The following is a 54,270-nucleotide window of genomic DNA, read 5'->3' on the forward strand; positions in this document are numbered from 1 at the left end:
GTTTGACCTGCGAGACGATGATGAAAGGCGAGGACCTTGCCACGTTCCACGCGAACCAGAAGGTCGCGCACGAGAAGCTGATCGAAAAGGTCGGCGCCGCGTCCATCACCGGCGAGTAAAACAAGGGATATCACCGAAGAATTAACGGTGGTTGAAGGTCAAGGGCGGCGCAGGTGATGCGCCGCCCATTTCAGTGGTCGATCAGGTTAACGGTGCCGGATTCTTCGAAAATGGCACGTCGGTATCGCGTCGGTATCGCTGGAGGTACTGCGTCGGTGCGCATTTCAAACTCCGCGCGATTTAACGGAACGTGCGCTGCAAAAGTCTTTCAAAGACTTTTGCCAAGACTTTTTCTTCAAAAGTCTTGGCCTGTGGAACGCGGGTCAGGGGCGGAGCAGGATCTTGCCGCGGTGGGTGGCGGATTCCATCAACTCGTGTGCCGCCGTCGCTTCCTCGAACGGGAATACCTTGTGAGTGTAGGTGCCGACCGTGCCCTCGGCCAGAAGCGGCCAGACTTTTTCCAGGAGATCTTCCGCCACGCGGGTCTTGAACGTGTCGGGGCGCGACCGCAGGGTGGAGCCGGTATAGGTGAGCCGCTTGAGCATCACGGGCATCAGGTCGATTTCCATCTTCGAGCCGCCGTTGAACGCGAGTTGCACGATGCGGGCATCGGCATGGGCGGCCTTGATGTTGCGGGCCACGTAATCGCCGCCGATGATGTCGAGGATGAGATTGGCACCGCCGGCCTCGCGGACGATGGGCACGAAATCCTCGGTCTTGAAGTCGATGGCGCGTTCGGCGCCGAGCTGCGTTACATAGTCGGCGTCGTCCTTGCCGGTGCAGGTGGTGAAGACGCGCATGTCCAGGGCGCGGCCCAACTGGATTGCGGTGGAGCCGATGCCGCCGGCGCCGCCATGGACAAGCAGGAGGTCCTTGGGGGCCGGGGGCCTGTCGAGGAAGAGGTTGGACCAGACGGTGAAATACGTCTCGCAAAGGCCGGCGGCATCGGTTGCATCCATGCCCGTTGGAATGGGCAGGCAATGGGTGGCGTCGACGGCCACGTATTCGGCATAGCCGCCGCCATTGGTCAGCCCGCAGATCGCATCGCCCACGGCCCAGCCGGTCACGTTGTCGCCCACGGCGGCGACCTCGCCCGAGACCTCGAGCCCCAGAAGGTCGGAGGCCCCCTTGGGCGGCGGGTAGTGGCCACGGCGCTGGACGAGATCGGGGCCGTTGACGCCCGTGGCGGTGACCTTGATGAGCACCTCGGACGGCGCGGGTTCGGGGACGGGGCGTTCGCCTATCTCCAGCACCTCGGGTTTGCCGGGTTCGCGCATTTCCACGGTTTTCATCGTCTCGGGCAGCATTTGGGTCGTCCTTTTCTTGAGCTTGACCCTGAATGTGCATTTAATGCGAGGGGTTTCAACCGGATTGGCCGGGATGGTGGGTTTTCACCCACCCTACGAGAGGCGGCTAGCCGAGTTCTGACAAGTCCACATCGGGCAGGCTGTCGAGGGCGTTCTTCAGCGCCTCGCCCCAGCCCTCGGAGACGGCCTGGAAATAGGGGCTGTCGGCCTCGATCCGGCCAGTCTGGCCGATTGTCAGGCTGTCGGTTTCGTAGATGTGGTAATCGAAGGGCGCGCCCACGGTCAGGTTGGCCTTGAGCGTGGAATCGAAGCTGACCAGCAGGAGCTTCATCGCGGCCTCGAAGCTGAGATCCGGATCGAAGGCGCGCACCAGGATGGGGCGGCCGTACTTGGTTTCGCCCATCTGGAAGAAGGGCGTGTCGTCGCCCGCCTCGATGAAATTGCCCTCGGGGTAGATCAGGAAGAGGCGGGGCGGGCTGCCGGCGATCTGGCCGCCCAGCATGATGGTGGCGTTGAACGTGCCTTCGGCGCGCTGGCCGGATTCGCCCGTGCGCTCGATCACCTCGCGCAGGGTGTCGGCGACCATGCGCGCGGCCTGGAACAGCGAGGGGACGCCCAGCAGGGAGGGCGTGCGGTCGCCGGGGGACTTGGCGCGCTCGTCCAGCAGGCTGATGACGGATTGCGTGGTGGCGAGGTTGCCTGCGGACAGTAGCGTGATCATCCGCTCGCCGGGGCTTTCCCAGCTTGTCAGCTTCTTGAAGGTCGAGATGTTGTCCAGCCCGGCATTGGTGCGGGTGTCCGACATGAAAACGAGGCCCCGGTCGAGAACCATTCCCACGCAATATGTCATGCCCGTCCTTCGCTATTGTTGGGTGACGTCGATCTCGACCTCGAGCTGTTCCTCGGGGCCGCCGATTCTGGTGCCTGTGATGGGCGCAGCATCGGCGTAATCGAGGCCCGTTGCAACGCGGACGTAGCGTGTGTCGGGCGAAATTCCGTTGGATATGTCGAAGCCGACCCACCCCAGCGCGTCGACATGCGCCTCGGCCCAGGCGTGCATCGCCTCCTGCGCGGTGCGGTCGTCGAGCATGAGGTAGCCCGAGACGTAGCGGGCCGGAAAACCCATGGCGCGGGCGCAGGCCAGGAAGATGTGGGTGTGGTCCTGGCAGACGCCCTTGCCGTGGGTGATGGCATCCTCGGCGGACCAGCTGGGCTCGGACGCGCCGACCTCGAAGGGCACGCTGTCGCGGATCGTCTTGCTGAGCGCGTGCAGGCGGTCGAGCGGGTCCGGCTCGTCGACCTTGCGGATCAGGGCGCGGGCTCCGGATTTGGCCTCGGTCCGCTTGGTGGGCTGTTCATAGAGCCAGAGCGGCGCGGGGCCGAGGTGCCGCCCCAGGATGCCGCTGACATCCTCGAGTACGACCTCACCTTCGCTGCTGACTGTGAGCTCGGTCGTGTCGCGGTCGAAGCTGATGAGCTCGACGGCGTTGTTGTGGTGGTCGGTGAAGTCCAGTTCCTTGCGGCCATTCTCGATGCTGGTGGTCCAGTTCAGGATGTGCTGGGCGCGCGTGGTCTTGGGCGTCTTGCGCAGCTGTTGCAGGCCATAGGTCACGGGGCCGGAAAAGCGGTAGCGGGTGATGTGCTTGATTTGCAGATGCATGGGTGTGGGTCACTCGTAGAAGCGGTATTCGCGCTCGATTTCCTGGGCGAGGTCGGCGAGGAGGGCGATGATCTCGGTGATGAATTCGTGCAGGCCGTAGTCGAAGATCGCGTCGACCTCGTGGGCGAGGTACTTGCGGTTGATGAAGTCGAGCTTCTTCATGGCGTCGGAGGGATGCGCGTTGCCGGCATTGAGGCTGCGCAGGTTTTCCTGAAGCTGGGCGGCGCAGAAGGCGAGGCTGCGGGGCAGGCGCTGGTCGAGAATGAGGAAATGGGTGATGTCGCGGGGGCCGGAATCGGCGCCGTATTCCATGCGGAAGCCGCCGCGCGCCGCGACGGAGCGCAGGATGGTTTCCCATTGCACGTTGTCGAGCGCCGAGCCCACGGCGCGCGCCGATGGCAGAAGGACGTAGTATTTCACGTCGAGGATACGCGCGGTGTTGTCGGCGCGTTCAAGGAAGGTGCCGAGCCGGGCGAAATCATAGCGTTCGCCACGCAGCATGGTGCCGTGGGTCATGCCGCGCACCAGCGAGGTGTTCTGGCGCAGGGTGCGCAGGCAGCCGGGCAGGTCGCGTTCGGCCACCTGGCGGGCAAGGTTTTCCTGTGCGTTCATGTAGGCGCTGTTGATCGCTTCCCACATGTCGCCGGTAAGGGCGGTGCGCACCAGTCGCGCGTTCTGGCGGGCGGCGCAGATGCAGGAATAGACGGATGACCCGTTGTTGCGGTCGCGCAGAAGCCAGTTGATCGCGGCCTCCTTGGTGACCTCGCCCTTTGCCGCCTCGAAAGCGGGCCAGACGCCGGCGGATTGCAGCACCGAGCGCCATTCTGCCGCGCTGTCACCCATGCGTGTCAGCGCGATGCGCTGGCCGGTTTCGATCAGGCGGGCGGTGTTTTCGGCCCGTTCGAGGTAGCGGAAAAGCCAGAAGAGGCCGTTTGCGGTTTTGCCTAGCATCGCATCAGTCCTCCAGCACCCAGGTGTCCTTGGTGCCGCCGCCCTGCGACGAGTTCACCACCAGCGAGCCTTTCTTGAGAGCAACGCGCGTCAGACCGCCGGGGGTGATCTGGATGCCGTCGGGATTGACCAGCACGAAGGGGCGCAGGTCGACGTGGCGCGGGCTGAGACCCTTGTTCGTAAAGGTGGGCACGGTCGACAGGCTGAGCGTGGGCTGGGCGATGTAGTTCGAGGGCTTGGCCTCGAGCTTTTTCGCGAAGTCGGCGATTTCCTTTTTCGACGCGGCGGGGCCCACGAGCATGCCGTAGCCGCCCGAGCCGTGGACCTCTTTCACCACCAGTTCGGCGAGGTGCTCGCGGACATAGGCGTAGTCGTCGGCCTCGGAGCAGCGCCAGGTGGGGACGTTGGGCAACAAGGGCTGTTCGCCGGTGTAGAACTCGACGATATCGGGCATGTAGGAATAGATCGCCTTGTCGTCGGCGATGCCGGTGCCCGGCGCGTTGGCGATGGTGATGCCGCCGGCGCGGTAGACATCCATGATGCCCGCGACGCCAAGCTGGCTGTCGGGATTGAAATTGAGCGGATCGATGAAGTCGTCGTCGACGCGGCGGTAAAGCACGTCGATGGGTTTGTAGCCGCGGGTGGTGCGCATCGCCACGCGGCCGTCGACCACGCGCAGGTCGTGGCCCTCGACGAGGTCGACGCCCATTTGGTCGGCCAGAAAGGCGTGTTCGAAATAGGCTGAGTTGTAGATGCCGGGGGTCAGCACGGCCACGACGGGCGCGTCCTTGGTGCCTGCGGGCGCGCAGGCGGCGAGCGAGCGGCGCAGGTTGGTGGGGTAGTTCTGCACCGGCTGGACGCGGTTGCGCGAAAACAGCTCGGGGAACATCTGGAGCATGGTTTCGCGGTTTTCCAGCATGTAGCTGACGCCTGAGGGCGTGCGGGCGTTGTCCTCGAGCACGAAGAACTCGCCCGGGCCGGTGCGCACCACGTCGATGCCGACGATATGGGTGTAGACGCTGCCGGGCGGCTCGACCCCGATCATGTGGGGCAGGAACGCCTCGTTCTTGGCGATCATCTCGGCGGGCAGGCGTCCGGCCTTCACGATTTCCTGCTTGTGATAGATGTCGTGCAGGAAGGCGTTGATCGCGCGCACGCGCTGTTCGATGCCGCGCGACAGCTTGAACCATTCGTTGCCCGACAGGATGCGCGGAATGATGTCGAAGGGGATCAGCCGTTCTTCGGCCTCGGCCCGGCCATAGACGTTGAAGGTGATGCCGGTGAGCCGAAAGAGGTCCTCGGCCTCGCGCTGTTTGGCGCGCAGGCGGGCGGGGTCTTCGGAGTCGAACCACTCGTGGAAGCTGGCATAGGGATCACGCAGGGTTTGGCTGGTGCCCCACATTTCGTCGAAGAAAGGTTCTGATGACATGTTCACCTCCGGCGTTTCATAGAAGCAGGCAGGCGCGAAGCTGGCAAGATAGTGCATTGCCGGAGGCTGAGTGGGTTAGGCTAAGGGGCCGGAACTGCTGGATTTTTGTGCATAGGCTGATCAGCCAAAACGGAAGAAGACCGGCGCGGTGCGGCGGATATAGTCCTCGAAGAAGGTGGTGAAGGTGGCCACAAGCGGCGGAAACGCCTCGTAGGGCGGGTAGAAAAGCGTGAGCCAGAGGGGGCTGACCTGCCACTCGGGCATGAGGATCGTGACCTCGCCCGAGGCAAGCCCGTCGGCCACGAGAAAGTCCGGCAGAACGGTGATGCCCTGGCCCAAGCGGGCCATCTGGCAGAGCAGGTCGCCATTGTTGGTGATGAGGCTGCTGCCCGCCTGGACGCTGCGATGGGCCTGCTCGCGGGTGAACTCCCAGGTCTCCGGCGTGCCGGTGGCGCTGTAGGAGAGGCACATCTCGCGCGGCAGGTCGGCGGGGTCGGTGGGTGCGGCGGTGCCCGCAAAGAGCGACGGGGCGGCGACGGCGTGGCGCGGCACCTCGCAGATCTTGCGCCAGATGGTGGATTTGTCCGACGGTGGGCCGGAGATGCGGATCGACAGGTCATAAGGGTCTTCGATGATGTCGACGAAGCGGTCGGTCAGGGTGACGCTGAGATCGACCCGGGGGTAGGCGTCGCGGAAGGCGGCGATCAGGCCCGGCATCAGGCGCAGGCCCAGCGACATGGGCGCGTTGAGGCGCAGGCGGCCGGCGTCGGGATGGGCGGCGTGCATCAGCGCGTCGGTGGTGGCATCGAGTTCCGCCAGAAGGGGGCGATAGCGGGCCGCCACCACGGCGCCGGCATCGGTGAGCGAGACCTTGCGCGTGGTGCGCAGGAGAAGCTGCTGGCCAAGGCTGTCTTCGAGCTTGGCGACGATGCGCGTGACGCTGGAGGGGGTCATGTCGAGCGCGCGGGCGGCGGCGGCGAAGCTGCGCCGCTCGGCCACTTCGAGGAAGACGCGGATGGGTTTGATATCCTGCATGAGAGTATTATTGCCCCATGTGCAATAGTCTATGCAAGTTTGTTGCTATTCCCCTACGAGGGACTTTGCCCCAGATTGCACGGTAACAGTTCTTCAACCGAAAGGGCGACAGGATGATTACCGAGATCAAGGGTCTGCATCACGTGACGTCGATGGCGGGCGACGCCAATGACAACAACGCGTTCTTTACCAAGGTGCTGGGATTGTGCCGGGTGAAGATCACGGTGAATTTCGACGCGCCGGAGGTCTATCACCTTTATTTCGGCGACGAGGTGGGCACGCCGGGGGCGGTGATGACGACCTTCCCCTTCGGCCAGATGCCGCGCGGCACGCGAGGCGTGGGCGAAGTGGGCGTGACCGAGTTCGCCGTGCCACATGGCGCGTTGGGCTATTGGAAAGACCGGCTGGCCGCCGCAGGCGTGACCGGGCTGGCCGAGGACGAAGCCTTTGGCGAAAAGCGTCTGGGCTTTGACGGGCCGGATGGCGACGGGTTCGCGCTGGTCGAAACGGACGTGCGCGGGCGCACGCCCTGGACCGGTGCGGACGTGCCGGAAAGTGCCGCGATCCTGGGCTTTCACGGCGCGCGCTTTGCGCTGCGCGATGCCGATGCGACGGGAGAGCTGTTGCGCTTCATGGGGTATCAGAAGATGGACACCCAAGGCGACCTGACGCGCTACGTGATAGAGGGCGGCAATGCCGCCGACACGATCGACCTGCAGGAGGCGCCGAGCGCCAAACCGGCCCAACAGGGCGCGGGATCGGTGCATCACATCGCGTTCTCGGTCGAGGATCGGGCGACGCAGCTGGACGTGCGCAAGCGGCTGGTGGACACAGGGTATGACGTGACGCCGGTGATCGACCGCGACTATTTCTGGTCGATCTATTTCCGCACGCCGGGCGGTGTGCTGTTCGAGGTGGCCACCAACGAGCCCGGGTTCGACCGGGACGAGGATACGGCGCACCTAGGATCGGCGCTGAAGCTGCCGGATCGCTACGAGCCGCACCGTGCGAAGATCGAGGCGCATCTGCCGCAGCTGGTGGAGTGAGGCGATGGCGCTGGATCTGTACCATGCCAAGACGCGGGCGCCCGATGCGGGCGCGCCGCTGGTCTTTGCCTTTCACGGCACGGGCGGGGACGAGTCGCAGTTCTTTGACGTTGTCCGGCAGGTGAACCCACGGGCGGGGATCGTCTCGCCCCGGGGGGACGTGTCGGAACATGGCGCGGCGCGGTTTTTCCGGCGCACGGGCGAGGGGGTCTATGACATGGACGACCTGGCCAGGCGCACGGAGGCGATGGTGCGCTTCGTCGAGGCGCGGAAGGCCGTGTTTCCGGGCGTGCAAACATATGGCTTCGGCTATTCCAACGGGGCGAATATACTGGCCTCGGTGATGATGGCGCGGCCGGAGCTGTTCGACCGGGTGGGGCTGCTGCACCCGCTGATCCCGTGGGAGCCAGCGCCGGTCGCGGGGCTGGACGGGCGACGCGTGCTTGTCACGGCGGGGCGGCAGGATCCGATCTGTCCCTGGCCGCTTAGTGCGCGGCTCATCGAATGGCTGGCGGCGCAGGGTGCGGACGTCGAGACAGTAATCCATGATGGCGGGCACGAGATACGGCCCGAGGAAGTGCAGGCGCTGGCGCGTCATTTGACCTGAAACAGGAGAGCGAGATGAGTTGGAACCCGACGCAGAACCCCGATTGTCCCGATGCCGCTGGGCTGGAGGGCATAGAAACGCTAATCATCCCGCGCGCGCGGGACCTGGGCGGCTTCGAGGTGCGGCGCGCGTTGCCGAGCCCCGAGCGGCAGATGGTCGGCCCGTTCATCTTTTTCGACCAGATGGGGCCGGCGGAGTTCATCACCGAGGGCGGGATCGACGTGCGGCCGCATCCGCATATCGGGCTGGGGACGGTGACGTACCTGTACCAGGGCGAGTTCGAGCATCGCGACAGCCTGGGCACGCACCAGATGATCTATCCCGGCGAGGTGAACTGGATGCTGGCGGGGCAGGGCGTGACCCACTCGGAGCGCACGAGCGAAGAGACGCGGGGCACGCGGCATAACCTCTTTGGCATCCAGACATGGATTGCCTTGCCAGAGGACCGCGAGGACATGGCGCCGGATTTCGAGCATCACAAGGAGGCGGCGCTGCCGTTCCTGAACGATGGCGGCGCGGAGGTGCGGTTGATCCTGGGCACGGGCTGGGGTGAAAAGAGCCCGGTAACGATGCAATCCGAGATATTCTATGCCGATGCGGTGCTGGCGCCGGGGGCAAGTTTTCCCTTGCCCGACGAGCACGAGGACCGGGGGCTGTACGTGACGCAAGGCAGCGTCGAGATCGCGGGCGAGGTGTTCGAGGCGGGCCGGATGATGGTGTTCCGCCCCGGCGACCGGATGAGCGTGAAGGCGGGGCCGCAAGGTGCGCGGGTGATGGCGCTGGGCGGTGAGACGTTCAACGGGCCAAGGTATATCTGGTGGAATTTCGTGTCGTCCGATGTCGAGAAGATCGAGGCGGCAAAGAAAGCGTGGAAGGCGGCGGATTGGGACGGCGGACCGTTCAGGCTACCGCCGGGGGATGCTGACGAGTTCATCCCCATCACGGACGACATGGAGCGGATGAAGGTGAAGCGGCCCAAGGGGTAGAGCGTGCGGACGTGGTGGGGTGGAACCCCACCCTACGCAGCGTTCAGTAGAGCTTGATCGCGCCGGAGGTTTCGTCCGGCTCGGGCGTTTTTCCGGCGATGACCGAGGCGACGGACTGGTCGAGGATATCGTCCTCGGCCTTGCGCAGGCGGGTCAGCAGGTCGGGCAGGGTGCCGGTGGTGCCCGCCACCTGCTCCAGCGAGGGGCGGTCGCTCATGTCGCGGGTGCGACCGAGGCTGAGCCCGATGTCGCGGGCCAGTTCGGCCACGGTGACCCGGTGCAGGTCGCGCGAGAGACAAAGTTCGCCGTCCTCGGTTTCGACGATGTAGTTGGCCTCGAGCAGGGCCTCCACCGTGGAGTCACGCGCCAAGAGCGGCACGGCTTCGGCGAGGTCGTCATGGCTGAGCGACTGGCCATTCGGCGCCAGCCGGACCAGCGCGGCAAGAAGGGCGACGGCGACTTGCAGCGTTTCGGCGGGGGTGAGCGGACCGCCCGAGAGCGAGTCGCGGCGGCGCCACCAGTCGGGAAAGGAGGCGGTGAGCACGGCACCGAGGATGATCACCGTCCAGGAAGAATAGATCCAGATCAGGAAGATCGGGAATACCGCGACGGCGCCGTAGATCGTGGAATAGGTCGCGGAAGAGGTAACGAAGGTGTTGAACCCCCATTGCAGCAGTTGGAAGGCGACCGCGGCGAAGGCGCCGCCGATGAGCGCGTTGCGGACCTTGACCTGCACGGCGGGCACGACGCAGTAGAGCAGGGTGAAGACGAAGGTCGTGTTGACCACCGCGAGCACCGTGCGGGGCCAGTCCGAGCGCAGGTTGATCGACGGCAGGTAGCCCGTGTCCTTGGCCCAGTCCTGAAGCGGGCGCATGACGTCGGTGGTCAGCGTGAAACTGGCCCCGATCAGGAGCGGCCCCATGGTCAGGACCGCCCAGAAGGTCAGCAGCCGCACATGCAGGGGACGGGGCCGGGCGACGCGCCAGATGCTGTTGAGCGTGGCCTCGATGGTGGCCAGAAGCAGCACGGCGGTGACCGGCAGGGCAATGATGCCCGCCACGGTCAAGTCACTGGCGTTGCTGGTGAAATCCGAGATGTAGGTGCGCACGTCCGAACCGACTTCGGGGATGAGGATGCCGAAGAACATTTCCTGCATGCGGATCTTGACCGGATCAAAGGCGGGAAAGCCCGAGAGCACGGCGAAGGCGATGACGAGAAGCGGCACCAGCGCCAACAGGGTGGAGTAGGTGAGCGCGCCCGCCGCCTGGGTCAGGCCGTCATTCACGAAGCGGCGCATGGCGAAATAGAAGAAGCTTCCGATATCCTTGAGGATGTCGATCGGGCTGGTTTCGCGCCAGTATTCCAGACGGGATTTCTTGTTCGCCATATCGGGGAGATAGCATAGGTCCCGGACATCGTCTTTCAAACCGATGGCCTGACAGCGGCGATTTCCGCAAAGCGTGGGCTTTGAGACACCCTGGGGTTGAGGTCCCGGGTCAGGCCCGGGACGGGTGGCGCGTAGGGCGGTGTCCCTTGTTTTTTGCCCGGTCGGCGGGCTCAGGCGTCTTCCAGCACGAGTTCGGCGCATTTCTCTCCGATCATGATCGCGGGGGCGTTGGTGTTGCCCGAGACGATTTCCGGCATGATGGAGCAATCGGCCACGCGCAGGCCCGTCAGCCCATGCACGCGCAGGCGGGCATCGACGACGGCATTCGCATCGTCGCCCATCTTGCAGGTGCCGGTGGGATGGTAGATCGAGACCGAATTGTTGCGCGCCCAGTCGAGCGTGGCGGCGTCGTCGTCCATGCCGAGGTCACCCGAGGGCCGGAATTCCTCGGCGATCTTGGTCGACAGGGGCGCGTGGCGGGCGATTCTGCGGGCGATCTTGACGCCCTCGGTGAGGGTGCGGCAGTCGAGGTCGGTCGACAGGTAATGCGGGTGGATCTTGGGATAGGTCTTGGGGTCGGGGCCGTTCAGACGGATCTCGCCGCGGCTTTCGGGCCGCAACTGGCAGACTGACATGGTGAAGGCCGAGAAGGGATGCACGCCCTCACCGGGGCTGTCGGCGGACCACGGCTGGACATGGAACTGGATGTCGGGGGTTTCCACGTCGGGGCGCGTCTTGAGAAAGCCGGTGGCGAGGCTGGCGGCCATGGTCATCGGGCCGGCGCGGAACAGCGCGTATTTCAGCGCGATTCGGGCCTGCGAGGCGAGGCTGCGGACCTCGTCGTTCAGCGTGGGTTCGTTGCACTTGAAGACAAGGCGGGCTTGCAGGTGGTCCTGCAGGTTGCGGCCCACGCCGGGCAGGGCGTGGTGCGGCGTGATGCCGTTTTCCTTGAGGTGGTCGGGGTCGCCGAGGCCCGACAGCATGAGGATCTGCGGGCTGTTGATGGCGCCGCCCGACAGGATGACCTCGCGGGTTGCGCCGATGGTCTGCAACTGGCCGCCCTTGTCGCGGTACTCGACGCCGGTGACGCGTTTGCCGTCGAGAAGCACGCGGGTGACTTGCGCGTGGGTGACGATGTTCAGGTTCTTGCGGTCGCGGATGGGGCGCAGGTAGGCCACCGCCGCGCTGCATCGGCGGCCGTTGCGGGTGGTGAGCTGGAAATAGCCCACGCCCTCTTGATCTTCGCCGTTGTAATCGGGGTTGAACGGGTAGCCTGCTGTCTGGGCGGCGGCGACCCAGGCGTCGCAGATGGGGCGCTGGATGCGCATGTTGGACACCGAAAGCGGCCCGGCGTCGCCGTGATATGCGTCGGCGCCGCGCTCGTTGTTTTCGGCCCGTTTGAAAAGGGGGAGGACATCGTCCCAGCCCCAGCCGGTGTTGCCCATCTGGCGCCAGCGGTCGTAGTCCTGCGGCTGGCCGCGGACGTAGAGAAGCCCGTTGAGCGAGGACGACCCGCCCAGCACCTTGCCGCGCGGCCAGTCGATGGCGCGACCGTTGAGGCCCGGGTCGGGTTCCGTCCGGTAGCACCAGTCGACCGTGGGGTTGTGCATCGTCTTGAAGTACCCGACGGGGATGTGGATCCACGGATTTCGGTCGGGCGGGCCTGCCTCGAGCAGCGTCACGCGCACCTTGGGGTCCTTGCTGAGCCGGTTGGCCAGGACGCAGCCCGCAGAGCCCGCGCCAACGATCACGTAATCGGTATTCACCAGTTTTCCTCCCATTTCACGAAAAAACTCTATGCAGAACGGGAAAGCTATTCTAGTGTTTTTTGAAACGATACGTCTCAAAAGTTGTCAAAATGGGAGGATTAAATGGCAATTTATGACCGAGTGAAGGGCGTTTCGCGCCGGGATTTTTTCAAGATAGCAGGGACTTACGGCATGAGCTCGACGCTCTTGGCGGCGGGTGCCTTTGGTGGCGCGATGACGTCGGCGAACTTGGCCCGTGCGGCGGAATCGACCTACGAGAGGCGATTCTCGAAAGAGGCCAAGCACACGCTGAAGTTCGGTGCGTCGGGTTTCAACCCGCAGAACCTGCTGATCGAGCGGGCGGGCGCGCTTGAATTCGCGCGTGACCTTGAAAGCCGCACGGACGGCGAGATTCGCGTCGAGTTTATCGGCAACAACCAGATCTGCGGCCAGCTGAGCTGTGTCGAGAAGACCCAGCAGGGCATCATCGACATCTATGCCGCGTCGACCCAGAACTCGGCCGGCGGCGCGCCCTATCTGAACGTGCTGGATTATGCCTACATGTTCCCCGGCCGGGCGTCGCAGTACCACTTCCTTTACAGTCCCGAGTCTCAGCGCATCCTGCGCGACCCGCTGGAAAAGCGGCACGGGCTGAAATTCCTGTTCTCGCACTGTGAATTGCGGGGCATCCAGTTGGGTCTGTCATGGGAGGACAAGCCGACGGTGACCAAGCTGGAGGAGCTTTTCGGCACCAAGAACCGGGTCACGGGCACGCAGCTGGGCCGGATCGCCATGCAGGCGCTGAACCTCAACCCGGTGCCGGTGGCATGGGAAGAGACGCTGGACGGGCTGAAGCAGGGCCTGATCGACGGGGCGGAGACCTGGGCCTCGGCCGTGGCTTATGCCAACATGTCTCCGGTGGTCAGCCAGTGTGTCGACCTCAAGTTTTTCTGCGGGACCGAGCACACGTCGATGAGCGCGAGCGTCTTCGACGGGCTGGACGCGCATCTGCAGGAGGCCGTGATGGAAAGCGCCTACTGGGCGCAGACCCACGTGCAGGCGGCGAACGAGGCGGCTTTGGTCAAGACCGTCGGATTCTCGGACCCGCAGCTGCCGAACACGATCTTTGCCGAGAACAACGTGCGCAACGCGTTCCTGGCAGACGACCAGATCAAGATGGCCGAGGAAATGTGTTCGCCGGAATACCAGCCGGACCTGTGGGCCGACTGGCGCGAGCGCCTGAACAACTGGGCCGGTGGCATCGACACCTACCAGGAAATCTATGACATCGCACGCGAGGTCCCCGCGGACATGCTGCCCGAGAATGTCGAGCCGCGTCGCTGGTGGAAATCCTGATACTGACTTAAGAAAAATATCGCCGGCCCCCTGACCCGGGCCGGCGATATGCGGTCAGGGCCGGCGTGATAGGCCGGAAGTCAACGAAAATGGGAGGGCGTCATGTCGATCTTGTCCGACGTGGGAGCAATTTTCTCTGCTGTCGCATCGAACGATGCGTGGATGATCCGGGAAGCGCTGAGTGCCGATGCGGCGTGGTACCTTGGAACGGCGGTGGCCTTGGTCGGGGGGCTGGCTCTGGCGGGGATGTACCGCGCGCTGCCTTTCGTCGAGCGGCACCTGGAGCGCACGATCATGGTGGTGGCTTACCTGGCGGTGGCGTTCATCATTTTCTGGGGCGTGATCGACCGCTTTATCTTTTCCAACCAGCAGCCGTGGTCGACGACGATCCCGCCCTTGCTGTTCATGATCATGGCGTGGTTCGGTGCGACCTATAACGTCGCGCTGCGCACGCATCTGAGTTTTTCCGAATTCCGCAGCCGGATGCCGCGTCCTGCGCAGTTCGCCTGCCTGATGCTGGACGCGGTGCTGTGGTTCACATTCTCGGTGATCGTGATGGTCACAACGGCGCGGGCCGCGGCCCTGTCGGCGTCGAATTTCCAGATCGTGCTGGGCACGGACAATACCCTGCAATGGTGGTTCCTGATCACCGCGCCCATCGCGTTTCTGCTGATGGCGGCGCGGACGTTTCAGAACCTGTTCGAGGATATCGCCAACTGGCGGTCGGGCCGGCCGCTGATCAAGCAAGCCGTGATCGGGGGGGACGTATGATGACCGATGGCACCCTCATTACGCTGATTTCACTGGGCGTGACGTTCCTGTTCATGCTGGGCGTGCCGGTGTTCCTTGTGATCGCCTACTGGGTGATCGGGTGCAGCTTCGTGCTGAACCTGACGCTGGACAACCTTGGCGCTGAACTGCTCAACGTCTTCAACAAGGGGTTCGCCCTGTTGGCGATGCCGCTGTTCATCCTGACCGGGGACCTGATCAACAAGTCGGGGATCGCACGACGATTGTCCGATTTCGCCTATGCCTGTCTTGGGTGGTTACGCGGCGGTCTGGCCATGGCGAGCCTTGGGGCCTGCGGGCTGTTCGCCGCGATTTCGGGGTCGAACTCGGCCACCACGGCGACCATCGGTTCGATGCTGCATCCCGAGATGGTGAAAGGCGGCTATGACGAGCGGTTCTCGGCGGCCACCGCCGCCGCAGGTGGTACGGTGGGGATCATCATCCCGCCGTCGATCATCTTCATCGTCTACGGCTTTCTGATGAACCTGCCGATCTCGGACCTGTTCGTGGCGGGGATCCTGCCCGGCGCGCTGATGGTGTTCGGCATGCAGTTCGCCTGCTGGATCATCTGCCGGATGAACGGCTGGGGCTACCTGATCCCGCTCCAACTGAACCGGGTGCTGAAGACGGCGTTCGGCGCATGGCTGGGGTTCTTTGCGATCGGGCTGGTGCTGTGGGGCATCTATACCGGCAAGTTCTCTCCGACCGAGGCGGCGGGCGTGACGGTTGGCTTCTGCATCATCGCGGGCCTGCTGAGCTGGGTGGTGAGCCGGATCTTCCGGGTCAGGAGCGACAGGCCGTGGGAGGAACGGTCCTATGCGTCGATGTTGGTGGTTGAAGGGTTCACCATTCCTGAAATCCCGGGCATCGTCATGCGCTCGGCCCAGATCACGGGAATCCTCGCGCCGCTCATCGCCATCTCGGTGGTGATGCAACAGATCCTGTCGCTGTTGGGTGCGCAGGAAGTGATCGGCACGTTCCTGACCTCGATGGGCGGCTATTACCCGGTGCTGTTCACCGCGATGCTGATCGTGTTCTTTTCGGGCATGATTCTGGAATCGCTGCCGGTCACGATCATCCTGGCGCCTATTCTTGCGCCGATTGCGGCCAGCGTGGGTGTCGATCCGGTGCATTTCTCGGTGATCTTCCTGGTGGGCGCGTCGATCGGGTTCATTACGCCACCTTATGGGCTTAACCTTTACGTCGCATCCGGCGTGACGGGGGTGCCGTACTTCCGCTTGCTGAAGTATACCGTGCCGTATCTTGTCGCCTTGATCAGTGTCTGGGTTCTGGTGTCTGTTGTCCCCGAACTTGCGCTGGTCTTGTTGCCGAACAGGTAGGAAAGACGTGACATGCCCGACGATCAATCAGAAGACGGAAAGTACCTGATCCCTACCAACCTGCGCCTGCTGGTGCTGCTTGAAGAGGTGGCGAAGGCGGGCGTACCGGTGGCGCCGTCGACGCTGGTCGCGGCGCTGGGCCTGCCGAAGCCGACGGTGCATAGGTTGCTGAGCACGGCGGAGGCGGAGGGGTACTTGCAGCGCGATGTCGACGGGCGCTCGTTCGGGCCGGGCAAGAGGCTGCGGACACTGGCGATCAACACGTTGTCGTCGCAACGCATCCGCACCGAGCGGCTGATGATCATGAAGGGGCTGGCCGAGGATGTGGGCGAGACCTGCAACCTGGCGGCGCCGGGACGGTACGGGATGGTGTATCTCGACCGGGTCGAGACGCATTGGCCGCTGCGCATCCAGTTGCCGGTGGGCACGCAGGTGCCGTTCAACTGTACCGCCAGCGGCAAGATGTACCTGTCATCGCTGCGCACCGACAAGCTGTCCCGGCTGTTGCAGAACCTGGACATGCCGCGGCGGACCGAACGGTCGCTGACCGATGCGGATGCGCTTATGGCGGAGCTGGCGCGCATCAGGGAGCGGAATTATTCGACCGACAACGAGGAATTCATGGACGACATGACCGCCGTTGCGGTGCCGATCCGGGACGATCAGAACCGGCTGGTGACGACCTTGTCGCTGCACTCTCCGATCCAGCGGTGCAGCCTGTCGGACCTAGAGGCTTACCTGCCGCGCCTGCGCGAGGCGGCGCGGCAGTTGGAAGACCTGATCTGAGGACGGACTGGGCGGCCTGACGGGGGCGGGGATGCGCCGCCGAAGATCGCCCTGCGGCCCTCGTGGATCAGGCTTTCTTGTCTTCTGGGAATTCGACCGGACCGCCCTGGTCGGCCCAGGTGGAGAAGCCCTCGCGCAGGTGCGACGCCTCGAACCCCATGTCCTGAAGCGCGGCTGTGGCCAGCGCCGAGCGCCAACCGGACGCGCAATGCAGCACGTAGCGCTTGCCGGGTTGGGCGAAGACGTCGCGGTGATAGGGGCTTTCGGGGTCGACCCAGAATTCGAGCATCCCGCGCGGGGCATGAACACTGCCGGGGATGAAGCCGCTGCGCTGGCGTTCGCGCACGTCGCGGATATCGACGATCACGAGATCGGGGTCTTCGTGCTGCGCGATCAGGTCCTTCGTTTCGACCTCTTGGATGCGGGCGCGGGCGTCGGCGACCATCTGGGCGGCGGTTGTCTTGAGTTGGGTCATCAAAGCTCCTTTGGGGGCGTTCAGGCGTTGGGTCGCGCGTCGAGCCAGGCGATCTGGTCACGAATGAAGTTCGGGTCGGTTTCCATGCGGATGAAGACTGCCGTCAGCGCGGCGACCGCTGCGGGCATGTCGTCGTCCGGGCTGCCATCGGGCATCAGGATTTCGCAGGTGCCGTCGGGGGCGACGGTCAGTGCGAACGTGTCGGACGGGATCACGGTGCCGGTATCGGAATGGGCTTGCATGGGTCTCTCCTGACGGTTTTCCCAGCAATAGAGACGGGGCGGCGGGCTGTCAAAACGACGCGGCGGGCGCGCGCGCGTGGTGCTGTTTGCGCGAACGTGATCGCGGGACCGCTGGGATTTGTGGAAACGTCGACGTGACCGGTCTATGTTGCGCGGTCAGGGAGGTGCCATGCGCGTCGTTCGACTTGCTTTCATGCTGATCTTTGCCGGGCTGGCCGCGCAGGCGGATCAGCGCGAGGATTACCTTGACATGGCGCAGCGCGGCTGGAGTTACGAGCTGCGTACCACGATGATCGGGCGGGACATGGAAATCCCGGTACGGATCAACGGGCGCGACATGGCGGGGGCCGCGCTGTGCGTGGTGGGCGAGAAGCCCCACCCCGAGACCCGCGCGGTGCTGGATGCGTTCCGGGGCCTGATCGGCGACGTTTACGGCAAGCCGCTGCCGATGCGGTTTGCCGGGGACACGGCGCAGGGCTGTGGAGCGGGGCGGGTCGTGTTGTTGCGGCTGTATTCCGGGCGGCCGCCGAACCGGGCGCTGTCGCAGGACGTGGACTGGATGAACAGCGCTTTCGGTCTGGGCCTGCCGCGGGGGCGGGACTATGCGGCGATGTCGCCGGCGATGGCGCAGACGTTCTTTGGCCACCTTGGGCAGGTGACGCATATCATGGTCAAGCAGCCGGGGCCGTCGACGCCCGGAAAGCTGGAGCGCAAATTCTATCGCTCGATCCTTGTGGAAGAGCTGTTCCAGTCGTTCACCTTCGGGATGGATGTGCTGAAGTTCGACCGCGACGCGCGGTTCGTGTCAAAACTGCAGGAATTTCCCGTGAACATGGGCAGGATGCCGTGGAGCTCACGCGGGTTCATGCGGGCGATCCTGGGGTCGAATCCGGTGGGGCTGTGCCGGTTTGACGTTTTCATGCTGCATGCGGTGGCGCAGTCGCCGGGGGCCGAGACAAACGCGCCGGAATTCATAGATTTCATCGACGTGAACTACGAGCGACTGGATGCGCTGAGCGCGGAAAGTTTTACCGATGCGCGGTTTGCGCCACTGATGGACCCGGACTGCGCGGCGGACCGGACGGTGCGTTAGGGATTACGACTTTCGGTTAGGTAGGCGGCGACTGGCCGCTTGCCCTAGCGTTGATGTGATGCGCCGCGCGGTGGGAGAGGCTGCGGGGTGCTGTCAAACGGTGTGTTTCGGGAGGACAGGATGTGCTGAAAGAGGCCGGCCAGCGCGATATCGCGGGATTGTTGCAGCAATTGGGAGATGGGCTGATCGGGCATGAAAGCCTGATCGAGCGAATGACGATCGCGCTGTTGACCGGGGGGCATCTGCTGGTCGAAGGGGCGCCGGGGCTGGCCAAGACGCGGGCGGTGAAATGCCTTGCGAAGGCGGTGGAAGGGTCGTTCGCGCGTATTCAATGCACGCCCGACCTGATGCCGGCCGACCTGACCGGTACGCCAGTCTACAAGCCCGGCGATGGCAGTTTCGAGTTCGTCAAAGGGCCGGTCTTTCACAACCTCGTCTTGGTGGACGAGATCAACCGGGCGCCGCCCAAGGTGCAGTCGGCCCTGCTGGAGGCGATGGGCGAAGGACAGGTCACGGCAGGCAGCGAGACGCACGGTTTGCCCGATCCGTTCCTGGTGGTGGCGACGCAGAACCCGATCGAGCACGAGGGGACCTTTCCGCTGCCCGAGGCGCAGCTGGACCGGTTCCTGCTACACGTGGTGCTCGACTTGCCGGATCTCGAGACCGAGCGGGCGATCCTGAACCTTGTCGAGGCCGAGACGCATGGCGAGGCGGTGGCGTCGGACGCAACGATCAGCCAGCAAAGCCTGAAGGAGGCGCGCAAGGCGGTGGCGGACGTGCATCTGGCCGCGGAGTTGCGTGACTATATCGTGCGGCTGGTGATGGCGACGCGGGGCGGGGATTTGGCCGGGGATATCCAGCACGCGGTGTCGCCGCGCGGCACGCTCGCGCTGGCGGCGGCGGCGCGGGCGCGGGCGTTTCTGAAGGGGCGCGACCATGCGCTGCCCGAGGACGTGGCGGCCTTGGCACCCGATGCGCTGGCGCACCGGATGGTGCTGAGCTGGCGGGCGATGGCCGAGGGGCGCCGGGCAAGGGACGTGGTGGCGGATATCGTCAAAGCGGTGGAGCCGCTGTGAGTGCCGCGTTGGAGCAGCCGGGGGTCCGGCTTGCCGCCGGGGACCTGATCGCGCTGCGCGCCCATGCGCTGACCGGGCCGGGCGGCGCGGAGCAATGCGCGACGCTGCCGGGAGGCCATGCGACGCGGGTCAAGGGGCAGGGGATCGAGGTGGCGGATATCCGGGACTACCTGCCCGGCGACGACATCCGGCATCTGGACCGGGCGAGCACGGCGCGGACCGGCAAGCTGCACGTGCGGCAGTTTCAGGCGGAGCGAGACCGGGTGCGGTACCTTGTGGCCGATATGCGCAGCGAGATGCTGTGGGGCTTGCGCCGGGCGCTGTTGTCGGTGGCGGCCGCCGAGGCGCTGGTTCTGGATGCCTGGCCGCTGATCGAGCAGGGCGGGCGTGTCGGGCTCTTGGCGGTGACGGACCGGGATGTGACCGTGGTGCCGCCACGCGGGCGCATCCGCGGGATGCTGGACGTGATCGGCGGGCTGGTGGAGGCCCATGCACGGGCGCTGGAGGATGCGGCGCAGGACAAGGGCTCGACCGGCGGGGCGCTGTCGCTGGACCGGGCGCTGCACCGGCTGGAGCGGCTGGCGCCATCGGGGGCGGAGATCGTGATCGCCTCGGGGTTCGACGCGCCGGGCGAGGAACTGGTGAAGGTGCTGGACGGGTTGGGGCAAAGGCGGGCAATCCGGCTGCTTTTGGTGTCGAACACCGACGCGTTGCCGGCGGGCCGGTACCCGGTACGGCTGGCCGATGGGCGACGGGCGAATTTGCGGATCGGTGTGAATGACTCGGTTCCGACAATGGTACGCATCGCGGGGCGCGAGGCGCTGGTGGTGGATGCCGGGGCCGACCCACGCGAGACGGCGCGGGTCTTGATCCGCTATCACGATGAGCATGCGGCATGAGCGGCGCGCCCCTTTCCGAAGCGGCGATGCGCGACAGCCTGCTGGATATAAGGTTGCCGCCGGGAGGCGCGGTGGAGGCCGTGGCGGACGTCCTGGTGTCGGCGGGGCTGGCGGGGTGTGCTGCGCTACTGGTGATCGGAGGGTTGCGGCTGGCATTTACGCGACGGCGCAGCGGCGCGACACCGGGGGTTGAGGCGCGTATTGCCGCGCTGGCGGAGTTGCCCGAGGACGCACGGCGCGTGGGTTTGCTGCACTTGCTGAAGGAGGTTGCGCCGGAGCGGTATGATGCGTTGCGCCCCACTCTGTACCGGCGGGAGGCGGAGATCGACGTGGAGGCGGAGGTGAGGGCGCATGTTTGAGCTCGCGCAGCCGCTGGCGCTGTTGCTGCTGCCGCTGCCGTGGTTGGTGCAGCGGTTCGTGGCGGCGCGGAGTGCGGGGGGACGGGCCTTGGTGCTGCCACGCCGTGTCGGCGAGGATCTGCTGGATCGAGCGCGACGCGGCGGCGTGGGCGTGGCGGGCGTGCCGCTGCGCGATGGAGCGTTGTGGATGGCCTGGGCGCTGCTGGTGGTGGCGTTGTCCGGTCCGAGGGATCTTGCGCCGGTGTCGGCGCTGAAGGTGTCGGGACGGGACCTGGCAATTGCGCTGGATCTGTCCGGCTCGATGGTGCGGGACGATTTCGACCTCGACGGCCGGCAGGTGACGCGGCTGGAGGCGGTGCAGACCGTCGGCGCGGAGTTTGCCCGGCGGCGGGGCGGCGACCGGCTGGCGCTGATCGTGTTTGGCTCGGAGGCCTATTACGCGACGCCCTTCACGTTCGACATCGAGGCGGTGGCGCAGGAGATCGAGACCTCGGTGATCGGCATCTCGGGGCGGGCGACGAACGTCTCGGACGGTCTGGGCCTTGCGCTGAAACGGATGAAGGACAGCGATGCGGCGAGCAAGGTGGTGATCCTGCTGTCGGACGGGGTGAACAACGCGGGCGCGACGAAGCCGCTGGGCGTGGCCGAGCTGGCCGCCCGGATGGGGGTGCGGGTGCATACCATCGCGCTGGGACCCAAAGACCTGGAGAGTGCCGAGGAAGGCGAGCGCGGCGTGGTGGATGCGCGGAGCTTGCGGGCGATTGCGGAGGTCTCGGGCGGCGAGAGTTTCCGGGTGCGCACGACCGAGGATCTGCAGCAGGTGGCGGATGCGCTGGACCGGCTGGAGGCGAATGACAGCGACGGGCTGGCTGCCGAAATCTATCGAGATTACTGGCCCTGGCCCGCCGCGGCGGCTGCGTTGCTGTGCCTATTCGTGATCGCGAGGGACCCGGCATGAGCCTGGACGTCACCCTGCTGCGGCCCCTGTGGCTGTTGGCGCTGCCCGTGCTGGCGGGGCTGGCGTGGTGGCTTTGGTCGCAGCGGCAGGGGTTGGGCGACTGGCAGCGGGCGGCGGACCCGGGCATGATCCGCGCGATGGCGGCGCTGGGCCGGGTCGAGGCGCAGCCGGGGCGGTCGGGGCTGTGGGCCGGGATGGCGGTGCTGGTGATCGCGGTGCTGGCGCTGGCGGGACCGGCGGTGGAGCGGCGGGACACGCCCAGTTTTCGCAACCTCGACGGGGTGCTGTTCGTGGTCGATGCCTCGAGCAGTGTGACGGAGGATGACCGCTGGCCGCAGATGCAGGCGCTGGGGCGGTTCGGGCTGGCCAACCTGGGAACGCGGCCCGGGGGAATCGTGGTCTATGGCGGGGACGCCTATCTGGCGACGGGCATGACGCTGGATCATTTGCAGCTTGGGCAGACGTTTTCGTTGATCGGGCCGGAGCTGGTGCCCGACCCCGGCACAAGGCCCGCGCGCGCATTGGCGCTGGCGGTGGCGCGGCTGGAAGAGGCCGAGATCATCGCGGGGGACGTGGTGCTTTTCACAGATGGGGCGGGGTTGGGGCCGGAGAGTTTGCGGCTGGCGGCACGGCTGTCGGAGATCGGGGCAAGGCTGTCGTTGGTTGGGATGGGCGACGCACCAGCGCTCGTGCCCCATGCGCAGGCAGGCGGCGGGCGGGTCTTTGGGCTGAACGACGCGGAGGCGTTGGCCGGCTGGCTGGGGCAGGACATGGCGGCGCGGCTGGAGCGGCAGGATTATCCGCTGATTTTCTGGAGCGACATGGGTCGGTACCTGCTGCTGCTGGCCGCCTTGCCGATGCTGCTGATGTTCCGCAGGCAGGCCGCATGAGGGGGCTGGCGCTGATAACGGCGGTGTTCCTGCTGGCCGGCCTGAGCCTGGGCGGGACGGCGTCGATCGGGCGCGTGCTGTTGGCGGTCGGGTTGCCGGGATGGGCGGCGGAGGTGTTCGACGCGCCGGACTGGCGGGGCGTGGCGCGGTTCCGCGCGGGCGAATACGGCGCGGCGGCGGAGGCCTTCGCGGCAGCCGGGCAGGACTATAACCTCGGAAATGCGCGGGCTTTCGCGGGGGAGTATGCGCAGGCTTTGGAATCCTATGATCTTGCCATTGCAGCTGGGGATCCGCGGGCGCGGGCGAATTTCGATGTGGTCGCGGCCTATTACGCGGGCCTCGCGATTGACCCCGAGGCGCTGGCCCTGCTGCCTGACCGCAAGCGTGGGTCTACTGCCGCAGCTGAGGTGGGGCAGGGCGACGCGCGTGCGGCCTCGACCGGGGACGGGGTCAGCAATACCGGCGCGGTGCTGGGCATGGCCGAGCTGGAAAGCCGTGGCAAGCTGGGCGTACGGCGCGTGTTCAAGGATTACTTCATGGTGGCCGACGAGCGCTGGCTCTTGCAGTTGGAGGACGTGCCGGGGGAATTCATGTCCGAGCGGATCTTGCAGGAACACAAGCGGCGCAGGAAACTGGGACTGTCGCCGCCCGATCCGGAGGATCCGGGATGATGAGTGTTTGTGAGACGCGCGCCTCGGTTCCGCCCCGGCCCTCGAGCCGGGGCCCGTCGCCGGGGAAGGCGAGAGGTCCCGGATCAGGTCCGGGACGGGAGGTTCATGTGTTTGCGCTCGGCGTGTTGGCGCTTGCGATGCTCGTGCTGCTGATGCCGGCAGTGGCGTTCGGGCAGTCGCGCGAAGTGCGGCCGGGGGAATTGGCGCTGGAGGTCAGCGTGGAAGAGCGGCAAGCGACGCCCTACACGCAGGAAATGGTGCTTTTGACCATCCGCGGCACCTATCGGCGCTATATCACCCGGGAAAAACTGGTGCAGCCGGAGCTGGAGGGGTTCAACTGGTCACAGCTGGGACCCGACACCTGGCGCGATGAGCGCGTGGACGGGCGTAAGGTCAAGGTCTTTATCCGGCGCATGGCGGTTTACCCGGAAAGGCCCGGCGAACTGACCATCGGGGCGTTTCGGCACCGGCTGACGCTGACCGACGAGGGCGACGACTGGTTCGAGCACGACGTCGCGTCCGAGCCGATCACGATCAAGGTGGAGCCGGCGCCGGCGGATGGAGACTGGTGGTTCCCGGTGCGGCAACTGGAAGTGTCTGACCAGTGGTCGAACGCGCCCGACCAGCTGACGCCGGGAGAGGGCGTGTTGCGGGTGATCCGCGTCGAGGCGCTGGGCGCCACGCCCGAGATGATCCCGCCGATGCCGGAGCTTAGCTCGCCTTCGGGCATGATTTTTGCCCACCCGGAAAAGCGGCTTATCCAACTGACGCCGGAGGGACCGAAGACCATCGCCTTCTGGCGCTGGACGATCCGGCCGGGCAATGACGTGTCGGCGGTCGTGGAGTCCTTGAGCTTTGACTATTACGACACAACCATGCGCGAAAAGCGAACGGTGGAGATCAACGCGCAGCGGGTGGCCTATGGCGCACGCGTGAGGGCAAGCGGGGCCGGTGCCCCGACGACCGCGCAGGCCGTGCCCGAACCCGCCGAGGCGGTGTTGCCGGGCGGTCCGGCGCTGGCTGCTGCACTGGCGGTTTTCGCGGCGGCGCTGGCGCTGGGGCTGCGCGGTCGGGCGTGGTCGGGCGTGCCGCGGCTATCGGACTGGGTGCCGGGGTGGCACCCTCAGCGACGTGCGCTGCGCCGTGCGGCGCGGGCCGGGCGGGTCGGTGAGGTGCGGAAGGCTCTGGTGGCACTTTCAGGAGCGGATCCGGGAGCCGAGACGTACCGCAAGCGGTTGGCGGAACTGGATCGGGCGGTCTATTCCGGCGCGGCCCCGCCGGGCGACGTGACGCGGTTCGCCCGCTAGTTGCACACGGGCGCCCCCGGCTGTTTCCGATTTCGCGGGGAACTTGCCCGCTGTGCGATTGGCCAAGCATTGCCGGTTCGGACAGGCCTGCGCCAAATGGTTGATCATTCTCGATTTGGTGCTAGGTTTCCATTTGGGAGGATCGGCATGTTGGCAGCAAGAGATGAATGCGCGGACGCGCAGCCTGTGTCGTCGGTGATGATCGTGGACGACCATCCGCTGTACAGCGACGCGCTGGAAACGGCGCTGACGCTGGGATTCCCCGAGTGCAAAATCCGCAAGGCGGGCAGTCTTCAGGCGTGCTTCGACCTGTTGGACCAGGAGTTTCACCCCGATCTGGTGATGTTCGACCTGAAGTTGCCGGACGTGACCGGGGTGTCGGGTTTCGAGAAATTGCGCGAGCGGTTGCCCGAGGCGCGCGTGCTTGTGATCTCGTCGCTGGCGTCGAGCGAACTGGTGCACACGCTTTTGCGATCGGGCGCGATGGGATTCCTGCCAAAGGACGCCTCGGCCAAAACGCTGCAATTCGCGGTGTCCGAGATCACCGCCGGGCGGCGTTACATTCCCGCCGAGTACGTCAATGTCGAGGAGGCAGGCGGCGAGGACGATCTGTTCAAGACGACGCCCGAGCTGAGCATCCTGACGCCGCAGCAGGTTAATATCCTGAAGCTGATTTGCGCGGGCAAGCCCAACAAGCAGATCGCTTACGAGCTGTCGCTGGCGGAAGCCACGGTCAAGGCGCATATCACCGCGCTGTTGCGCCGGCTGGACGTGCGCAACCGGACCCAGGCGGTGGTGTTCGTGGAGTCGGTGATGGCGCGTCATGCCGAACCCGAGGCGCGCGCCTTTTTGCAGCACTAGGCGCGGGCACGTGAAGCCTGCCCCCCCTGAATTTGTCATGATCGGGGAATCCCGGGCCCCGGATCCCGCGAGCGCCGTCGCCGAGGCGGCCGAGGGGCTGGCGGGCAAGGGGCTTTGTTTCGTATTTGCGGTCCTGCCCGACAGTCTTGATGTGCAGGAAACCAGCGCGATTCTGTCCGAGGCGTTCCAGGGCGTGCCGGTCTTCGGGTGCAGTTCTGCCGGGCAGATCACCACCGACGGGTATGACGATCAGGCGCTGTTGTTGATGGGCTTCCCGCGCAGGAACTTCCGCTGTGCCTCGATGCTGTTCCGGGACCTGCACCCGGACCACGCCACGGCCTTTGCCGCCGAGGCGCAAAAACAGGCGGAGCGGTTCCGGCACACCGCCGGCTGGAACCGGTTCGCGCTGATCGTGGCGGACGGGTTGTCCAAGCAGGAGGATCTGTTGGTCTCGACGCTTGACGCGGTTCTGGGCGACGTGCCGATTTTCGGCGGCTCGGCGGGAGACGGGCTGAAGTTCGAGCGGACCTTCGTTCTGCATGACGGTGAGACGCATTCCAATGCCGCGATGCTGTTGCTGATCGAGACCGACCTGCAGTTCCAGGGCGTGGCCTTCGATCATTTTCAGCCCGAGGGCGCGCAGATCGTCATCACCTCGGCCGATCCCGAGGACCGGCTGGTCTACGAGATCAACGGGGCGCCGGCGGCGGAGGAATACGCGCGGCTGGTGGGCTGCCCGCCCGAGGCGCTGAGCCCGGAGGTGTTTGCAGAAAACCCGATGATGCTGCGCCACAACCTGACGCATTACGCCCGTGCGATCAGCGATGCCAAGCCGGGCGGTGCGCTGTCGTTGCTGGCGGCCATCGACGACGGGTTGATCCTGACGCTGGGCAAGGCGCAAGGCAGCCTGGATGCGCTGCACGCGGGTCTGTCGACGCGGGATGCGGCCGGGCGCGAGCCGGATTTCATCCTTGGCTTCGACTGTTTCCTGCGGCGGCTGGAATTCGAACACAAGCAGCTGACGCATGAGGTGTCGAATATCCTGCGCGCCCACCGGGTGATCGGGTTCAACACCTATGGAGAGCAGAAATCCGGCCTGCACATGAACCAGACCTTCGTGGGCGTGGCGTTCTTCAAACCAGAAGCGCGGGTGCTGAACTGATGCTGGTGAACCCCGACGAGCCGCTGGATGTACAGGTCGAGCGCCAGGCGCGGATCATCGACGCGCTGATGCGGCGGGCGAACCGGCAGGATGATGTGCGCCCCTCGGCGTTTCGTGCGTTCCAGTCCGCCATCGAGTTGCAGGAGAAGATGCAGGCGCAGGGCCGCGACCTGGCGCGCGCGGTGTCGGAACTGGAGACGGTGCGCGGCGAGCAGGAGCGGATGCGCAAGAGCCTGGTGGCGGCGCTGTCGTCGATGGAGGGTGGCTTTGCCCTGTTTATCGACGGCAAGCTGGAGCTTTGCAATCACCTGTTTTTGCAGCTTTTCCCGGACATCTCGAACAAGATCGACACGGGGCTTTCGATCGGCCGGTTCTTTGCGCGGCTGGTGTCGAGCAAGTTCTTCCGCTCGGCCGACCGCAACCTGGCCACGCTGCCCACCACGCTTGAGAAGCGGCGCGACGAAGGCGTGATCACCTCCGTCATGATCGAGATGGCCGACGACCGCTGGTTCCAGCTGAGCGCGCAGCACACGTCGGGCGACAACGTCGTGCTGCTTTTGACCGAGATCACCGATTTCGTGCGGCGCAACCGGTCGGAAAAGGAAAGCCTGATCGACCGGCAGGAGGATTACCTGAAGGCGGTGTTCCAGACGCTGACTTCGGGGGTATGCACGTTTACGTCCCGGGGGCGCGTGCTGATGCATAACGCGCAGTTCCGGGAGCTTTTGAACGTGCCGGCGTCCCATGTCGCGGAAGGTGAGCCGGTGACGGCGCTGGTGGATTATCTTTTCGACACCGGCCTGACCGTGGAAGGCGGTGATACGAGCATCGAGGGGATGTATCGCAAGCTGGTCAAGCAGGGTGCGTTTCGACAGCGCGTGCGGCTGGGCCCGATGCGGGTGCTGGAACTGCACATGCACGAGATGCCCGACAGCGGGTACCTGGTGGAGGTCGAGGACGTCACGCTGGAGGCGCAGGCGACCGAAACGCTGGAACGCCGGGTGATGGAACGCACGGCCGAGCTGACCCGTGCCAACGAGAAGCTGACCGAGGAATACGAGAAGAAGGCGCGGGTCGAGGAAGCATTGCGCGATGCCAAGGACAAGGCGGAGAAGGCTGTGTCGTCGAAGACGCGCTTTCTGGCCGCCGCGTCTCATGACCTGTTGCAGCCGATCAATGCCGCGAAGCTGTTGATCTCGACCCTGCTGGAGACGTCGCGGCACACCGACATGCACGGGCTGGTCGAGCGGCTGGAAGGGTCGTTTCGCTCGACCGAGCAACTGCTGCACCTGCTCTTGGACATCTCGCGGCTGGAAAGCGCGGCGCCTGACACCGTGTCGCCGCTGGTGGTGAACCTGACGGCGATGATGAACAGTATCCATGCCGACCAGAGCCTGGTGGCCGAGCAGAAGAACGTCCGGCTGAAGATGGTGCCCTGTTCGGTGCTGGTGCGGTCGGACCCGGTGTACCTTTTGCGGTCGATCCAGAACCTGGTGGTGAACGCGATCCAGTATACCCAGCCCGGGGGGCGCGTGCTGGTCGGGTGCCGCCGGCGCAAGGGGCGCGTTGTGCTGGAGGTGTGGGACACCGGCATCGGGATCCCCAAGCGCGACCAGCAGCGGGTGTTCGAGGAGTTCGCGCGCGCCGATGGCGAGAAGCTGGCCGCGGGCGTCGGCCTGGGCCTGTCGGTGGTGGAGCGGGCCTGTCGCCTGCTGGGGCACAAGCTGTCGGTGAAATCCAAGCCCGGCGTTGGGTCGGTCTTTCGGATCGAGTTGGAGACGGTCGTGGATGCGCCGGCGGTCAATGAGCCGCTGAGCCTTGCATCCAACGCCGATGACCTGCTGGAAAACCAGATCGTGCTGCTGATCGAGAACGACGAGGATGTTCTGTTCGGCACCACCAAGCGGTTGGAGCAATGGGGGGCCGACGTGCTGGCCTGCCGATCGATCGACGAGGCGGTGACCTGTGTCGAGGATATGGGCATGGCGCCCGACATCATCCTGGCGGATTACACGCTGGACGATGACGAGACCGGCGTGGATGCCATAGCGAAGGTGCGCAAGCTGACCGGCGTGCATGTGCCGGCGATCCTGATCACCGCCGACCGCAGCCCCAGGGTGCGGGCGGCGGGGCTGACCTATGACATCTCGGTGATCTACAAGCCGGTGAAGCTGAACCGGTTGCGGCCTTTGATGGCGTGGAAGATCGGTCAGCAAGGGGATGCCGAGGGACAGGGTGATACGAAAGTGGCCGGTGACAGCGCTGCCGGAGCCTTTAGTGTCTGGTCCGAATAGGGAGGAGATTGAGCATGATGACGCGTCTGACAAGCGCCCTTATCGGGGTTGCCCTGAGCTGTGCCACGGCTGTGGCCGCCCCGCTGAACGGGCAGGAAACATATGACCTGTTGTTCAAGAACGGCACGCTGGACGAGGTGTCGCGTGACACGTCCCTGGTTTACCAGAGGGAGGTCAGTAACGCGCTGGCGCCCGATGCGGCGGAGCGTGACAGCGGCAAGGTGGCGCTGACCGTGGGCGAGGGCGAGAGCCCGATGGCGGTGCTGGAACTGCGGCAGGGCGAGAAGTACCGCAAGCTGGGGCAATTCCCCGCGAGCGTGGGCAACCCGATGATCATGTTCTTCTACGAGAGCACGGTGCGCGACATGGCCGAGAGTGCCGGCGGCAGCAAGTTCTACATCCGCAACCGGGTGAAGGAGGCGCTGGTGCAGCCGAACGAGGTGACGATGGGCGAGGCCGAGTATGACGGTGAGACGGTCGAGACGCAGACGGTGACGATGCAGCCCTTTGCCGAGGACCCGAACCGCGCCCAGATGCGCGGCTTTGGTGATTTGGAGCTGACGGTCACGATGTCCGAGGACGTGCCGGGCTGGTATCTGAGCCTCTTGGCCGAGGCGCCGGGGCCGGAGGGCGGTGAGGGGTACCGTTCGGAAGTGACATTCGAAACGCTGGAGGAGGCGACGCAATGAAACAGCCGTTTGAGTTCAGTCCCCCCCGTCCCGGGCTTGACCCGGGACCTCTGCGCGCGAAGGCCGGGAGGCCCCGGCTCGGGGGCCGGGGCGGCGTAGGGCGGATGGCTGGTGCTGTTCTGGCGTCGATGCTGATTGCGGTGCCGGGCTTGGCGCTGGGCCAGACCGCCGCCGAACGCTTGAACGATTTCCCCACCGCGGCGCGGGCGGATTACGTCTTTGCCTGCATGTCCACGAACGGTACGACGCGCGAGATGCTGCAGAAATGTTCGTGCTCGGTGGACGAGGTGGCGCAGATCCTGTCCTACGAGGAATACCTGGAGGCCGAGACGGTGCTGTCGATGCGCCGGGTGGGCGGCGAGCGCATGGCGGTGTTCAACAGCTCGGCCGCCGCGGCGAACCTGGTGGCGGAGCTGCGCCGGGCGCAGGCCGAGGCAGAGATCGTCTGCTTCTGAACCGACCTCAGCTGGTCGGTTCGACTTCTTTCTTGCCGGGCATGGTGCGGTAGACCAAGGGCGCGTCGGTGTTGGACGCGTGGGTGTCCGCCTGTGCTTGCAGCGCCCCGTGATGCGGCGACTTGATGCAGACCGGATCTGTTGCGGCGGGGTCGCCGACGATGGCCATGGCCTGGCACCGGCAGCCGCCGAAATCCACCAGCTTGCGGTCGCAGGACTTGCAAGGCTCCTGCATCCAGTCGGTGCCGCGATAGGCGTTGAAGGCGCTGCTCTGGTACCAGATCTCGTCCAGCGGCTTGTCGCGCACGTTTTCGAATTCGAGATGCGGGATGGATTGCGCGGCGTGGCAGGGCAGAACCTGCCCGTCTGGGGCGACGTTGAGGCCCGTGCTGCCCCAGCCGCCCATGCAGCGCTTGGGGTAATCGTCGTGATAATCCGCGGGCACGTAGTCGATCACCAGTTTGCCTTTGAGGGCGGCGCGGGATTCGGCGACGATGCGGGTGGCCTCGCGGGCCTGTTCCTTGGTCGGCATGAGGGTGTCGAGGTTCTTGAGGGCCCAGCCGTGGAATTGCACGGTCGCAACCTCGATCCGGCGGGCGCCCATTTCCTGTGCCATCTCGATGGCGCGGGGCAGCTGGTGCAGGTTGCGCCGGTGCAGGACGGCGTTGAGCGTCAGGGGAAAGCCGATCTGGCCGATCCACTCGGCCACCTGCATCTTGCGCTTGTAGCCGCCGTTATAGCCGCCGATTTCGTCGGCCATTTCGGGCGTGGTGCCTTGCAGGGACAGCTGGATGTGGTCGAGGCCGGCCTCGTCCAGTTCTTTCAGCCGGCGCTCGGTCAGGCCGATGCCGGAGGTGATGAGGTTGGTATAGAGTCCCGCATCGCGGGCGGCCTGTACGAGCGGAACGAGATCGCGGCGGGAGGCGGGCTCGCCGCCCGAGAGGTGGAGTTGCAGCACGCCGAGCCTTGCCGCCTCGTCGAAGACGCGGACCCAGGTTTCGGTATCAAGCTCGCTGTCCTGCCGGGCCAGTTCCACGGGGTTGGAACAATAGGGGCAGGAGAGCGGACAGCGGTGTGTCAGCTCGGCGAGCATGGCGATTGGGGCGGGTATTTTCATTGCGCTACGTCCAGAAATCTGCGGTCGCGCAGGGCCGTAAGGAAGCCGTTGCTGTCCTCGGTGATCTGCTCGACCGGGGCGTTGTACTTGTCCGACAGGGCCTGCGTGATCTCGCCGAAGCTGCGCTGCCCATCGACCTCGGTCAGGATGGCGTGGCCGATCTGGTCGAGGGTGATGGCGCGTTCGGGCGCGAGAAGAACCCACGTGTCGCGCACCTTGTCGAAATGCAGGCGCACGCCGCGGGGCAGGGAGGGAATGTCGGAAGCGATCATCAGGAGGCCCTTTCGAGCAGCAGCCCTTCGCCCGGTTGCCAGCCGCCGGGCGGGATGCGGGCGGGTTCGACATAGGCGCTCCAGAGGGCGTCGAGCTGGGACCAGAGTACGTCTGTCTTGAAGATCAGCGCGTTCGCGGCGGCGTCCTGCTTTTCCTGCGTGTCGGCGTGGTCGAGCACCCAGGCGAGGCCGAAGGCGACGTCCTTGGGTGCTTCTTTCAACCGGGTCTTGAAGTAGCTGAGCGAACTGTCGTCGGCAAAGTCGTAGTTCTTCAAGAGGCCCTCGATCCGGTTGGCGTGGATCTTGGGCGCGAAAAGCTCGGTTAGGGACGAGGCGACGGCCTCCAGCAGGGTCTTGTCGCGGACGAAGCGGACATAGGCGTCGCAGGCGAATTTGGTGGCCGGCAGGACGCCCTCGCGGGAGGCGACATAGGCCGGGTCGAGGCCCACGGCCTCGGCCAGCCGGAGCCAGCGCTTGATGCCGCCTTCGTTCTCTGCGGTGCCGTCGTGATCCTCGATCCGGCTGCGCCAGGCGCGGCGCAGGTCGGGGTCTTCGACGCGGCTCATGAAGGCGGCGTCCTTCATCGGGATCGTGTGCTGGTAGTAGTAGCGGTTCAGAACCCAGGCGCGGACCTGGTCGGGCGTGCAGTCGCCGCCATGCAGGCGGTCGTGGAACGGGTGCAGGTCGTGATACCGCTCGGCGCCGATCTTGCGCAGGCGGGCTTCGAACTCTTCGCGGCTTTGCGTCATGGGGTGATCTCCATTCCGTCCTGTCCGATGATCCAGCCCGCTGCCTGTGCCTCGGCCTTTTCCGCCGAATTGGGGCGCAGCACCGGGTTGGTGTTGTTCATGTGCACGAAGACCTTCTTGCCGATATCCACCCCCGTGAAGGCGGCGATGGAGCCGTCGGGACCGGACATGGACATGTGGCCCATGCGCTGGCCCGTCTTCTTTCCCAGCCCGGCGCGGACCATTTCGTCGTCGCGCCAGAGCGTGCCGTCGAAAAAGACCATGTCGGCCCCTTGAAGGCGCTCGCGCAGGTCGTCGTTCAGGCGGGCGCAGCCGGGGATGTAGAAGGCCGTCGTGTCGCCGTTTTCCAGAACGACGCCGACGGTCTGTTCGCCCATCAGGTCGGTCTCGACCGTCTCGCCCTCCATGTAGAGCGGGACCTTGCCGGGCACAGCGAAAAGCGTCGCGGTGAGGTCGGGGGCCAGTTCGAACGGCGCGTCGAGGGCGATGTTGGTGCGGGTCACGACGTCGGCATTGAGCGCGTCGAATATGGGATTGGCAGCCAGCACCTCATGAATGCCCTTGGTTGCGAACAGCGTGAAGGGCTGCATCTCGCGTAAGGTAAGCAGGCCGGCCACGTGGTCGATATCGCCATTGGTTACCAGCACGGACGTGAGCGGCAGTTTGCGCAGGTCCGTCGGATAAAGCGCGGGCGTGTGCGACATCTGCTCCCGAATGTCCGGAGAGGCGTTCAGAATTGCCCAATCAACACCGTTTCCGGTGACGGCGAGGGACGATTGCGATTGTGAGGGTATGTCGCCTGAACGTGCAAGGTTGCAGTTGTCACAACCACAATTCCACTGGGGCAGGCCGCCCCCGGCAGCAGCGCCGAGTATTTGCGCGCGGAATGACATCAAGTATCCTCCCGCGCGCAAGCAGTCTTAGATCAGGACTTCGCGCTCTTCGTCGAAGTCAGGTCCGTACATATTGATTTCCATGCCGCATTCGATTTCGCGGATGATCGGTTTTGCCCATGCCATGATGGTATCCTCCTTTGAATGACAGTCTAAAGATGACAAGTCGGCCGCGTTATTGCGACTCTTAATTTCTGTGAAACGCTTAGACTTTAGTCCCGGTTCCCGGCGTCGGTACGTGGTGCAAGGCCGTCTATGACGAAGCCCTGGTTGCGTACTGTCTTGATCTCGAAAGCAAAATCGGCGTCGCGGAGTTTCTTGCGCAAATAGCCGATATAGACGTCCACCACGTTTTCGTTACCCGAGCCCTCGGCCTGCCAAAGCGCATCGAAGATGTCGCCGCGTGGCAGGGGGGTGCCGTCGTGGGCGATCAGAAGGCGCAGAAGGTCGTCCTCGCGCTCGGTCAGAGAGACCTTGGCGGTCTCGGTCTGCAGGACGCGGTCGGCGTTCAGCGTGGCGGGCTGCGGGCGCTGCGACGTGGCGCGGCGTTCCTGCACGCGCAGGCGGGCGACCAGCTCTTCGAAGCTGAAGGGTTTGACCACGTAATCGTCGGCCCCGGCCTCGAGACCCGCGGTGCGGTGTTCGACGTCAGAGAGTGCCGAGAGCATCAGGATGGGCAGGGTGGCGCCGTCTTCGCGGGCGCGGCGCACGAGGTCGAGGCCGCTGTCGGCTCCCAGCATGACGTCGATGATGGCGCCCGAGAAGGTCTCGGCGCGCAGTTTATCTAGCGCGTGGTCGTAGCGGTTGACCGTTTCGGCCTGATAGCCGTGCAGGCCCAGCCCCCGCGCCAGGGCGGAGGTGATTTCCGGGTCGTCGTCGACGATCAGGAGGCGGGTCATGGTGATGCGGTCTCTTTCACGGCTGCGACGGTGAGGATAGCGCCGTTTTAGCCGGATGAAAGGGGAAGGCGAACCGCGATCTTTGTCCCGGGTGCGTCGCCGAGGGCGTCGGCGGGGGCGACGGGGCTTTCGAGGGTGATGGTACCGTCATGGGTCTCGACCACCCAGCGGGCCAGGGCCAAGCCGATGCCGAAGCCCTGGGCCGAGGCGCTGCCGGCTTGGGAGAAGCGCTCGAAGATGCCCGTCTGGTCTTTGGGTGCGATGCCGGGGCCGTTGTCAATGACGGCGATTTCGGCGGTCTGGTCCTCCGATCGTGCGTCTAGGCGGACATGCCCGCCGTCGCGGGCGTGGCGGATGGCGTTGCGGACAAGGCCCACCAACACCTGACGAATCCAGTTGCGATCGCAGGTGAGCGTGGCGTGGGGAACGTCCGAGAGCGTGAGGGTCATGCCTGCGTTGTCGGTCTCGGCGCGGACTTCTTCGTGCACTTCGGTCATCAGGTCGGGCAGGCCCACCGCGGCGTGTTCGAGCGCCAGCTGCCCGCTGTCGGAGCGCGCGACGCGCAGAAGGTCGTCGATCCGGCGATTGAGACGCGCGGCGCGGGTCTCGATCGTGGCGAAGGCGTCGGCCTCAGACCCGCCTGCCGCCCGACCGATCTGGGCCTCCATCAGGATGACGGTGAGCGGCGTGCGCAATTCGTGGCTGACATCGGCAAAGAAGCGGCGGCGATTCTCGTCGATTTCGGCGAGGGTTTCGTTGGCGGCGCGCAATTCCTCGGTGCGGGCGGCGATGATGCTGTTCAGTTGTGCACGGTCCTGCTCGACCGCGGATTTGCGGGCGGCGAGCGCGTGGGCCATGCGGTTGGTCTCGGCGTAAAGCCCGCCGATTTCGTCCCGGCGGGTTTCGGGCAGGTCGATGGCGAAATCCTCCTGCCCGATCTTCTGTGCGGCGTCGCGCAGGCGGTCCAGCCGGGCGAATTGCGGGCGGATGAGGCCGAAATAGAAGGCCAGAACCATCACGACCGCGGCCACCGCGATGGCGATGGCGGCCAGCGTCAGCTTTTGGCGCAGGCTTACGATATCGGCGCGGATGTCGGCGCGGAAAAGCTGTTCGGTCTGAACCGCCTGGCTGAGCAGGGGGTCGAAGCCAGTGGCGAAGCTGTCGATATGGGCCTGCAGGCGGGGTCTGTCGACGTCGTCGTCGCCAAGGCCGCGCATGGTGCTGTTCAGGAGGGCTTCCATCCTGGCGAGGCCGAGGGATTGGGTGCCGAAGCGGGACTGGGCGTCGATGCCGAGGTCCTCGGCCTCCTGCACGGCCTGGGCCACGTTTTGTTGCAGTCGCCCGAAAGACGCGCGGAGGTTTTCGACCACGGGCTCTAGCCGCTCGGACCGGGTGTCGGCGGGCAATTCGCGCTGCACCGCCTCGGTCGCGACGACGAGAAAGGTGGCGGCCTGGGTCGAGAGGCCCGCATAGCCCGACATGCGCTGTTCGGCCTTGAGCGTGGCATCCAGACGGTCGGACACGGCCAGCAGCCCCAGCCACAGGATCAGCGCGGTGACCCATGTGCCGACCCCCAAGGCCAGGGCGCCGAGGCCGAGAAGGGTCTTCAGCGACATGGCAGGACCGCCTTTTTCGCGGGCATTTGCGATGAAGTGCCGCATTCTTTTGCACAAATTCTGGCGTGACGCGGTGCGCAGGGTCCGGTTACGCTTTTCTTAGGGGAATTGCTGTTGGATGACTGGAGGCACGGGAGCGAGGACCAACGCAACGCGTAAGGAACGATTATGATAGAGCTCCTGTTCGTCGCCTGCCTGGCGACAGATCCAACCCAATGCCGAGAGCGCAGCCTTGTGTTCTCCGATGTAACACCGATGCAGTGCCTTGCCGGGGCGCAGCCGGAACTTGCGCGCTGGGTGTCGACCCATCCCAACGAACGTGTACGAAGCTGGCGCTGCCGGACAGTGAACGATACCGAGTTCGACATCTGAGGTCCCCTCAGGTCTTGCGCTTCATCAGGCCGCGGGCGGGGTCGTAGCCCCAGATGGCCAGCGCGCAGAAGACCAGAGTGCTGCCTGTGACCCAGGCGAGCGCGGTCCAGTTGATCTGGAGATAAAGCGAGAAGCGGATGAGCTCGACCGCGTAGGTGAAGGGGTTGAGCGCGCAGATGTCGCGCAGGAGCGGTGAGCTTTCTGCCATTTTCCACAAGGGGTAGAGGGCCGAGGACATGAAGAACATCGGGAAGATGACGAAGTTCATCACGCCCGCGAAGTTCTCCAGTTGCTTGATGAAGCTCGAAAGGACCAGCCCGAGGCCGCCGAGCATGAGGCCGCCGAGGATCAGGCTGGGCAGCACGGCGAGGTAGCCCCATGTGGGCATTGTGATGCCGAAGGCCGCCGCGATGGCGAGGAAGGTGTAGACCTGCAGCACCGAGATGATCGTGGCGCCGAACAGGCGGCAGATCAGCAGCCACCATCGCGGGAAGGGGCTGGTCAGCAGAAGGCGCATCGAGCCCATTTCGCGGTCGTAGACGAGGCTGAGCGAGGATTGCATCCCGTTGAAGAGCAGCACCATCGCGCAAAGTCCGGGCACGATATAAGTCTCGTAGGTGACGTAGGTCTGGTAGGGCGGGATGATCGACAGGCCGAGGGCCGCGCGGAAGCCTGCGGCGAAGATCAGCAGCCAGACGAGAGGGCGCACGAGCGCGGCGATGAAGCGCTCGCGCTGGTGTACGAAGCGCAGGAATTCGCGGGCGATGATCGCCTTGGCGACGCGGAAGGTGCCGGTCATGCGACCTCCCCCGTGCGCGACAGGAACCAGTCCGACAGGCTTTGATCGCCGCGGGCGGCCCCGGCGGTGCCGCGGTGGATGATTTGGCCCTTGTGCAGAACGACGAGGTCGTCGCCATCGCGCACCTCGTCCGTGAGGTGGGTGGTCCAGAGGACGCAGAGGCCTGTTTTCGTGAGTTCGTGAACGTGGTCCGTTATGCCTTGTCGCGAGGCGGCGTCGAGGCCGACGGTGGGCTCGTCCAGCAAGAGCACGTGTGGGTCGTGAATGAGGGACCGCGCAAGCTCGGTGCGGCGGCGGTGGCCGCCGTTGAGGTCGCGGGCCTTTTCGTCGGCGCGCTGGCGCATGTCGAGCTGGTCGAGGGCGGCGTCGATGCGGCCGGGGATCTCGGATTTCGGCAGGCCTTGCAGGGCGGCGAAATAGGCAAGGTTCTGGCGGACTGACAGGTTGAGATCGAGCGTCGATTGCTGGAAGACGACGCCTAGCTTTCCGAGCGCCTTGCGGGGCTCGCGGCGCATGTCGTGGCCCGCGACGGTGATATCGCCTTGGGGGGCCACCAGCAGGCGGGTCAGCAGGGCAATGAGCGTGGATTTGCCGGCGCCGTTGGGGCCGAGAAGCGCGCAGAAGGTGCCGGGGGCGACGTCGAACGCCACGTCGTCCAGCGCCTGCTTGGCGCCGTAGTTGAAGCTGAGGTTGTTGACGGTCAGGCCTGTGGTCACGTGGTCTGGTCCTTTGTCGTTCCGGCGAGCTGTGCGCCGTCTGGCCCACCTTCCAGTGTCAGGGTCCGGTGTGCAAGCCGTGTCGCCTCGGCCATGTCGTGGGTCACGAAAAGGGTCGCGGGCTGGTGGCGGGCGATGAGTTGCTCGGTCAGGGTCAGCATCCGGTCGGCGGCGGCGGCGTCGAGCGACACGAACGGTTCGTCCATGATCAGCAGGTCGGGCTGGCCCGCAAAGGCGCGGGCGAGGGCGAGGCGGCGCTGCTGGCCGAGGGAGAGTTGACCGGGAAAGAGAGTTTCCTTGCCGGTGAGGCCGACCTCATCGAGTGCGGCGAGGGCGCGTTCGCGCGGCAACTCGGGATGCAGGAGCGTAAGGTTGTCGAGGGCGGAGCGCCACGGCAGCAAGGTGGGTTCCTGGAAGACCATGGCCATCGCCTGAGGCCGGTCAATGTGGCCGGTGAAATCGGTGTCGATACCCGAGACCAACCGCAAAAGGGTGGACTTGCCGATGCCGGAGGGGCCGACAAGGGCGACGGTTTCGCCCTGCGCGATCCCGAAGGCGATGGGGCCGAGCACGAGGTCGTCGCCGAAGCGTTTCTCAGAGATCGAGACGGTGATCATGCGCGGCGCCACCGGGTTGCGTGGCGTTCCCACGGTTGCAGCAGCGCCCATTCCACGAGCAGCATGACCGCGATGAACGAGAATGCGTAGACCAGCACCATGGATACGTCGAATAGCTGGAAATAAAGGTGGATCTGGAAGCCTACGCCGGAGGAGCGGCCGAGGAATTCGACCACGAGCACGATTTTCCAGATGACGGCCACGCCGCCACGGGCGGCAGCGGCGATGAAGGGGCCGAGTTGCGGCAGGATCACGTGGCGCAGGTGCGTCCAGCCCGACATGCGGTAGACGCGGGCCAGCGCGTCAAGCTGCGGGTCCAGCGCACGGGCGCCTTCGCGGATGACGATGGCGACGTTGGGCACCTTGTTGAGCGTGACGGCGGCGATGGCGGCGGCCTCGGTCAGGCCGATCCAGAGGTAGCAGAGCACGATCAGTACCAGCGCGGGCAGGTTGAGGAAGATCACCAGCCACGGGTCGAGCCAGCGGTTGAGCGCGGGGGAGCGACCCATCGCGAGGCCGATGATCCCGCCCAGCGTCATGGCGAGGCAGAAGGCCCAAAGCACGCGCAGGAGGGTGGCGGAGAGGTGGGTCCAGAGTTCGCCGCTGGCGATTTCCTGTGCAAAGAGGGGCGCGAGGGCCCAGGGGGTGGGCAGGACCTGCGGGTCGGCCTTGAGCGTTGACGCCACGACCCAAAGGGCCAGAAGCCCCGCGATGGAGAGGAGCGGCGTCAGCTTGGTCTGCATTTACTGGACGTCGGCAAATAGGCCGTCGGGGAGTGTGTCGGCCTCGCCCACCAGCTCGGCGCCGCCGAGGTCGTGCATCAGGCTGAGAAGGGCCTGGGCGGCGTCGGTGTCGATCGGCTTGCGCGCCGGAATGCCGGCGATCCAGTCGGTGCGCAGTTGCTCGAATTCGGCGTCGCTGTCGGCATTCATCATCGGGCGCAGGTCTTGCCAGATCTCGTCGGAGGACATGAGCAGGGTTTTGGCCTCGCGGCTGGCCTCGAAGAAGGACTGGGCGAGGCCGGGGTTCTCCGACAGGAAACCTTCCTTGAAATAATAGCCCAGCAGCGGCGTTTCGGGGTCGAGGCCCAGCTCGCGGGCGGCGGTGTCGACGGAAATGAGTTCGTGCATGCCGGCGGCCTTCATCTTGGCGAGGTAGTGCCAGTAATTGATGGCCCCGGCGAGGCTGCCGTCAAGGGCGGTGCGGAAAACGAGGGGCGGGGCGCCGAAGACCTGTTCGGTTTCCGCCTCCAGGTCGAGGTCATGGGCCTGCTGCGCATACGCGCGCAGGATGAGCCAGGACTTGTCGAGCGGGCCGCCGGCGATGCCGAGTTTCTGCCCGGCAAGGTCTGCAAGGGTTTCGGCGGTGGAATCTGCGGGAACGACCACGCCGCCCACTGCGCGGGAATAGGGGATAAACACGTAAGGTTTGCCCGCGGCGCGCTGGCGGGCAACCCAGATCCAGTCGGCGACGGCCATGTCGGCTCCGTTGCCTTCGACCGCGATGCGGGTGGCGCCATTGTCGGCATAGGGCTGAATGTCGAGGATGAAGCCGTGTTTTTCGTCGAGGCCTTCATCGACGATGGTCTGAAGCTCCCAGTTGACGGTGCCGATCTTGAGAGTGGCGGCACGGATCGTGGGAAGCTCTTGGGCGTAGGCCGCCATGCTGCTTAGCAAGAAGGAGAGAGATGCTATGATGCGCAACATGGCGGGCCTTTACTCCATGGGAGAACGGAAAATTTACTCGGCGCGGCGTTCGACCTCGTTCAGGTCCGCGTCGAGTTCGATGTCGAACTGGTTGCCGCCCTTGCAGATCACGTCGTCAAGCTCGTAGCCGCCGTCATCTTCGGCTTCGATATCGGCGGGGTCCATCTGGCATTCGATGGAGGCGAGATAGGCCTCGATCTTTTCGACCGTTTCGGCATCTACGTGGTCGTCGGCGAGGGCGGGCGAGGCGATAAGCGCCGCGATTGCGAAAATACGTTTCATTTTCAGGGCTCCGTTACTGGATGTTGAAGGTAACTTGTTGGGTTTCGCCGGTGGAGCCGGGGATGCGCAGCGTGTGGCTGCCCGGCTTGATGGCGATGAACGAGATCGTGGCCACGCCCGCCTTGTCGAATTCGAGCGAATCGACGGCCATGGGACGGATCTCGATCTGGTTGATGACGATTTCGTTCATCCAGATCGCGCGGAAGAAATCGCTGCCGGTGACGGCCAGCTCGGCGGAGCCGTCGGCGGTGATTTCAAGCGTGTAATAGGCGCCTGATTGCAGGTTCACGCTGCCGGTCTCGTGAAGGGGCTGGCCCGAGGCGAGGGTGATCGGGATGTCGTCACCGCGATTGCAGGCGGCCAGCAGACCAGCAAAGCCGAGGTCGTCGCAGAGCGGTGCGGCGGCGGCGGGGCCGGTGAGGCAGGTGGCGGCGGTGGCCGCGGCCATCATCAGTTTCTTCATCTTTTCTGTCTCCTTCATTATTCGATGGTCACCACGCCCCAGGGTTGTTCGCCAACCTGGATGGAGCGCACGGCCTCTTCCTTGGCCACGTCGATGACGGTGATGTCGTTGGAATTGCCGTTGGTCGTCAGCAGGTATTTCTCGTCCGGCGTGAAATCGAGCTGCCAGACACGCTGGCCCACGAGGATGTAGTCTAGCACCTCGAGGCTTTGGGCATCGACCACGGCGACGCGGTTGGAGGGGCCGAGCGCCACGAAGAGGCGCTTGCCGTCGGAAGTGACCTTAGCGCCCACGGGTTGCAGCCATTCGGGCTGGACGTTGGGAACCTCGAAGCTGATCTTCTCGATCAGGGTGGGCGTGCCGTCCTCGGCGATGTCCATGACGCTGACGGTGCCGCCGATCTCGGACGTGACGAAGAGGCGGGTGCCGTCGGCGGTATACTGGGCGTAGCGCGGGCGCTGGTCGACCAGCACGTTGTGCTTGATCTCGTAATCCTCGGTCGAGATGAAATGCGCCATGTTGGTCGTCTCGGAGGTGTTCACCACCCACTTGGCGTCGGGGCTCATGCCCATGCCTTCGGGCTCCACCCCCACGGGGACCTCGGCCAGCACGGTGCGGCTGTCGGTGTCGGTGACGGTCACCAGGTTGTCATCCTCGTTGGCGATATAGAGCCGCTTGCCGGAGGGTTCGATGATGAACAGTTCCGGGTCGGGACCAGAGGGGAGCGAGGGCAGTTCCTCGTAGGTTTCCGAATCGAACACCCGGACGAGGTTATCGTCGGACGCGCAGACATAGATCTTGGTGCCGTCGGGGCTGGCGGTGATGCCGCGGGGGCGATTGCCGGCGAAGAATTCGTCGGTCACTTCCCATGTTTCGGTATCGACCACGGTAATGGTGTTGCCGCGTTCGTTGGTCACGAAGGCCTTGCCGGCCAGCGCGGGCCCGGCGGCGAGCGCCAGGGCGGAGGTCAGAAGGAATGCCTTGAGTTTCATGTGTTTCCCTTAGTTGCTGAAGGCCGTGCAGGCCGATTCCGGGCGGTCGAGGCCGAGCGTGTCCTGCACGGCGTTCTGGTGCAGGAAACCTTCCTGCGGGCTGACGCTGATTGTGACGCGGTCGTCATAGAGCATGACCTGCTGGCGCATCTGGCCGTTCCAGTCGCGGAAGGTGACTTCCTGCCCCTTGAAACCGGCCAGTTCGAATTGGTCGGAAAGCAGGTAGTCTTTCACCCCGTCGGGTTCGGCGGTTTCGGCGCGGGTCACGGCCTCGCCCACTGCGCGCAGGGCGATCCAGACGTTGTAATCGGCGTCCTTGATGTAGCGGTTCGCCAGTTCCTCGAACCGGGTCTGAAGCTGGGTTGCGCCGTAGGCTTCGTGCCCGCCATGCATTTGCACGGGGCGCAGGCCGGACGATCCCATCACGGGGCGCGGATCCCATAGGTGATAGGTGAGGTAGGCGGCGAAATAGTCGGTCTCATCCGCGGTGATGACCACGTCATGCTCGGGCAGGCCCTGCATGAAGCTGGGCAGTTGGCGCTGGACGAGGACGTGCCCAGAGTCGGTGCGGCGGGCGCCGCCGGTGTCCTCGAACGTGCGTTCCTCGACGATATTGGCGCCGAACTTGGTGGCGGCGCGGCGATAGGCGTCTGCCAGCGCCATGTCGGCGGGGTTGGAGCCGGAGATGAGCACCCAGCGCGGCCATTTCTTCCAGATGGCGAATTGCGCGATGGCGTCGGCCTGCTGGGCATAGCTGGTGGCGGTGTGCAGGAGGTTGGCGCGGCATTCCTCGTTGCGCATGGCCATGTCCCCGGCGCGGGCGTTGAAGACCAGCGCGCCATCCTCGGCAGCACGGTCGGCGAGGCGCAGAACGTCCTCTTCCCGGGCGTGGATGACGATCAGGCGGATGCCGTCGGCGAGAATTTCATCGAGAGCGGCATCGGCGGCGTCGGGCGTGGCTGATTTCTGTACCGTCTCGTAGGTATGGCCCATGAAGCTGCCGGTGCTGTTATTGTCCTGATCGGCCAGCGCGGCGCCGGCGAAGCCCAGGTCCTCGGGCGCCTCGTCGAAGCGCGAAATGGGGCGCTGGACCTGGTAGTCGACTCTTAGGACGGCGGCGCGCACGTCGATCGCGGCGGCAGATCCTGCGGTGAAAATCAGCGTGGCGGCGCAGAGCAGCGCGGCCGCGAAAAGCGTCGCAAAACGGTTCAGCACTTTTATCCTCCCTTACCGCCAGATTGCCTCTCGCGGCCCGACCAATACCAATTGCCGTGTTTCGCAATCACTGTACGCAACGCAGAATGAAGGGCGACTCTTAACTTCTAAGAACGTCTGTATGCGATTGATATTGTTCCTGTTCCTGGCTTTCGCCCCGGCTGCGTACGCGCAAGGGGAGGTGGCCTTTTTCGGGCTTCATCTAGACGACAGTTCGGACCAGACGACACAATCTTCGTCGCTGGTGGCCGCTGGGCCGGACGATGCGGACCTGGCCCGCGTGGAGATGCTGGAAGGGATGCTGACGGAGCGATTCGAGGCGGAAGGTTATACGCTTTTGGACCTTGCGCCGGTGGCGGAGGAGTTGGAGCGCGTGAGCAACCCGGCGAGCTGTTACGGATGCGATATTCGCATGGCCAAGACGCTGGGCGCGGAGTTCATCCTGGTGGGCGAGGTCAACATGGTGTCGCCTGTTCTTGTGTCCATCGCGGTGCAGTTGAAGGATGGCACCAGTGGCGAGATCGTGAAGGGCGGCAGCGTCAGCGTGCGCGGCAGCACCGACGAGATCTGGGCGCGGGGGATGCGACAAATCTTGAAAAACCGAATCTTCAGGGAGGAAGATACATGAGAAGACGAGTGTTCATGGCCAGCCTGACGGCGCTGATGCTGCCGGGTATGGCGCTGGCGCACGGGCCGACGCGGCAGAAGGTGACGCTGACCACCGAGGTGGCGGCGGACCCGGCCGAGGTCTGGGAGGCGATCGGGAATTTCCAGGACATGTCCTGGCACCCGGCGGTGCATTCGACGGAAGGCGAGGGCGGCAACGAGATCGACGCCACGCGGGTTCTGACGCTGGGCGAGGACGGTGGGCCGACCATCGACGAGATCCTCTACAAGTACAGCGACGAGAAGATGAGCTATTCCTACCGGATCACCGAGGTGGCGGTCGAGACGCTGCCGGTGACGAATTACTCGTCGCACCTGACGGTGAAGCCGCGTGACGGGGGCGGGTCGATCGTGGAATGGCGGGGCGCGTTCTATCGCGGCTATCCGAACAACGATCCGCCGCCCGAACTGAATGACGAGGCGGCGATTGCAGCTGTCAGCGGCGTCTACCAGGCGGGGCTGGATGCCCTGACCGAGCGGTTCGGTGCGCCGGGCTCTTAATGCGCTGGCGCTTTGCCTGGCCACGCCGGTGGCCGGGCAGACCGCCTTTGTCACCTGTCAGCCTGCTGATGCGTTGAGCGTGATCGACGTGGCCCGAGGGGTCGAGGTTGATCGCTGGGACGTGGCGGGCAAGCCTGCCGGGGTCGCCGTTGGTGGTGATGCGGTCTATTCCGTCTCCCCGGATACCAAGACCGTGCGGCGTTTCACGCTCACCGGCAGGCTTTTGACCGAAACGGTGCTGGATGGCGGGCCGACCGGCGTGGCGCTGGATGCGGCGCGCGGGCGGCTGTTCGTGTCGGACTGGTACAATGCGCGGCTTTGGGTTTTGGACGCCGAAAGCCTCGAGGTCTTGCAGGAGCTCGAGACCGGGGCGGAGCCGGCGGGGATCGCGCTGTCGGAAGATGGGCGGTTTCTGGCCAGTGCCGAGAAGGATGCCGACAGGGTGTCGGTCTGGGATGCAGAGACTTTGGAGTTGTTGCACCGTGTCGGCGTGGGCGTGCGGCCCTACGGGCTTGGCTTTGCACCCGATGGGCGGCTGTTGGTGGGTAACGTGGGCAGCAATGACGTGAGCGTCGTGGATGCGTCCGTGGGCAAGGTTTTGGCCACGGTACCGGTGGGAGAACGGCCTTACGGCGTCGCCTTTGCAAGCGGACGGGCTTTTGTGACCAACCAGTATGCCAACACCCTGAGCGTGATCGACCTGGACACGCTGGAGCCGGTCGAGGAGGTCAGCGTCGGGGAATATCCCGAAGGGATCGACGCCACGGCGGACGGCGCACATGTGGTCTTTGCCAACTGGTTCGAGAACACGGTGACCGTGATGGACGCACAAACTCTGGACGTGGTATATGACGTCGAGACATGCGACGGGCCGCGGGCCTTTGGCATATTCCTGTCGGGAGGAGACACGGAATGATTGGAACACCCATACGCGCGTTGAGTGCGCTATGCGTGATGGCTGTGCCGGCGCTGGCGGGCACCTGGGAGGATCTGAGCGCCGAGATGTATGGCGAGCGGGCGCTCTTGGACGGCGCCGAAGTGATCGCCATCGACGCGCCTTACCGGACGGGCAACGATGCGCGCACGCAGCTGGCGGCGCAGGTGGTGGCGCCGGAAGGGGCCGAGATTGCCAGCGTGACGCTGGTGATCGACGAGAACCCGATGCCGGTGTCGGCCGTCTTTGACCTGGATGCGCCGCTGCCGGCGTTCTTTTTCGACGTGACCATGCGGATCAATGGGCCGACGCCGATGCATGTCGTGGCCGAGACGACCGATGGGCGGCTCTTCGTCTCTGAGGCCTTCGTCAAGACCTCGGGGCAGGGCGCCTGTGCGGCCCCGCCGGGGACCGATCCGAAGCTGGCGCTTGAAACGCTGGGACAGATGGAGATCGAACTGGCCGGGCGGTTGACCGGTCTGGGGCAAAGTGCGGCGGACAAGCTGGCCAATCGGCTGAACCGGATGGACGTGGACATTTCGCACCCGTCGCATTCGGGGATGCAGATGGACCAGATCACGCTGCTGTTCTTGCCCATGCGCTATGTCGAGACGGTGGAGATCGACCTGGATGGTGCGGGATATGTCGAGATGACGGGGTCGATATCTCTGTCGGAAAACCCGCAGGTGGCGCTATCGGTGCCGAGCCGGGCGCAGGCGGTGGATGTGACGATGACGGACACCGATGGCACCGTGACCCACGCGCACAAGAAACTGACCGGATATTAAGAAAGGGCGGCCCCGGGCACATGATGCGCCCAGGGCCTGTCTTTTGTCTTTACTCGCAGGCCGCGGCGAAGCGCGCGGTCTTGTTCTCGACGCTTTCGACGGTCAGCGTGCAGCCGTTCTCAAGCTCAACTTCGGAGCCGGATTCTGCGGATTGCACGTTGAAACCATTTACGGCGAAGCGCACGGTATCGTCGGCAATCGAACTGACGAAGATGCGGATGTCGCCGTCGTTCAGCATCGCGGTAGAGCCGACGCCGAAGGTTTCGGTGTCTTCACCCGACGAGGAGCCACTGTCGCTGGAGCCTGAGCCACCTTCGCTGAGCTGAGCCTCGAGCGCGGCCACACGTTCCTCAAGCGCGGCGATCTTGTCTGCGCTGGATTGCGTGCCTTCGGAGTCTTCGCTGCCGCTCTCGGAGGATGCGGCCTGCTCTTCGGAACCTTCGCTGCCACTCTCGGAAGAGGCGGCTTGCTCTTCGGAGCCTTCGCTGTCGCTTTCGGAGGATGCGGTTTGCTCCTCGGAGCCTTCGCTGTCGCTCTCGGAAGAGGCGGCTTGCTCTTCGGAACCTTCGCTGTCGCTCTCGGAAGAGGCGGCTTGCTCTTCGGAACCTTCGCTGTCGCTCTCGGAAGAGGCGGCTTGCTCTTCGGAACCTTCGCTGCCGCTCTCGGAGGAGGCTGCCTGCTCTTCAGAGCCTTCGCTGTCGCTCTCGGAAGAGGCGGCTTGCTCTTCGGAACCTTCGCTGTCGCTCTCGGAAGAGGCGGCTTGCTCCTCTGAGCCTTCGCTGTCGCTCTCGGAAGATGCGGCCTGCTCTTCGGAGCCTACGCTGTCGCTCTCGGAAGATGCGGTCTGCTCTTCGGAGCCTTCGCTGTCGCTCTCGGAGGAGGCTGCCTGCTCTTCGGAGCCTTCGCTGTCACTCTCGGAGGAGGCGGCTTGCTCTTCAGAGCCTTCGCTGTCGCTCTCTGAGGATGCGGCCTGTTCTTCGGAACCTGCGCTGTCGCCTTCGGCAGAAGCGGCTTCTTCCTGGGAACTTTCGCCTTCAGCGGCTGCGGTTTCTTCCCCGGAGGTTTCGCTGTCACCTTCGGCAGACGCGGTCTCCTCCTCGGAGGTTTCGGTGCTGGCTTGGGCTGTCTGATCGCCCAGCGGTTCGGGTCTCGGGCGCAGGGCGGCAACGGCCAAAAGCACGGCCACGGCCGCGATCAGAACCCCGTAAATCAACTTGTCATTCAATGTTTCCACTCCCAGGTCTTAGTGTTTTCGATGCGCGAGTCGCTTTCAAACCATATGGGACGACCCGGCCAAACGGCAAATTTCCGGCGCGTATTCGCCCGTCAGGGGTTGGGGAACGGCTCAACTTCTTCCAATGGAAAATCCTGAAACGCCCACCCGTCCGTACCATCGGGGAACCAATAGACCTGCGAATGGTTCCATTCGATTGCGCGTTTCGCGGCGTTCCAGCTCATCCAGCACTCGGCGAGGCAGAAGAAAACGACCGGGCGGTCGGGGTCGCCCCCGGTGGCGTGATCCAGCCCGTCGCGGAAATAGGTGGCGGTGACGTCGGCCAGCGCACCGTAGCCTACATTGGGCAACCAGACCGCGCCCGGGATGCTGGGGCGGGGCTTGTCGCGCCAGATGGTGCCTTCGGGCAGGTTCTCGGGTTTCGGCGCGCGGGGGAGGACGTCGATGAAGGCGGCTTCGCCTGTTTCCCACAGGGCGTGCGCCTCTTCCGCGTCGATGACGGTGCCGCCCTCAAGCGTGGCAGGCACCGGGGCGCGGTAGTGGTCCATGCGGTAGTCGGAAGGTTCAGCCACGTCCTGGGCGGTGGCTGCGCTGGCGGCCCCGGCCGCGAGGGCGAGGGCCACCAAGAGCTGTTTCACTGGCCCGTTTCCAGCATCTCATTGCCCATGTCGCTGACCAGTGGCACGCCGGCCTCGACCAGAAGCGCATTGATCTCGTCCTGGTGGCGGCGGATGAGCGAATTCAGCTCGCGCTGCCAGACCTTTTCGCCCTGGCGCACGCCCATCGTGATGCGGAAAAACAGGCGCGGGGGCAGTTCCTCGTTGATGAGGGGGATCACCTTCATGCCGGGGTAATCCGCCTTGACCAGCGGGCCGCCGAGCGGGCCCCAGAGGATGGCGGCGTCGGTGTCGCCGGCCTTGAGATCGTCGAGCATGTTGATCGCCGGGTTCTCGTGCCGGCGGTCGACGACGAGGTTGTAAGGCTTGGCCTTGCCGATCAGCCCGTGCCGGGCGAGATGCGCAGACGGCGGCGTGCCGGCGATGATGCCGATGCGGGCGCCCTTCAGAGCGTCGTCGGTGAGGGTCTCGACCGAGGCGAGCGGGCTGTCCTGCGGGACGATCAGGGTGTAGACCGAGCTGAAGTAGTGGTTGGTGTTCAGCACCAGTTCGTGGCCCTGGGCGTAGCCCATCACGATGTCGCAGCGCTTGACCTTCAGCGTGTTGCGGATGAACCCCGTGGCCTGCGGATACCAGGTGTATTGCACCGGCAGGTCCAGCTTGGACGCGATCAGCTCGGCCAGCTTGTTCTCGTACCCCGTGCCCTCCTTGGTGGACATGGGGTAATTGGCCGGATCCGCGCAGACGCGCAGGGCGTTCTGCGACACGAGATCGGAAGTCTGGGCCGTCGCCGGCCCGGACATCATCAGCGCCGAAAAGCAAAGCGCCGCCGACCCGGTGAGGCGGGCGGCGGCGCGCAATGCTGCGGATTTAGCCCATGCAGGCATCTTCATCCTCTTGGATCGATTCTGACTTGGCTTCTTTCGAGCCGGGGCGTCCGCGCGGGACGGCCTCCATGCCGCGAGCCTTGAGATAGACGTAGATGTCGTCGAGATAGCACATCACGTTCGGGTTGTCGCCGAAGTGGGGCATGACGGAGTTGCCGTTGCCACGGCCGTTCACGACAACATCGTAGAAGTCGTAATAGCCCATGTGGACGGCGGAATTCTTGACTTTGGGGGCGTAGGACGAGCCTTCGCCATCGGGGCCGTGGCAGACGTGGCATTCGGCGTGATAGCGGCGGAAGCCCGAGAAGGTCAGCCAGTCGACGGTGCCGTCTTCGGCCACGTTGTATGTGGGCAGATCTTCCTCGTTGAAGTAGCGCCCGCCTTCTTCGTAGGCGACGGTCTCATCGTGGTTTGCAGGATCGACCGGCTGATCGCTCCAGTTCTGAGCCGAGGCGGTGATCGGCAGTGCGACCAGGGCCGAGGCGAGTGTCAAGCGGAGTCCGGTGCTCATGATGCGGTCATACCTTTCCTGTTTCGGGTACTGATAATGCGTTGTTTATCTTGGGCACGGGGCCGGCCTTCCCGAAGGAGGACCGGCCCCGGCTGTTGCGTAAACCTTAGTCCGGCAGAGCGAACACGGTCAGCTGGCCACCCAGTGCAGTGTAGTCGCTGAGAGCGGCGTAGCCACCCACGGCGCCCAGACCGTCATTGGGGTTGGTCAGACCGGCCGCGAGACCGATGCCGGCCCAGCCACCGACGCCCGAGAGGACGGCGACATACTGTTTGCCTTCACGCTCGTAGGTCATCACGTTGCCGATGATGCCCGAGGGTGTGCGGAACTTGTAGAGTTCCTCACCCGTGGAGGTGTCGACCGCCTTCAGGTAGCCCTCGAGCGTACCGTAGAAGGTGATGCCACCGGCGGTGGTCAGAGCACCGGACCAGACCGAGAACTGCTCGGGGTTGGACCACTTGATTTCGCCGTTGATGTTATCCCAGGCGATGAAGTTGCCCATGCCGCCATGGCTATCCGGGGCAGGGTACATCGACAGGGTCGCGCCCACATAGGGCTGACCTGCGGTGTAGCTGACGCGGAACGGTTCGTAGTCCATGCAGACGTGGTTGGTCGGGACCAGGAACAGCTGGGTTTCCGGGTCATAGGCCGCGGGCTGTTGGTCCTTGGTGCCAAGCGCCGCCGGGCAGATGCCGGTGGAGTTGACGTCTTCGCCGTTCTGCTCGGTGGAGTATTGCGCCACCACTTCGGGACGACCGTAGGTGTCGGACTCGGGGTCCATGTCGACGCCGGAGGTCCAGTTCACGACCGGGTCGTACTTTTCGGCGACCAGAAGTTCACCCGACACACGGTCCATCGTGTAGGCCAGACCGTTACGGTCGAAGTGGGTCAGAAGCTTGCGCTCCTCGCCGTCAATTTCCTGCTCCGTGAGGATCATTTCGTTGACGCCGTCGTAATCCCACTCGTCATGCGGGGTCATCTGGTAGAACCACTTGGCCTCGCCCGTGTCGATGTCGCGGGCCATGACTGTCATGGACCAGCGGTTGTCGCCGGGACGCTGCGAGGGGTTCCACGTCGACGGGTTGCCGGTGCCGTAGTACATCAGGTTCTCTTCGAGATCCGCCGAGTACCAGCCCCAGGTGGTGCCGCCGCCGATTTGCCACTGGTCGCCTTCCCAGGTGTTGGTGCCGGAGTTTTCACCGACAGGCTCACCCAGATGGGTCGTGTTCTCGGGGTCCACGAGGATGTCCTCGTCAGGGCCCATCGAGTAGGCGCGCCAGGCTTGGCTGCCGTCCGACATGTTGTAGGCGGTCACGTGACCACGCACGCCGAACTCACCGCCCGAGATGCCGACGATGACCTTGTCCTTGACCGGAAGAACGGTCGCGGTGTTGGTCTCGCCGATGGACGGGTCGCCGTTGACGACTTCCCATTCGACCGAACCGTCGTCGGCATTGAGAGCCACGACCTTGGTGTCGGCCTGGTGCAGGAAGATCTTGCCGTCGGCATAGGCCACACCGCGGTTGACGGTGTCACAGCACATCACCGGAATGACGTCTGGATCCTGCTTGGGCTCGTACTTCCACTTGATCTTGCCTTCGTCGGCCAGATCGAGCGCGTAGACGATGTTCGGGAAAGGCGTGTGGACATACATGGTGTCGCCCACGACGAGCGGCGAGCCTTCGTGCCCGCGCAGAACGCCGGTCGAGAAGGTCCACGCGACCTGCAGGTCACCCACGTTTTCCTTGTTGATCGTATCCAGCTTGGAATGGCGCTGGTTCTTGTAGTCGCCCGTCTGGATCGCCCATTGGCTGGGGTCGTCCATCTGCGTGACAAGGTCGTCATTGGCGACGGCCATGCCAGCGCAGAGCGCCAGACCCGAAGTTAAAAGCATAAGCTTCTTCATTGTAGTCCTCCCATGAAAGCAGCGGTCTTCCGCCGCATTGGAATGGCCGATTTATCGACCGTTAAAGCGGGGGTCCCAAGCTCTCTCCTTCGAGGAGCCCCCGCGTCTCGGACGTGCCGCGTTATTCGCCGGTCGAGGCGAGGTACGCGATCACGTTCATTCTTTCTTCTTCCTTGCGCAGACCGGCGAAGGCCATCTTGGTGCCCTTGGCATAGTCGCGCGGTTTTTCGAGGAAGGCCGCCAGTTCTTCCGGCGTCCACTCCTTGCCCTCGGCGCCCATCTCGGCGAGCACGTCGGAATAGTCGAAATCTTCATTCGCCGCGACGGGTGAGCCGACGATGCCGGTCAGCACCGGGCCGACCTTGTTCTTGGCGCCTTCGCCCACGGCGTGGCAGGCCATGCATTTGCGGAACACTTTTTCACCGGCTTCGGCGTCGCCTTCGACGTCTTGCGCAAAGCCCAGTGCGGGCGTGGTGGCCAGGATGCTGGCGGCGAGGATGGTACGAATGGTCAAGTTGATGTCTCCCTAGTCAACAGTGTCAGTACACACATCATTGCAGCAGGCGTTCGGCGTGCCACGAAACATGGTCGGCAGCGAAGGTCTGCACGAAAAAGTAAGAGTGGTCATAGCCCGGTTGGATCCGGATCTGGCCCGGCTGGCGGCGTTTGGCCATCGTGTCGGCCAGCGCCTCGGGTTTCAGCAGGTCGAGGAACTGGTCGCTCGATCCCTGGTCGATCAGCACGTCGCCTTTCCAGCCGTGTTCTTCCAGCAGCAGCGTGGAATCGTGTTGCGCCCAGGTGCTTTCGTCGTCGCCCAGATAGGCACTGAGCTGCTTGCGCCCCCAATCCGAGCGGGTCGGATTGGCGATGGGCGCGAAGGCCGAGAGCGACTCGAACTTGTCGGGGTTGCGCATGGCGATGGTCATGGCACCGTGCCCACCCATGGAGTGCCCGGTGATACCGTGACGGTCCTGCACCGGTTGGGTTTCCATGATGATCGAGTAGAGCTCGTTCACGATGTAGTCGTACATGCGGTAATGCTGCCGCCACGGGTCGCAGGTGGCGTTGACGTAAAAGCCAGCCCCCTGGCCCAGATCATACGCCTCGTCATCCGCCACGTTCTCGCCCCGGGGCGAGGTGTCGGGGAACACCAGCGCGATGCCTTCCCGCGCTGCGTGTTCCTGAAAACCGCCCTTGGTCATGGCGTTTTCGTGGTTGCAGGTCAGGCCCGACAGGTACCAAAGCACCGGAACCGGGCCATCCTTGGCCTGCGGAGGCTGGTAGACAGCGTAGGTCATCTCGCAGGCACATGTGTTGGAACTGTGCTTGTAGACGATCTGTTCGCCGCCGAAGCTCCTGTTCTGAGAGACGACCTCGTGGGACAAATCAGAACTCCACCACGGCGCGGATCGATTTGCCTTCGTGCATCAGTTCGAACCCGTGGTTGATCTCGTCAAGCGTCAGCTTGTGGGTGATCATGGGGTCGATCTCGATCTTGCCGTCCATGTACCAGTCAACGAATTTCGGAACGTCGGTGCGGCCCTTGGCGCCGCCGAACGCGGTGCCTTTCCAGACCCGACCGGTGACCAGCTGGAAGGGACGGGTGGAGATCTCGGCGCCCGCGGGGGCCACGCCGATGATGACCGAGCAGCCCCAGCCGCGGTGCGAGCATTCCAGCGCGTCGCGCATCACCTTCACGTTGCCGGTGGCATCAAAGGAATAGTCCACGCCGCCGATCTGATCATTGCCCCGCTTGGTCATGTTCACGATCTCCTGGACCGTGTTGTCGACCTTGGTGGGGTTCACGAAATGGGTCATGCCGAACTTCTTGGCCATCTCGGCCTTATCGTCGTTCAGGTCGACGCCGATGATCATGTCACAGCCCGCCATGCGCAGGCCCTGGATCACGTTGAGGCCGATGCCGCCGAGACCGAACACCGCGGCGGTCGAGCCGATTTCGACGCCGGCGGTGTTGATCACCGCGCCGATGCCGGTGGTCACGCCGCAGCCGATATAGCAGATCTTGTCGAAGGGCGCGTCGTCGCGCACCTTGGCCAGCGCGATTTCGGGCATGACCGTGTGGTTGGCGAAGGTCGAGCAGCCCATGTAATGGTGGATGGGCGTACCATCCAGCATCTTGAACCGCGTGGTGCCGTCGGGCATCAGGCCCTGGCCCTGGGTATTGCGGATCGCCGTGCAGAGATTCGTCTTGCCCGAGAGGCAGGACGCGCATTCACGGCATTCGGGCGTGTAAAGCGGGATCACGTGATCGCCGGGCTTGAGCGTGGTGACGCCTTCGCCGACTTCCATCACCACGCCGGCGCCCTCATGGCCCAGGATGGCGGGGAAGATGCCTTCGGGGTCGTCGCCCGAGCGAGTGAATTCGTCGGTGTGACAAAGGCCAGTGGCCTTGATTTCCACCAGAACCTCGCCGGCCTTGGGGCCTTCGAGTTCGACTTCCATAATTTCCAGTGGTTTGCCGGCCTCGAGGGCCACGGCAGCTTTAGTGCGCATGATAGTGTATTTCCTCCCGTTCGCGCCGCAGACAGGCACGTGATTCAAAGCTATGGTAGGGGGCGGCAATGCCGCGGCACAATTAGTACCTTGGTTGGTATTCCATTGTGAACCCTTGCCGGGGATGGATGGGCGTGTTCCCATGGGACCAAGGGAGGATCGTATGAGGACGTTTGTTTTAACGGCATTTGCCGGCTTTTTGGGCGCCGCCGCCCCGGCAATGGCGGAAGATTTCTCGGATCCGACATGGCCTTGCGTGCAGCGCAAGGTCGAAACCTTGTCGCTGGGGCTGATGTGGCCCATCGCGTTGCCGGAAGACGAGGTCGAGGATCCGGCGCTGGCGGCGGGAATCAGGGACCTTGCAGGCACTTTGGCCGTGCGGCGGCTGGAGATGGACACGCTGCGGCAGGCGGCCGAAGAGTTTACGGATCGCTGGCCCGAGGACACGGAAGCCAACCTTGGCCGGGCCTTTGCGCAGACATTCAAGTCGCTCAACACGCGACGGTCGCAGATCATCAACGGAATCGCGGATTTCTCTCTGGGGCAGATCGCACTGGCCGAGAAGATCGACGAGATGCGGCTGGAGATGGATACGGCGCTGGAAGCGGAGAACCCGGATTTTGACCGCGTCGATGAATTGGAGGAAAAGCTGGATTGGGACCAGGTGATCTATTCCGACCGGCAGCAGTCGATCACGTATCTTTGCGAGACGCCGCAGCTGATTGAAAAGCGGCTCTTTGCCATCGCGCAGATGCTGCAGGGCGTGGCGAAGGAAAAGGAATAGGCGCTATTCCCACTCCAATTCGGTGAAGGCGACGGTGGCGTTGCGCGGGTTGTAGGCCTCGAAAAGCTGCCACTTGTCCGCCTCGCTTTCCGCGATCGTGGTGACGGCCTCGCCCAGACGGGTGCCTCTTGCAATGGCCGCGCGGGTGTCGTCGCGCAGGGTTTCCAGATAGCGGCGTTGGCCCTCGGCGCCTTGCGGCCAGTCCAGAACCGGGCCGCCATGCCCCGGGACGATGCGGCTGACCTCCCACTTTTGCAGTTGGTCCAGAACTTCGAGCCACCCGAGGACGCTGCCATCGAGCG

At 64.8% G+C, this 54,270-nt stretch carries 61 protein-coding genes (1 of these 61 only partly in view); 26 read left to right on the plus strand and 35 right to left on the minus strand.

All coding sequences use genetic code 11. The annotated features are described in order from the left end of the window. Nucleotides 1-383 precede the first annotated feature (383 nt). From PVV74_RS21000 to PVV74_RS21025, 6 genes are all read right to left on the minus strand, one after another. Complete coding sequence (locus PVV74_RS21000; protein WP_274594545.1) at nt 384-1,367, minus strand: NAD(P)H-quinone oxidoreductase; 984 nt, start codon at nt 1,365-1,367, stop codon at nt 384-386. Between the two features lie 106 nt (nt 1,368-1,473). Then, nucleotides 1,474-2,217: a proteasome-type protease gene (locus tag PVV74_RS21005; protein WP_170067269.1), complete on the minus strand. Its 744-nt coding sequence runs from the start codon at nt 2,215-2,217 to the stop codon at nt 1,474-1,476. Nucleotides 2,218-2,229: 12 nt separating this feature from the next. Then, nucleotides 2,230-3,027: a transglutaminase family protein gene (locus PVV74_RS21010; RefSeq protein WP_103764894.1), complete on the minus strand. Its 798-nt coding sequence runs from the start codon at nt 3,025-3,027 to the stop codon at nt 2,230-2,232. Between the two features lie 9 nt (nt 3,028-3,036). After that, on the minus strand, nt 3,037-3,978 hold the full coding sequence (locus PVV74_RS21015; protein WP_103764895.1) for an alpha-E domain-containing protein: 942 nt from the start codon (nt 3,976-3,978) through the stop codon (nt 3,037-3,039). A 4-nt stretch (nt 3,979-3,982) separates the two neighbouring features. Next, nucleotides 3,983-5,407, minus strand: coding sequence for a circularly permuted type 2 ATP-grasp protein (locus PVV74_RS21020; RefSeq protein ID WP_274594546.1), 1,425 nt, complete (start codon nt 5,405-5,407; stop codon nt 3,983-3,985). 120 nt (nt 5,408-5,527) lie between these two features. After that, on the minus strand, nt 5,528-6,442 hold the full coding sequence (locus PVV74_RS21025) for a LysR family transcriptional regulator (RefSeq protein WP_274594547.1): 915 nt from the start codon (nt 6,440-6,442) through the stop codon (nt 5,528-5,530). Between the two features lie 113 nt (nt 6,443-6,555). Between PVV74_RS21025 and PVV74_RS21030 the strand changes: the two genes are divergently transcribed. The 3 genes from PVV74_RS21030 to PVV74_RS21040 are packed head-to-tail and all read left to right on the plus strand — an operon-like array spanning nt 6,556 to nt 9,081. Next, nucleotides 6,556-7,488, plus strand: coding sequence for a ring-cleaving dioxygenase (locus PVV74_RS21030; RefSeq protein WP_274594548.1), 933 nt, complete (start codon nt 6,556-6,558; stop codon nt 7,486-7,488). Nucleotides 7,489-7,492: 4 nt separating this feature from the next. Beyond that, nucleotides 7,493-8,095: an alpha/beta hydrolase gene (locus tag PVV74_RS21035; RefSeq protein WP_274594549.1), complete on the plus strand. Its 603-nt coding sequence runs from the start codon at nt 7,493-7,495 to the stop codon at nt 8,093-8,095. Nucleotides 8,096-8,109: 14 nt separating this feature from the next. After that, nucleotides 8,110-9,081 carry a pirin family protein gene (locus PVV74_RS21040; protein ID WP_274594550.1) on the plus strand — a complete coding sequence of 324 codons (972 nt, stop codon included), beginning with the start codon at nt 8,110-8,112 and terminating at the stop codon, nt 9,079-9,081. Between the two features lie 43 nt (nt 9,082-9,124). Here the strand turns inward: PVV74_RS21040 and PVV74_RS21045 are convergent, their stop codons facing one another. Together PVV74_RS21045 and PVV74_RS21050 are read right to left on the minus strand one after the other, a co-directional pair. Then, on the minus strand, nt 9,125-10,507 hold the full coding sequence (locus tag PVV74_RS21045; protein WP_274594551.1) for a YihY family inner membrane protein: 1,383 nt from the start codon (nt 10,505-10,507) through the stop codon (nt 9,125-9,127). A 131-nt stretch (nt 10,508-10,638) separates the two neighbouring features. Further along, entirely contained in the window at nt 10,639-12,249 is a 1,611-nt protein-coding gene (locus tag PVV74_RS21050) for a GMC family oxidoreductase (protein WP_103764901.1), read from the minus strand. Between the two features lie 90 nt (nt 12,250-12,339). On the opposite strand from PVV74_RS21050, the gene PVV74_RS21055 reads away from it, so the two are divergent. From PVV74_RS21055 to PVV74_RS21070, 4 genes are all read left to right on the plus strand, one after another. Next, nucleotides 12,340-13,572, plus strand: a complete 1,233-nt coding sequence (locus tag PVV74_RS21055) for a TRAP transporter substrate-binding protein (RefSeq protein WP_103764902.1) — start codon at nt 12,340-12,342, stop codon at nt 13,570-13,572. Nucleotides 13,573-13,674: 102 nt separating this feature from the next. Further along, entirely contained in the window at nt 13,675-14,343 is a 669-nt protein-coding gene (locus PVV74_RS21060) for a TRAP transporter small permease (RefSeq protein ID WP_103764903.1), read from the plus strand. Next, nucleotides 14,343-15,701, plus strand: a complete 1,359-nt coding sequence (locus PVV74_RS21065) for a TRAP transporter large permease (protein ID WP_103764958.1) — start codon at nt 14,343-14,345, stop codon at nt 15,699-15,701. Before PVV74_RS21060 ends, PVV74_RS21065 begins: the two co-directional genes overlap by 1 nt. Before the next feature lie 12 nt (nt 15,702-15,713). Continuing rightward, nucleotides 15,714-16,487 carry an IclR family transcriptional regulator gene (locus tag PVV74_RS21070; RefSeq protein WP_103764904.1) on the plus strand — a complete coding sequence of 258 codons (774 nt, stop codon included), beginning with the start codon at nt 15,714-15,716 and terminating at the stop codon, nt 16,485-16,487. A 67-nt stretch (nt 16,488-16,554) separates the two neighbouring features. On the opposite strand, the gene PVV74_RS21075 is transcribed toward PVV74_RS21070, so the two are convergent. Then, on the minus strand, nt 16,555-16,962 hold the full coding sequence (locus PVV74_RS21075; RefSeq protein WP_103764905.1) for a rhodanese-like domain-containing protein: 408 nt from the start codon (nt 16,960-16,962) through the stop codon (nt 16,555-16,557). 20 nt (nt 16,963-16,982) lie between these two features. Continuing rightward, nucleotides 16,983-17,204, minus strand: a complete 222-nt coding sequence (locus PVV74_RS21080; RefSeq protein WP_274594552.1) for a hypothetical protein — start codon at nt 17,202-17,204, stop codon at nt 16,983-16,985. A gap of 169 nt (nt 17,205-17,373) precedes the next feature. Here PVV74_RS21080 and PVV74_RS21085 point away from each other — a divergent pair, with 169 nt between their 5' ends. The 13 genes from PVV74_RS21085 to PVV74_RS21145 all read left to right on the plus strand — a co-directional run bounded on the left by PVV74_RS21085 (nt 17,374) and on the right by PVV74_RS21145 (nt 29,918). Then, nucleotides 17,374-18,297, plus strand: coding sequence for a hypothetical protein (locus tag PVV74_RS21085; protein ID WP_274594553.1), 924 nt, complete (start codon nt 17,374-17,376; stop codon nt 18,295-18,297). A 122-nt stretch (nt 18,298-18,419) separates the two neighbouring features. Continuing rightward, nucleotides 18,420-19,373 carry an AAA family ATPase gene (locus tag PVV74_RS21090; RefSeq protein ID WP_245890574.1) on the plus strand — a complete coding sequence of 318 codons (954 nt, stop codon included), beginning with the start codon at nt 18,420-18,422 and terminating at the stop codon, nt 19,371-19,373. Next, a complete protein-coding gene (locus PVV74_RS21095; RefSeq protein ID WP_103764908.1) occupies nt 19,370-20,272 on the plus strand; it encodes a DUF58 domain-containing protein in 903 nt (300 codons plus the stop codon). Before PVV74_RS21090 ends, PVV74_RS21095 begins: the two co-directional genes overlap by 4 nt. Continuing rightward, complete coding sequence (locus tag PVV74_RS21100) at nt 20,269-20,631, plus strand: hypothetical protein (RefSeq protein ID WP_103764909.1); 363 nt, start codon at nt 20,269-20,271, stop codon at nt 20,629-20,631. Before PVV74_RS21095 ends, PVV74_RS21100 begins: the two co-directional genes overlap by 4 nt. Next, nucleotides 20,624-21,589 (plus strand): VWA domain-containing protein, encoded by a 966-nt coding sequence (locus PVV74_RS21105; protein WP_103764910.1) that lies wholly within the window; start codon nt 20,624-20,626, stop codon nt 21,587-21,589. The genes PVV74_RS21100 and PVV74_RS21105 overlap by 8 nt, the downstream gene beginning before the upstream one ends. Next, nucleotides 21,586-22,479, plus strand: coding sequence for a VWA domain-containing protein (locus PVV74_RS21110; RefSeq protein ID WP_274594554.1), 894 nt, complete (start codon nt 21,586-21,588; stop codon nt 22,477-22,479). The genes PVV74_RS21105 and PVV74_RS21110 overlap by 4 nt, the downstream gene beginning before the upstream one ends. Further along, the gene (locus PVV74_RS21115; protein WP_274594555.1) at nt 22,476-23,150 is read left to right on the plus strand and encodes a hypothetical protein; all 675 of its coding nucleotides are present in this window, start codon (nt 22,476-22,478) and stop codon (nt 23,148-23,150) included. Before PVV74_RS21110 ends, PVV74_RS21115 begins: the two co-directional genes overlap by 4 nt. Nucleotides 23,151-23,257: 107 nt before the next feature. Next, a complete protein-coding gene (locus PVV74_RS21120) occupies nt 23,258-24,457 on the plus strand; it encodes a hypothetical protein (RefSeq protein ID WP_274594556.1) in 1,200 nt (399 codons plus the stop codon). Between the two features lie 147 nt (nt 24,458-24,604). After that, a complete protein-coding gene (locus tag PVV74_RS21125) occupies nt 24,605-25,318 on the plus strand; it encodes a LuxR C-terminal-related transcriptional regulator (RefSeq protein ID WP_103764913.1) in 714 nt (237 codons plus the stop codon). Nucleotides 25,319-25,355: 37 nt separating this feature from the next. Next, nucleotides 25,356-26,480, plus strand: coding sequence for an FIST N-terminal domain-containing protein (locus PVV74_RS21130; protein ID WP_245890576.1), 1,125 nt, complete (start codon nt 25,356-25,358; stop codon nt 26,478-26,480). After that, nucleotides 26,480-28,774 (plus strand): hybrid sensor histidine kinase/response regulator, encoded by a 2,295-nt coding sequence (locus PVV74_RS21135; protein WP_103764915.1) that lies wholly within the window; start codon nt 26,480-26,482, stop codon nt 28,772-28,774. Before PVV74_RS21130 ends, PVV74_RS21135 begins: the two co-directional genes overlap by 1 nt. Nucleotides 28,775-28,788: 14 nt before the next feature. After that, the gene (locus PVV74_RS21140) at nt 28,789-29,463 is read left to right on the plus strand and encodes a hypothetical protein (protein ID WP_274594557.1); all 675 of its coding nucleotides are present in this window, start codon (nt 28,789-28,791) and stop codon (nt 29,461-29,463) included. Between the two features lie 104 nt (nt 29,464-29,567). Further along, nucleotides 29,568-29,918, plus strand: a complete 351-nt coding sequence (locus tag PVV74_RS21145) for a hypothetical protein (RefSeq protein WP_103764916.1) — start codon at nt 29,568-29,570, stop codon at nt 29,916-29,918. 7 nt (nt 29,919-29,925) lie between these two features. On the opposite strand, the gene pqqE is transcribed toward PVV74_RS21145, so the two are convergent. The 7 genes from pqqE to PVV74_RS21180 all read right to left on the minus strand — a co-directional run bounded on the left by pqqE (nt 29,926) and on the right by PVV74_RS21180 (nt 35,464). Next, nucleotides 29,926-31,035, minus strand: coding sequence for a pyrroloquinoline quinone biosynthesis protein PqqE (gene pqqE, locus PVV74_RS21150; protein ID WP_103764917.1), 1,110 nt, complete (start codon nt 31,033-31,035; stop codon nt 29,926-29,928). Further along, nucleotides 31,032-31,307 carry a pyrroloquinoline quinone biosynthesis peptide chaperone PqqD gene (pqqD, locus tag PVV74_RS21155; RefSeq protein WP_103764918.1) on the minus strand — a complete coding sequence of 92 codons (276 nt, stop codon included), beginning with the start codon at nt 31,305-31,307 and terminating at the stop codon, nt 31,032-31,034. Before pqqD ends, pqqE begins: the two co-directional genes overlap by 4 nt. Then, on the minus strand, nt 31,307-32,056 hold the full coding sequence (gene pqqC / locus PVV74_RS21160) for a pyrroloquinoline-quinone synthase PqqC (protein WP_057796099.1): 750 nt from the start codon (nt 32,054-32,056) through the stop codon (nt 31,307-31,309). Before pqqC ends, pqqD begins: the two co-directional genes overlap by 1 nt. Further along, nucleotides 32,053-32,949: a pyrroloquinoline quinone biosynthesis protein PqqB gene (gene pqqB, locus PVV74_RS21165; protein WP_274594558.1), complete on the minus strand. Its 897-nt coding sequence runs from the start codon at nt 32,947-32,949 to the stop codon at nt 32,053-32,055. The genes pqqC and pqqB overlap by 4 nt, the downstream gene beginning before the upstream one ends. Nucleotides 32,950-32,976: 27 nt before the next feature. Further along, nucleotides 32,977-33,075, minus strand: a complete 99-nt coding sequence (gene pqqA / locus PVV74_RS21170; protein ID WP_057796095.1) for a pyrroloquinoline quinone precursor peptide PqqA — start codon at nt 33,073-33,075, stop codon at nt 32,977-32,979. Nucleotides 33,076-33,161: 86 nt separating this feature from the next. After that, nucleotides 33,162-33,848 carry a response regulator transcription factor gene (locus PVV74_RS21175; protein WP_103764920.1) on the minus strand — a complete coding sequence of 229 codons (687 nt, stop codon included), beginning with the start codon at nt 33,846-33,848 and terminating at the stop codon, nt 33,162-33,164. A 47-nt stretch (nt 33,849-33,895) separates the two neighbouring features. Then, a complete protein-coding gene (locus tag PVV74_RS21180; protein ID WP_274594559.1) occupies nt 33,896-35,464 on the minus strand; it encodes a sensor histidine kinase in 1,569 nt (522 codons plus the stop codon). Between the two features lie 168 nt (nt 35,465-35,632). Between PVV74_RS21180 and PVV74_RS21185 the strand changes: the two genes are divergently transcribed. Continuing rightward, a complete protein-coding gene (locus tag PVV74_RS21185) occupies nt 35,633-35,836 on the plus strand; it encodes a hypothetical protein (RefSeq protein WP_103764922.1) in 204 nt (67 codons plus the stop codon). Between the two features lie 7 nt (nt 35,837-35,843). Here PVV74_RS21185 and PVV74_RS21190 read toward each other — a convergent pair whose 3' ends face one another. The 9 genes from PVV74_RS21190 to PVV74_RS21230 form a co-directional block, all read right to left on the minus strand. Next, nucleotides 35,844-36,635, minus strand: a complete 792-nt coding sequence (locus tag PVV74_RS21190) for an ABC transporter permease (protein WP_103764923.1) — start codon at nt 36,633-36,635, stop codon at nt 35,844-35,846. Then, complete coding sequence (locus tag PVV74_RS21195; RefSeq protein WP_103764924.1) at nt 36,632-37,351, minus strand: ABC transporter ATP-binding protein; 720 nt, start codon at nt 37,349-37,351, stop codon at nt 36,632-36,634. Before PVV74_RS21195 ends, PVV74_RS21190 begins: the two co-directional genes overlap by 4 nt. Then, nucleotides 37,348-37,968 (minus strand): ABC transporter ATP-binding protein, encoded by a 621-nt coding sequence (locus PVV74_RS21200; protein ID WP_274594560.1) that lies wholly within the window; start codon nt 37,966-37,968, stop codon nt 37,348-37,350. The genes PVV74_RS21195 and PVV74_RS21200 overlap by 4 nt, the downstream gene beginning before the upstream one ends. After that, the gene (locus tag PVV74_RS21205) at nt 37,965-38,711 is read right to left on the minus strand and encodes an ABC transporter permease (RefSeq protein ID WP_274594561.1); all 747 of its coding nucleotides are present in this window, start codon (nt 38,709-38,711) and stop codon (nt 37,965-37,967) included. Before PVV74_RS21205 ends, PVV74_RS21200 begins: the two co-directional genes overlap by 4 nt. After that, nucleotides 38,712-39,632 (minus strand): ABC transporter substrate-binding protein, encoded by a 921-nt coding sequence (locus PVV74_RS21210; protein ID WP_274594562.1) that lies wholly within the window; start codon nt 39,630-39,632, stop codon nt 38,712-38,714. Nucleotides 39,633-39,707: 75 nt separating this feature from the next. Continuing rightward, nucleotides 39,708-39,956: a PepSY domain-containing protein gene (locus tag PVV74_RS21215; protein ID WP_274594563.1), complete on the minus strand. Its 249-nt coding sequence runs from the start codon at nt 39,954-39,956 to the stop codon at nt 39,708-39,710. Nucleotides 39,957-39,969: 13 nt separating this feature from the next. Beyond that, nucleotides 39,970-40,419: a hypothetical protein gene (locus PVV74_RS21220; RefSeq protein WP_103764963.1), complete on the minus strand. Its 450-nt coding sequence runs from the start codon at nt 40,417-40,419 to the stop codon at nt 39,970-39,972. Between the two features lie 17 nt (nt 40,420-40,436). Continuing rightward, nucleotides 40,437-41,411 carry a YVTN family beta-propeller repeat protein gene (locus tag PVV74_RS21225; protein ID WP_274594564.1) on the minus strand — a complete coding sequence of 325 codons (975 nt, stop codon included), beginning with the start codon at nt 41,409-41,411 and terminating at the stop codon, nt 40,437-40,439. 9 nt (nt 41,412-41,420) lie between these two features. Further along, nucleotides 41,421-42,626: an ABC transporter substrate-binding protein gene (locus PVV74_RS21230; RefSeq protein ID WP_425061894.1), complete on the minus strand. Its 1,206-nt coding sequence runs from the start codon at nt 42,624-42,626 to the stop codon at nt 41,421-41,423. A 121-nt stretch (nt 42,627-42,747) separates the two neighbouring features. On the opposite strand from PVV74_RS21230, the gene PVV74_RS21235 reads away from it, so the two are divergent. Genes PVV74_RS21235 through PVV74_RS21250 form a run of 4 tightly spaced genes read left to right on the plus strand, consistent with a single transcriptional unit; the run spans nt 42,748 to nt 45,515 of the window. After that, nucleotides 42,748-43,254, plus strand: a complete 507-nt coding sequence (locus PVV74_RS21235) for a DUF3280 domain-containing protein (protein ID WP_274594565.1) — start codon at nt 42,748-42,750, stop codon at nt 43,252-43,254. After that, on the plus strand, nt 43,251-43,793 hold the full coding sequence (locus PVV74_RS21240; protein WP_103764930.1) for an SRPBCC family protein: 543 nt from the start codon (nt 43,251-43,253) through the stop codon (nt 43,791-43,793). The genes PVV74_RS21235 and PVV74_RS21240 overlap by 4 nt, the downstream gene beginning before the upstream one ends. Further along, nucleotides 43,777-44,709: a YVTN family beta-propeller repeat protein gene (locus tag PVV74_RS21245; RefSeq protein ID WP_103764931.1), complete on the plus strand. Its 933-nt coding sequence runs from the start codon at nt 43,777-43,779 to the stop codon at nt 44,707-44,709. The genes PVV74_RS21240 and PVV74_RS21245 overlap by 17 nt, the downstream gene beginning before the upstream one ends. Then, on the plus strand, nt 44,706-45,515 hold the full coding sequence (locus tag PVV74_RS21250) for a quinoprotein dehydrogenase-associated SoxYZ-like carrier (RefSeq protein ID WP_274594566.1): 810 nt from the start codon (nt 44,706-44,708) through the stop codon (nt 45,513-45,515). The genes PVV74_RS21245 and PVV74_RS21250 overlap by 4 nt, the downstream gene beginning before the upstream one ends. Nucleotides 45,516-45,564: 49 nt before the next feature. Here the strand turns inward: PVV74_RS21250 and PVV74_RS21255 are convergent, their stop codons facing one another. The 8 genes from PVV74_RS21255 to PVV74_RS21290 all read right to left on the minus strand — a co-directional run bounded on the left by PVV74_RS21255 (nt 45,565) and on the right by PVV74_RS21290 (nt 53,184). Then, complete coding sequence (locus tag PVV74_RS21255) at nt 45,565-46,740, minus strand: hypothetical protein (protein ID WP_274594567.1); 1,176 nt, start codon at nt 46,738-46,740, stop codon at nt 45,565-45,567. Between the two features lie 101 nt (nt 46,741-46,841). Beyond that, nucleotides 46,842-47,387, minus strand: coding sequence for a PQQ-dependent catabolism-associated CXXCW motif protein (locus PVV74_RS21260; RefSeq protein WP_371931649.1), 546 nt, complete (start codon nt 47,385-47,387; stop codon nt 46,842-46,844). Next, nucleotides 47,384-48,253, minus strand: a complete 870-nt coding sequence (locus tag PVV74_RS21265) for a substrate-binding domain-containing protein (RefSeq protein ID WP_425061893.1) — start codon at nt 48,251-48,253, stop codon at nt 47,384-47,386. The genes PVV74_RS21260 and PVV74_RS21265 overlap by 4 nt, the downstream gene beginning before the upstream one ends. Next, nucleotides 48,237-48,764, minus strand: coding sequence for a c-type cytochrome, methanol metabolism-related (locus PVV74_RS21270; protein WP_103764934.1), 528 nt, complete (start codon nt 48,762-48,764; stop codon nt 48,237-48,239). Before PVV74_RS21270 ends, PVV74_RS21265 begins: the two co-directional genes overlap by 17 nt. Nucleotides 48,765-48,870: 106 nt before the next feature. Further along, entirely contained in the window at nt 48,871-50,670 is a 1,800-nt protein-coding gene (locus tag PVV74_RS21275) for a methanol/ethanol family PQQ-dependent dehydrogenase (protein ID WP_274594568.1), read from the minus strand. A gap of 121 nt (nt 50,671-50,791) precedes the next feature. After that, a complete protein-coding gene (locus PVV74_RS21280; protein ID WP_371931651.1) occupies nt 50,792-51,184 on the minus strand; it encodes a c-type cytochrome in 393 nt (130 codons plus the stop codon). A 37-nt stretch (nt 51,185-51,221) separates the two neighbouring features. After that, nucleotides 51,222-52,055 (minus strand): S-formylglutathione hydrolase, encoded by an 834-nt coding sequence (gene fghA, locus PVV74_RS21285; RefSeq protein WP_103764936.1) that lies wholly within the window; start codon nt 52,053-52,055, stop codon nt 51,222-51,224. A 1-nt stretch (nt 52,056) separates the two neighbouring features. Further along, on the minus strand, nt 52,057-53,184 hold the full coding sequence (locus tag PVV74_RS21290; RefSeq protein WP_103764937.1) for an S-(hydroxymethyl)glutathione dehydrogenase/class III alcohol dehydrogenase: 1,128 nt from the start codon (nt 53,182-53,184) through the stop codon (nt 52,057-52,059). A gap of 163 nt (nt 53,185-53,347) precedes the next feature. Between PVV74_RS21290 and PVV74_RS21295 the strand changes: the two genes are divergently transcribed. Continuing rightward, the gene (locus tag PVV74_RS21295; protein ID WP_103764938.1) at nt 53,348-53,968 is read left to right on the plus strand and encodes a hypothetical protein; all 621 of its coding nucleotides are present in this window, start codon (nt 53,348-53,350) and stop codon (nt 53,966-53,968) included. A 3-nt stretch (nt 53,969-53,971) separates the two neighbouring features. Here the strand turns inward: PVV74_RS21295 and PVV74_RS21300 are convergent, their stop codons facing one another. After that, nucleotides 53,972-54,270, minus strand: the 3' end of a protein-coding gene (locus PVV74_RS21300; RefSeq protein WP_274594569.1) for a quinoprotein relay system zinc metallohydrolase 2. Its footprint extends 733 nt past the window's final position; 299 of the gene's 1,032 nt are visible here — the last part of the coding sequence; the start codon falls outside the window, past its right edge; it ends in the stop codon at nt 53,972-53,974.

It is taken from the genome of Roseovarius sp. SK2, assembly GCF_028807495.1.
Classification (GTDB): domain Bacteria; phylum Pseudomonadota; class Alphaproteobacteria; order Rhodobacterales; family Rhodobacteraceae; genus Roseovarius; species Roseovarius confluentis.

Excerpts from the sequence above, each read along its gene's own strand:
- PVV74_RS21000 (WP_274594545.1), bottom strand. The coding sequence starts at position 1,367 with ATGCTGCCCGAGACGATGAAAACCGTGGAAATGCGCGAACCCGGCAAA.
- PVV74_RS21005 (WP_170067269.1), bottom strand. The coding sequence starts at position 2,217 with ATGACATATTGCGTGGGAATGGTTCTCGACCGGGGCCTCGTTTTCATG.
- PVV74_RS21010 (WP_103764894.1), bottom strand. The coding sequence starts at position 3,027 with ATGCATCTGCAAATCAAGCACATCACCCGCTACCGCTTTTCCGGCCCC.
- PVV74_RS21015 (WP_103764895.1), bottom strand. The coding sequence starts at position 3,978 with ATGCTAGGCAAAACCGCAAACGGCCTCTTCTGGCTTTTCCGCTACCTC.
- PVV74_RS21020 (WP_274594546.1), bottom strand. The coding sequence starts at position 5,407 with ATGTCATCAGAACCTTTCTTCGACGAAATGTGGGGCACCAGCCAAACC.
- PVV74_RS21025 (WP_274594547.1), bottom strand. The coding sequence starts at position 6,442 with ATGCAGGATATCAAACCCATCCGCGTCTTCCTCGAAGTGGCCGAGCGG.
- PVV74_RS21030 (WP_274594548.1), top strand. The coding sequence starts at position 6,556 with ATGATTACCGAGATCAAGGGTCTGCATCACGTGACGTCGATGGCGGGC.
- PVV74_RS21035 (WP_274594549.1), top strand. The coding sequence starts at position 7,493 with ATGGCGCTGGATCTGTACCATGCCAAGACGCGGGCGCCCGATGCGGGC.
- PVV74_RS21040 (WP_274594550.1), top strand. The coding sequence starts at position 8,110 with ATGAGTTGGAACCCGACGCAGAACCCCGATTGTCCCGATGCCGCTGGG.
- PVV74_RS21050 (WP_103764901.1), bottom strand. The coding sequence starts at position 12,249 with ATGGGAGGAAAACTGGTGAATACCGATTACGTGATCGTTGGCGCGGGC.
- PVV74_RS21055 (WP_103764902.1), top strand. The coding sequence starts at position 12,340 with ATGGCAATTTATGACCGAGTGAAGGGCGTTTCGCGCCGGGATTTTTTC.
- PVV74_RS21060 (WP_103764903.1), top strand. The coding sequence starts at position 13,675 with ATGTCGATCTTGTCCGACGTGGGAGCAATTTTCTCTGCTGTCGCATCG.
- PVV74_RS21065 (WP_103764958.1), top strand. The coding sequence starts at position 14,343 with ATGACCGATGGCACCCTCATTACGCTGATTTCACTGGGCGTGACGTTC.
- PVV74_RS21070 (WP_103764904.1), top strand. The coding sequence starts at position 15,714 with ATGCCCGACGATCAATCAGAAGACGGAAAGTACCTGATCCCTACCAAC.
- PVV74_RS21075 (WP_103764905.1), bottom strand. The coding sequence starts at position 16,962 with ATGACCCAACTCAAGACAACCGCCGCCCAGATGGTCGCCGACGCCCGC.
- PVV74_RS21080 (WP_274594552.1), bottom strand. The coding sequence starts at position 17,204 with ATGCAAGCCCATTCCGATACCGGCACCGTGATCCCGTCCGACACGTTC.
- PVV74_RS21085 (WP_274594553.1), top strand. The coding sequence starts at position 17,374 with ATGCGCGTCGTTCGACTTGCTTTCATGCTGATCTTTGCCGGGCTGGCC.
- PVV74_RS21100 (WP_103764909.1), top strand. The coding sequence starts at position 20,269 with ATGAGCGGCGCGCCCCTTTCCGAAGCGGCGATGCGCGACAGCCTGCTG.
- PVV74_RS21105 (WP_103764910.1), top strand. The coding sequence starts at position 20,624 with ATGTTTGAGCTCGCGCAGCCGCTGGCGCTGTTGCTGCTGCCGCTGCCG.
- PVV74_RS21110 (WP_274594554.1), top strand. The coding sequence starts at position 21,586 with ATGAGCCTGGACGTCACCCTGCTGCGGCCCCTGTGGCTGTTGGCGCTG.
- PVV74_RS21115 (WP_274594555.1), top strand. The coding sequence starts at position 22,476 with ATGAGGGGGCTGGCGCTGATAACGGCGGTGTTCCTGCTGGCCGGCCTG.
- PVV74_RS21125 (WP_103764913.1), top strand. The coding sequence starts at position 24,605 with ATGTTGGCAGCAAGAGATGAATGCGCGGACGCGCAGCCTGTGTCGTCG.
- PVV74_RS21130 (WP_245890576.1), top strand. The coding sequence starts at position 25,356 with ATGATCGGGGAATCCCGGGCCCCGGATCCCGCGAGCGCCGTCGCCGAG.
- PVV74_RS21135 (WP_103764915.1), top strand. The coding sequence starts at position 26,480 with ATGCTGGTGAACCCCGACGAGCCGCTGGATGTACAGGTCGAGCGCCAG.
- PVV74_RS21140 (WP_274594557.1), top strand. The coding sequence starts at position 28,789 with ATGATGACGCGTCTGACAAGCGCCCTTATCGGGGTTGCCCTGAGCTGT.
- PVV74_RS21145 (WP_103764916.1), top strand. The coding sequence starts at position 29,568 with ATGGCTGGTGCTGTTCTGGCGTCGATGCTGATTGCGGTGCCGGGCTTG.
- pqqE (WP_103764917.1), bottom strand. The coding sequence starts at position 31,035 with ATGAAAATACCCGCCCCAATCGCCATGCTCGCCGAGCTGACACACCGC.
- pqqD (WP_103764918.1), bottom strand. The coding sequence starts at position 31,307 with ATGATCGCTTCCGACATTCCCTCCCTGCCCCGCGGCGTGCGCCTGCAT.
- pqqC (WP_057796099.1), bottom strand. The coding sequence starts at position 32,056 with ATGACGCAAAGCCGCGAAGAGTTCGAAGCCCGCCTGCGCAAGATCGGC.
- pqqB (WP_274594558.1), bottom strand. The coding sequence starts at position 32,949 with ATGTCATTCCGCGCGCAAATACTCGGCGCTGCTGCCGGGGGCGGCCTG.
- pqqA (WP_057796095.1), bottom strand. The coding sequence starts at position 33,075 with ATGGCATGGGCAAAACCGATCATCCGCGAAATCGAATGCGGCATGGAA.
- PVV74_RS21175 (WP_103764920.1), bottom strand. The coding sequence starts at position 33,848 with ATGACCCGCCTCCTGATCGTCGACGACGACCCGGAAATCACCTCCGCC.
- PVV74_RS21180 (WP_274594559.1), bottom strand. The coding sequence starts at position 35,464 with ATGTCGCTGAAGACCCTTCTCGGCCTCGGCGCCCTGGCCTTGGGGGTC.
- PVV74_RS21185 (WP_103764922.1), top strand. The coding sequence starts at position 35,633 with ATGATAGAGCTCCTGTTCGTCGCCTGCCTGGCGACAGATCCAACCCAA.
- PVV74_RS21190 (WP_103764923.1), bottom strand. The coding sequence starts at position 36,635 with ATGACCGGCACCTTCCGCGTCGCCAAGGCGATCATCGCCCGCGAATTC.
- PVV74_RS21200 (WP_274594560.1), bottom strand. The coding sequence starts at position 37,968 with ATGATCACCGTCTCGATCTCTGAGAAACGCTTCGGCGACGACCTCGTG.
- PVV74_RS21205 (WP_274594561.1), bottom strand. The coding sequence starts at position 38,711 with ATGCAGACCAAGCTGACGCCGCTCCTCTCCATCGCGGGGCTTCTGGCC.
- PVV74_RS21210 (WP_274594562.1), bottom strand. The coding sequence starts at position 39,632 with ATGGCGGCCTACGCCCAAGAGCTTCCCACGATCCGTGCCGCCACTCTC.
- PVV74_RS21215 (WP_274594563.1), bottom strand. The coding sequence starts at position 39,956 with ATGAAACGTATTTTCGCAATCGCGGCGCTTATCGCCTCGCCCGCCCTC.
- PVV74_RS21220 (WP_103764963.1), bottom strand. The coding sequence starts at position 40,419 with ATGAAGAAACTGATGATGGCCGCGGCCACCGCCGCCACCTGCCTCACC.
- PVV74_RS21225 (WP_274594564.1), bottom strand. The coding sequence starts at position 41,411 with ATGAAACTCAAGGCATTCCTTCTGACCTCCGCCCTGGCGCTCGCCGCC.
- PVV74_RS21235 (WP_274594565.1), top strand. The coding sequence starts at position 42,748 with ATGCGATTGATATTGTTCCTGTTCCTGGCTTTCGCCCCGGCTGCGTAC.
- PVV74_RS21240 (WP_103764930.1), top strand. The coding sequence starts at position 43,251 with ATGAGAAGACGAGTGTTCATGGCCAGCCTGACGGCGCTGATGCTGCCG.
- PVV74_RS21250 (WP_274594566.1), top strand. The coding sequence starts at position 44,706 with ATGATTGGAACACCCATACGCGCGTTGAGTGCGCTATGCGTGATGGCT.
- PVV74_RS21265 (WP_425061893.1), bottom strand. The coding sequence starts at position 48,253 with ATGCCTGCATGGGCTAAATCCGCAGCATTGCGCGCCGCCGCCCGCCTC.
- PVV74_RS21270 (WP_103764934.1), bottom strand. The coding sequence starts at position 48,764 with ATGAGCACCGGACTCCGCTTGACACTCGCCTCGGCCCTGGTCGCACTG.
- PVV74_RS21275 (WP_274594568.1), bottom strand. The coding sequence starts at position 50,670 with ATGAAGAAGCTTATGCTTTTAACTTCGGGTCTGGCGCTCTGCGCTGGC.
- PVV74_RS21290 (WP_103764937.1), bottom strand. The coding sequence starts at position 53,184 with ATGCGCACTAAAGCTGCCGTGGCCCTCGAGGCCGGCAAACCACTGGAA.
- PVV74_RS21295 (WP_103764938.1), top strand. The coding sequence starts at position 53,348 with ATGAGGACGTTTGTTTTAACGGCATTTGCCGGCTTTTTGGGCGCCGCC.